61 protein-coding genes and 1 pseudogene (2 of these 62 running past the window's edge) are annotated in these 53164 nt (G+C 67.7%); 29 read left to right on the top strand and 33 right to left on the bottom strand.

Features of this window, described 5'->3' with window-relative positions; translation table 11 throughout:
• On the top strand, window positions 1–1814 hold the 3' portion of the coding sequence (gene tatC, locus AVZ66_RS12580) for a Sec-independent protein translocase TatC (protein ID WP_058984422.1). It extends 376 nt beyond the left edge of the window; only the last 1814 of its 2190 coding nucleotides appear in the window; the start codon falls outside the window, past its left edge; the stop codon is at window positions 1812–1814.
• Window positions 1815–1825: 11 nt separating this feature from the next.
• Here the strand turns inward: tatC and AVZ66_RS12575 are convergent.
• Window positions 1826–3054 (bottom strand): annotated as a pseudogene (locus AVZ66_RS12575) (RNA-guided endonuclease InsQ/TnpB family protein).
• A complete protein-coding gene (locus AVZ66_RS17080; protein WP_255198431.1) occupies window positions 3055–3180 on the bottom strand; it encodes a hypothetical protein in 126 nt (41 codons plus the stop codon).
• A 206-nt stretch (window positions 3181–3386) separates the two neighbouring features.
• Here AVZ66_RS17080 and AVZ66_RS12570 point away from each other — a divergent pair, with 206 nt between their 5' ends.
• On the top strand, window positions 3387–3563 hold the full coding sequence (locus AVZ66_RS12570; protein WP_058984421.1) for a type II toxin-antitoxin system ParD family antitoxin: 177 nt from the start codon (window positions 3387–3389) through the stop codon (window positions 3561–3563).
• Window positions 3553–4242 carry a queuosine precursor transporter gene (locus AVZ66_RS12565; protein ID WP_058984420.1) on the top strand — a complete coding sequence of 230 codons (690 nt, stop codon included), beginning with the start codon at window positions 3553–3555 and terminating at the stop codon, window positions 4240–4242. The genes AVZ66_RS12570 and AVZ66_RS12565 overlap by 11 nt, the downstream gene beginning before the upstream one ends.
• Here AVZ66_RS12565 and AVZ66_RS12560 read toward each other — a convergent pair.
• Both AVZ66_RS12560 and AVZ66_RS12555 read right to left on the bottom strand, forming a co-directional pair.
• A complete protein-coding gene (locus AVZ66_RS12560) occupies window positions 4239–5015 on the bottom strand; it encodes a 23S rRNA (uridine(2552)-2'-O)-methyltransferase (protein WP_058984419.1) in 777 nt (258 codons plus the stop codon). The two genes, AVZ66_RS12565 and AVZ66_RS12560, sit on opposite strands and share 4 nt — an antisense overlap.
• A 107-nt stretch (window positions 5016–5122) precedes the next feature.
• Window positions 5123–6571: a DUF4382 domain-containing protein gene (locus AVZ66_RS12555; RefSeq protein WP_058984418.1), complete on the bottom strand. Its 1449-nt coding sequence runs from the start codon at window positions 6569–6571 to the stop codon at window positions 5123–5125.
• Between the two features lie 253 nt (window positions 6572–6824).
• On the opposite strand from AVZ66_RS12555, the gene AVZ66_RS12550 reads away from it, so the two are divergent.
• Entirely contained in the window at window positions 6825–7568 is a 744-nt protein-coding gene (locus tag AVZ66_RS12550; RefSeq protein ID WP_058984417.1) for a DNA polymerase sliding clamp, read from the top strand.
• Window positions 7569–7791: 223 nt separating this feature from the next.
• Here AVZ66_RS12550 and AVZ66_RS17075 read toward each other — a convergent pair whose 3' ends face one another.
• Both AVZ66_RS17075 and AVZ66_RS12545 read right to left on the bottom strand, forming a co-directional pair.
• Window positions 7792–7914 (bottom strand): hypothetical protein, encoded by a 123-nt coding sequence (locus AVZ66_RS17075; protein ID WP_269432492.1) that lies wholly within the window; start codon window positions 7912–7914, stop codon window positions 7792–7794.
• A 56-nt stretch (window positions 7915–7970) separates the two neighbouring features.
• The gene (locus AVZ66_RS12545; protein ID WP_058984416.1) at window positions 7971–8579 is read right to left on the bottom strand and encodes a protein sorting system archaetidylserine decarboxylase; all 609 of its coding nucleotides are present in this window, start codon (window positions 8577–8579) and stop codon (window positions 7971–7973) included.
• Between the two features lie 99 nt (window positions 8580–8678).
• On the opposite strand from AVZ66_RS12545, the gene priL reads away from it, so the two are divergent.
• Window positions 8679–9770 carry a DNA primase regulatory subunit PriL gene (priL, locus tag AVZ66_RS12540; protein ID WP_058984415.1) on the top strand — a complete coding sequence of 364 codons (1092 nt, stop codon included), beginning with the start codon at window positions 8679–8681 and terminating at the stop codon, window positions 9768–9770.
• On the opposite strand, the gene AVZ66_RS12535 is transcribed toward priL, so the two are convergent.
• Window positions 9771–9971 (bottom strand): hypothetical protein, encoded by a 201-nt coding sequence (locus AVZ66_RS12535; RefSeq protein WP_058984414.1) that lies wholly within the window; start codon window positions 9969–9971, stop codon window positions 9771–9773.
• A 170-nt stretch (window positions 9972–10141) separates the two neighbouring features.
• Here AVZ66_RS12535 and AVZ66_RS12530 point away from each other — a divergent pair, with 170 nt between their 5' ends.
• Window positions 10142–10744, top strand: a complete 603-nt coding sequence (locus tag AVZ66_RS12530) for an SWIM zinc finger family protein (protein WP_058984413.1) — start codon at window positions 10142–10144, stop codon at window positions 10742–10744.
• On the opposite strand, the gene hjc is transcribed toward AVZ66_RS12530, so the two are convergent.
• On the bottom strand, window positions 10741–11235 hold the full coding sequence (gene hjc / locus AVZ66_RS12525; protein ID WP_058984412.1) for a Holliday junction resolvase Hjc: 495 nt from the start codon (window positions 11233–11235) through the stop codon (window positions 10741–10743). The two genes, AVZ66_RS12530 and hjc, sit on opposite strands and share 4 nt — an antisense overlap.
• A gap of 112 nt (window positions 11236–11347) precedes the next feature.
• On the opposite strand from hjc, the gene AVZ66_RS12520 reads away from it, so the two are divergent.
• Together AVZ66_RS12520 and AVZ66_RS12515 are read left to right on the top strand one after the other, a co-directional pair.
• A complete protein-coding gene (locus tag AVZ66_RS12520; RefSeq protein WP_058984411.1) occupies window positions 11348–12151 on the top strand; it encodes a formate/nitrite transporter family protein in 804 nt (267 codons plus the stop codon).
• A 45-nt stretch (window positions 12152–12196) separates the two neighbouring features.
• Window positions 12197–12619 (top strand): hypothetical protein, encoded by a 423-nt coding sequence (locus AVZ66_RS12515; RefSeq protein ID WP_058984410.1) that lies wholly within the window; start codon window positions 12197–12199, stop codon window positions 12617–12619.
• Between the two features lie 198 nt (window positions 12620–12817).
• On the opposite strand, the gene AVZ66_RS12510 is transcribed toward AVZ66_RS12515, so the two are convergent.
• The 3 genes from AVZ66_RS12510 to AVZ66_RS12500 all read right to left on the bottom strand — a co-directional run bounded on the left by AVZ66_RS12510 (window position 12818) and on the right by AVZ66_RS12500 (window position 17128).
• On the bottom strand, window positions 12818–14101 hold the full coding sequence (locus AVZ66_RS12510; RefSeq protein ID WP_058984409.1) for an adenosylhomocysteinase: 1284 nt from the start codon (window positions 14099–14101) through the stop codon (window positions 12818–12820).
• Window positions 14102–14398: 297 nt separating this feature from the next.
• Window positions 14399–15724, bottom strand: a complete 1326-nt coding sequence (locus AVZ66_RS12505; RefSeq protein ID WP_058984408.1) for a hypothetical protein — start codon at window positions 15722–15724, stop codon at window positions 14399–14401.
• Window positions 15725–15838: 114 nt separating this feature from the next.
• Window positions 15839–17128, bottom strand: a complete 1290-nt coding sequence (locus AVZ66_RS12500) for an amidohydrolase (RefSeq protein ID WP_058984407.1) — start codon at window positions 17126–17128, stop codon at window positions 15839–15841.
• A 516-nt stretch (window positions 17129–17644) separates the two neighbouring features.
• Between AVZ66_RS12500 and hisG the strand changes: the two genes are divergently transcribed.
• Window positions 17645–18493: an ATP phosphoribosyltransferase gene (hisG, locus tag AVZ66_RS12495; RefSeq protein WP_058984406.1), complete on the top strand. Its 849-nt coding sequence runs from the start codon at window positions 17645–17647 to the stop codon at window positions 18491–18493.
• Here the strand turns inward: hisG and AVZ66_RS12490 are convergent, their stop codons facing one another.
• From AVZ66_RS12490 to AVZ66_RS12480, 3 genes are read right to left on the bottom strand one after another with little or no spacing between them, the layout of a single operon-like run.
• Complete coding sequence (locus tag AVZ66_RS12490; protein ID WP_058984405.1) at window positions 18494–18844, bottom strand: hypothetical protein; 351 nt, start codon at window positions 18842–18844, stop codon at window positions 18494–18496.
• A gap of 58 nt (window positions 18845–18902) precedes the next feature.
• Window positions 18903–19271: a hypothetical protein gene (locus AVZ66_RS12485; protein ID WP_058984404.1), complete on the bottom strand. Its 369-nt coding sequence runs from the start codon at window positions 19269–19271 to the stop codon at window positions 18903–18905.
• A 6-nt stretch (window positions 19272–19277) separates the two neighbouring features.
• Complete coding sequence (locus AVZ66_RS12480; RefSeq protein WP_058984403.1) at window positions 19278–19838, bottom strand: TATA-box-binding protein; 561 nt, start codon at window positions 19836–19838, stop codon at window positions 19278–19280.
• Between the two features lie 115 nt (window positions 19839–19953).
• On the opposite strand from AVZ66_RS12480, the gene AVZ66_RS12475 reads away from it, so the two are divergent.
• Together AVZ66_RS12475 and AVZ66_RS12470 are read left to right on the top strand one after the other, a co-directional pair.
• Window positions 19954–20916, top strand: a complete 963-nt coding sequence (locus AVZ66_RS12475; RefSeq protein WP_058984402.1) for a TIGR01177 family methyltransferase — start codon at window positions 19954–19956, stop codon at window positions 20914–20916.
• Between the two features lie 123 nt (window positions 20917–21039).
• Complete coding sequence (locus tag AVZ66_RS12470; RefSeq protein ID WP_058984401.1) at window positions 21040–21324, top strand: hypothetical protein; 285 nt, start codon at window positions 21040–21042, stop codon at window positions 21322–21324.
• A 7-nt stretch (window positions 21325–21331) separates the two neighbouring features.
• Here the strand turns inward: AVZ66_RS12470 and AVZ66_RS12465 are convergent, their stop codons facing one another.
• From AVZ66_RS12465 to AVZ66_RS12455, 3 genes are read right to left on the bottom strand one after another with little or no spacing between them, the layout of a single operon-like run.
• On the bottom strand, window positions 21332–21679 hold the full coding sequence (locus AVZ66_RS12465; protein WP_058984400.1) for a hypothetical protein: 348 nt from the start codon (window positions 21677–21679) through the stop codon (window positions 21332–21334).
• A gap of 41 nt (window positions 21680–21720) precedes the next feature.
• Entirely contained in the window at window positions 21721–22731 is a 1011-nt protein-coding gene (locus AVZ66_RS12460; RefSeq protein WP_058984399.1) for an AAA family ATPase, read from the bottom strand.
• Window positions 22732–22779: 48 nt separating this feature from the next.
• Complete coding sequence (locus AVZ66_RS12455; RefSeq protein ID WP_058984398.1) at window positions 22780–23478, bottom strand: DUF4382 domain-containing protein; 699 nt, start codon at window positions 23476–23478, stop codon at window positions 22780–22782.
• A gap of 99 nt (window positions 23479–23577) precedes the next feature.
• Between AVZ66_RS12455 and rnz the strand changes: the two genes are divergently transcribed.
• On the top strand, window positions 23578–24510 hold the full coding sequence (rnz, locus tag AVZ66_RS12450; protein WP_058984397.1) for a ribonuclease Z: 933 nt from the start codon (window positions 23578–23580) through the stop codon (window positions 24508–24510).
• 1 nt (window position 24511) lies between these two features.
• Here rnz and AVZ66_RS12445 read toward each other — a convergent pair whose 3' ends face one another.
• Window positions 24512–25294, bottom strand: coding sequence for a hypothetical protein (locus AVZ66_RS12445; RefSeq protein WP_058984396.1), 783 nt, complete (start codon window positions 25292–25294; stop codon window positions 24512–24514).
• A gap of 107 nt (window positions 25295–25401) precedes the next feature.
• Between AVZ66_RS12445 and AVZ66_RS12440 the strand changes: the two genes are divergently transcribed.
• Window positions 25402–27369, top strand: coding sequence for a DUF460 domain-containing protein (locus AVZ66_RS12440; protein WP_058984395.1), 1968 nt, complete (start codon window positions 25402–25404; stop codon window positions 27367–27369).
• Window positions 27370–27372: 3 nt separating this feature from the next.
• On the opposite strand, the gene AVZ66_RS12435 is transcribed toward AVZ66_RS12440, so the two are convergent.
• The 4 genes from AVZ66_RS12435 to fer2 all read right to left on the bottom strand — a co-directional run bounded on the left by AVZ66_RS12435 (window position 27373) and on the right by fer2 (window position 31761).
• A complete protein-coding gene (locus tag AVZ66_RS12435) occupies window positions 27373–29784 on the bottom strand; it encodes a DEAD/DEAH box helicase (RefSeq protein ID WP_058984394.1) in 2412 nt (803 codons plus the stop codon).
• A 97-nt stretch (window positions 29785–29881) separates the two neighbouring features.
• Complete coding sequence (gene hisI / locus AVZ66_RS12430; protein WP_058984393.1) at window positions 29882–30247, bottom strand: phosphoribosyl-AMP cyclohydrolase; 366 nt, start codon at window positions 30245–30247, stop codon at window positions 29882–29884.
• 42 nt (window positions 30248–30289) lie between these two features.
• Window positions 30290–31228 carry an A24 family peptidase C-terminal domain-containing protein gene (locus AVZ66_RS12425; RefSeq protein WP_058984392.1) on the bottom strand — a complete coding sequence of 313 codons (939 nt, stop codon included), beginning with the start codon at window positions 31226–31228 and terminating at the stop codon, window positions 30290–30292.
• A 143-nt stretch (window positions 31229–31371) separates the two neighbouring features.
• Window positions 31372–31761, bottom strand: a complete 390-nt coding sequence (gene fer2 / locus AVZ66_RS12420; RefSeq protein ID WP_058984391.1) for a ferredoxin Fer2 — start codon at window positions 31759–31761, stop codon at window positions 31372–31374.
• A 145-nt stretch (window positions 31762–31906) separates the two neighbouring features.
• Between fer2 and hisA the strand changes: the two genes are divergently transcribed.
• Together hisA and hisB are read left to right on the top strand one after the other, a co-directional pair.
• Window positions 31907–32629 carry a 1-(5-phosphoribosyl)-5-[(5-phosphoribosylamino)methylideneamino]imidazole-4-carboxamide isomerase gene (gene hisA / locus AVZ66_RS12415; RefSeq protein WP_058984390.1) on the top strand — a complete coding sequence of 241 codons (723 nt, stop codon included), beginning with the start codon at window positions 31907–31909 and terminating at the stop codon, window positions 32627–32629.
• 251 nt (window positions 32630–32880) lie between these two features.
• Window positions 32881–33483, top strand: coding sequence for an imidazoleglycerol-phosphate dehydratase HisB (gene hisB / locus AVZ66_RS12410; protein WP_058984714.1), 603 nt, complete (start codon window positions 32881–32883; stop codon window positions 33481–33483).
• Here hisB and AVZ66_RS12405 read toward each other — a convergent pair.
• The gene (locus tag AVZ66_RS12405; RefSeq protein ID WP_058984389.1) at window positions 33480–34082 is read right to left on the bottom strand and encodes a hypothetical protein; all 603 of its coding nucleotides are present in this window, start codon (window positions 34080–34082) and stop codon (window positions 33480–33482) included. The genes hisB and AVZ66_RS12405 overlap by 4 nt on opposite strands.
• Before the next feature lie 87 nt (window positions 34083–34169).
• Here AVZ66_RS12405 and AVZ66_RS12400 point away from each other — a divergent pair, with 87 nt between their 5' ends.
• Complete coding sequence (locus tag AVZ66_RS12400; protein WP_058984388.1) at window positions 34170–34673, top strand: ACT domain-containing protein; 504 nt, start codon at window positions 34170–34172, stop codon at window positions 34671–34673.
• Here AVZ66_RS12400 and AVZ66_RS12395 read toward each other — a convergent pair.
• On the bottom strand, window positions 34670–34960 hold the full coding sequence (locus AVZ66_RS12395) for a hypothetical protein (protein WP_197407766.1): 291 nt from the start codon (window positions 34958–34960) through the stop codon (window positions 34670–34672). The genes AVZ66_RS12400 and AVZ66_RS12395 overlap by 4 nt on opposite strands.
• A gap of 144 nt (window positions 34961–35104) precedes the next feature.
• On the opposite strand from AVZ66_RS12395, the gene AVZ66_RS12390 reads away from it, so the two are divergent.
• Window positions 35105–35725: a YigZ family protein gene (locus tag AVZ66_RS12390; protein ID WP_058984387.1), complete on the top strand. Its 621-nt coding sequence runs from the start codon at window positions 35105–35107 to the stop codon at window positions 35723–35725.
• 48 nt (window positions 35726–35773) lie between these two features.
• On the top strand, window positions 35774–37864 hold the full coding sequence (locus tag AVZ66_RS12385; RefSeq protein WP_058984386.1) for a S9 family peptidase: 2091 nt from the start codon (window positions 35774–35776) through the stop codon (window positions 37862–37864).
• Between the two features lie 115 nt (window positions 37865–37979).
• On the opposite strand, the gene AVZ66_RS12380 is transcribed toward AVZ66_RS12385, so the two are convergent.
• Together AVZ66_RS12380 and upp are read right to left on the bottom strand one after the other, a co-directional pair.
• Entirely contained in the window at window positions 37980–38219 is a 240-nt protein-coding gene (locus tag AVZ66_RS12380) for a hypothetical protein (RefSeq protein ID WP_394326153.1), read from the bottom strand.
• Between the two features lie 36 nt (window positions 38220–38255).
• A complete protein-coding gene (gene upp / locus AVZ66_RS12375; protein WP_058984384.1) occupies window positions 38256–38936 on the bottom strand; it encodes a uracil phosphoribosyltransferase in 681 nt (226 codons plus the stop codon).
• Window positions 38937–39049: 113 nt separating this feature from the next.
• Here upp and AVZ66_RS12370 point away from each other — a divergent pair, with 113 nt between their 5' ends.
• The 3 genes from AVZ66_RS12370 to AVZ66_RS12360 all read left to right on the top strand — a co-directional run bounded on the left by AVZ66_RS12370 (window position 39050) and on the right by AVZ66_RS12360 (window position 41754).
• Entirely contained in the window at window positions 39050–39742 is a 693-nt protein-coding gene (locus AVZ66_RS12370) for a DUF5828 family protein (RefSeq protein ID WP_058984383.1), read from the top strand.
• 62 nt (window positions 39743–39804) lie between these two features.
• Window positions 39805–40980, top strand: a complete 1176-nt coding sequence (locus tag AVZ66_RS12365) for an inorganic phosphate transporter (protein ID WP_058984382.1) — start codon at window positions 39805–39807, stop codon at window positions 40978–40980.
• A gap of 162 nt (window positions 40981–41142) precedes the next feature.
• Window positions 41143–41754: a hypothetical protein gene (locus AVZ66_RS12360; RefSeq protein ID WP_157575663.1), complete on the top strand. Its 612-nt coding sequence runs from the start codon at window positions 41143–41145 to the stop codon at window positions 41752–41754.
• Window positions 41755–41901: 147 nt separating this feature from the next.
• On the opposite strand, the gene AVZ66_RS12355 is transcribed toward AVZ66_RS12360, so the two are convergent.
• On the bottom strand, window positions 41902–42231 hold the full coding sequence (locus AVZ66_RS12355) for a helix-turn-helix domain-containing protein (protein ID WP_058984380.1): 330 nt from the start codon (window positions 42229–42231) through the stop codon (window positions 41902–41904).
• Between the two features lie 433 nt (window positions 42232–42664).
• Here AVZ66_RS12355 and AVZ66_RS16690 point away from each other — a divergent pair, with 433 nt between their 5' ends.
• A complete protein-coding gene (locus tag AVZ66_RS16690; RefSeq protein WP_197407765.1) occupies window positions 42665–42802 on the top strand; it encodes a hypothetical protein in 138 nt (45 codons plus the stop codon).
• Window positions 42803–43050: 248 nt separating this feature from the next.
• On the opposite strand, the gene AVZ66_RS12345 is transcribed toward AVZ66_RS16690, so the two are convergent.
• Entirely contained in the window at window positions 43051–44385 is a 1335-nt protein-coding gene (locus AVZ66_RS12345) for a hemolysin family protein (protein WP_394326159.1), read from the bottom strand.
• A gap of 130 nt (window positions 44386–44515) precedes the next feature.
• Between AVZ66_RS12345 and AVZ66_RS12340 the strand changes: the two genes are divergently transcribed.
• Genes AVZ66_RS12340 through AVZ66_RS12330 form a run of 3 tightly spaced genes read left to right on the top strand, consistent with a single transcriptional unit; the run spans window position 44516 to window position 45956 of the window.
• Entirely contained in the window at window positions 44516–44806 is a 291-nt protein-coding gene (locus tag AVZ66_RS12340; RefSeq protein ID WP_058984377.1) for a glutathione S-transferase N-terminal domain-containing protein, read from the top strand.
• Window positions 44806–45324, top strand: coding sequence for a redoxin domain-containing protein (locus AVZ66_RS12335; protein ID WP_058984376.1), 519 nt, complete (start codon window positions 44806–44808; stop codon window positions 45322–45324). Before AVZ66_RS12340 ends, AVZ66_RS12335 begins: the two co-directional genes overlap by 1 nt.
• 32 nt (window positions 45325–45356) lie before the next feature.
• Window positions 45357–45956: an L-threonylcarbamoyladenylate synthase gene (locus AVZ66_RS12330; protein WP_058984375.1), complete on the top strand. Its 600-nt coding sequence runs from the start codon at window positions 45357–45359 to the stop codon at window positions 45954–45956.
• Between the two features lies 1 nt (window position 45957).
• Here the strand turns inward: AVZ66_RS12330 and AVZ66_RS12325 are convergent, their stop codons facing one another.
• From AVZ66_RS12325 to AVZ66_RS12310, 4 genes are read right to left on the bottom strand one after another with little or no spacing between them, the layout of a single operon-like run.
• Window positions 45958–46632 (bottom strand): hypothetical protein, encoded by a 675-nt coding sequence (locus AVZ66_RS12325; protein ID WP_058984374.1) that lies wholly within the window; start codon window positions 46630–46632, stop codon window positions 45958–45960.
• A gap of 37 nt (window positions 46633–46669) precedes the next feature.
• Window positions 46670–47296, bottom strand: coding sequence for a hypothetical protein (locus tag AVZ66_RS12320; RefSeq protein ID WP_058984373.1), 627 nt, complete (start codon window positions 47294–47296; stop codon window positions 46670–46672).
• Complete coding sequence (locus AVZ66_RS12315) at window positions 47293–47931, bottom strand: hypothetical protein (RefSeq protein ID WP_058984372.1); 639 nt, start codon at window positions 47929–47931, stop codon at window positions 47293–47295. The genes AVZ66_RS12320 and AVZ66_RS12315 overlap by 4 nt, the downstream gene beginning before the upstream one ends.
• A gap of 60 nt (window positions 47932–47991) precedes the next feature.
• Window positions 47992–48573, bottom strand: a complete 582-nt coding sequence (locus tag AVZ66_RS12310) for a hypothetical protein (RefSeq protein ID WP_058984371.1) — start codon at window positions 48571–48573, stop codon at window positions 47992–47994.
• Between the two features lie 105 nt (window positions 48574–48678).
• On the opposite strand from AVZ66_RS12310, the gene AVZ66_RS12305 reads away from it, so the two are divergent.
• From AVZ66_RS12305 to AVZ66_RS12290, 4 genes are all read left to right on the top strand, one after another.
• Window positions 48679–49260: a biotin transporter BioY gene (locus tag AVZ66_RS12305; protein ID WP_058984370.1), complete on the top strand. Its 582-nt coding sequence runs from the start codon at window positions 48679–48681 to the stop codon at window positions 49258–49260.
• Complete coding sequence (locus tag AVZ66_RS12300) at window positions 49260–49958, top strand: energy-coupling factor ABC transporter ATP-binding protein (RefSeq protein WP_058984369.1); 699 nt, start codon at window positions 49260–49262, stop codon at window positions 49956–49958. Before AVZ66_RS12305 ends, AVZ66_RS12300 begins: the two co-directional genes overlap by 1 nt.
• Entirely contained in the window at window positions 49955–50662 is a 708-nt protein-coding gene (locus AVZ66_RS12295; protein WP_058984368.1) for an energy-coupling factor transporter transmembrane protein EcfT, read from the top strand. Before AVZ66_RS12300 ends, AVZ66_RS12295 begins: the two co-directional genes overlap by 4 nt.
• A 66-nt stretch (window positions 50663–50728) precedes the next feature.
• The gene (locus AVZ66_RS12290; RefSeq protein WP_058984367.1) at window positions 50729–52864 is read left to right on the top strand and encodes a heterodisulfide reductase-related iron-sulfur binding cluster; all 2136 of its coding nucleotides are present in this window, start codon (window positions 50729–50731) and stop codon (window positions 52862–52864) included.
• 78 nt (window positions 52865–52942) lie between these two features.
• On the opposite strand, the gene AVZ66_RS12285 is transcribed toward AVZ66_RS12290, so the two are convergent.
• Window positions 52943–53164, bottom strand: partial view of a GNAT family N-acetyltransferase gene (locus AVZ66_RS12285; RefSeq protein WP_058984366.1) — the 3' portion only. It continues 417 nt past the right edge of the window; 222 of the gene's 639 nt are visible here — the last part of the coding sequence; the start codon falls outside the window, past its right edge — the gene reads right to left on this strand; the stop codon is at window positions 52943–52945.

The following is a 53164-nucleotide window of genomic DNA, read 5'->3' as shown; positions in this document are numbered from 1 at the left end:
TCGTCGTGGTCGTCTGTATCGGGCTGGCGTCCGCCGGCGTCGCGTACGCCTACTTCCTGTTCTTCCCGCTGATGTTCGACTTCCTCGCGGGCAACGCCGTCGGCGCGGGGCTCGCGCCGAAGTACTCCATCGTGAAGTGGACGGAGTTCATCCTCTTCTTGGCGCTCTCCTTCGCTATCGCCGCGCAACTCCCGCTCGCGGTTTCGGCGTTTTCGTACTCCGGCATCATCCCCTACGAGACGTTCCGCGACAAGTGGAAGTACGCCGTCGTCGGCATCTTCGCGTTCGGCGCGTTCTTCTCGCCGCCGGACCCGTTCACCCAGATTCTGTGGGCGTCCCCGCTCATCCTCCTCTACGGGCTCTCGCTGTACTGCGCGAAAATCGTCGTGACGATGAAGCGCGGCCGCGAGCACGTCGACGTCCGCGGCGTGTTCCGCGAGCACTGGAACCGCGTGCTCGGCCTCGGCGTGCTCGGATTCGCGGGCGGCTACGCGTTCGGCCAGTACGGCGGCATCGCGGCGTTCAACGACGGCCTCGCGTTCATCGGGTCGGGGGTTCGCGTGCCGACCGTGAGCGAGGCGCTCGGCGTCGACCCCGCGACCGGCTACCTGCTGTTGGGCGCCGTGTTCGCCGTTGTCGCGCTCACTGCGGCGGTGCTGTACTACACGTACGTCGCCATCGACCGCGCCGCCCAGCAGGTCGCGGCGTCCGGCCTCGGCCGGCCGGAGGACCCCGCCGACATCGACCTCGACGACCTCAATGCCGATGGCGTTCGGGCCGCGCCCCCCGAGGCGTTCGCGTCCCTGACCGAGGACGAGGCGCTCTCGACGGCCAACCGCGCGCTCGAAGCCGACGACGACGAGAAGGCGCAGGCGGTCCTCGACCGGTTCGACGAAGTCCACGCCGAACTCGACGAGGAAGCCGCCGAAGACGCGGAAGCCGCCGAGGAGGACTCCGACACCGTCCAGAGTACGGCCGCGGGGATGATGGACGCGTTCACCGAAGAGGAAACCACCGAGGACGACATCGGCGGCTACTACCACGACATCCGGTTCGTCTTCGACTCCCTGCGCTCGCGGGCGTTCCGCATCGTCGGGACGTTCATGGCGCTGATGGTCGGTCTGTTCGGGTGGCTCTACTACGGCGGGTTCCGGGAGCTTCGGGACAACTTCATCGCGCGCATCCCGCAGGACCTCCAGCCGATTGCGACCGGCGGCGAGTGGCCGATCACGCTCCACCCCGTCGAGGCGCTCGTCTTCCAAGTGAAAATCTCCGTGGTGTTGGCCGCCATCGGCACGCTCCCCGTCGTCATCTACTACGTGTGGCCGGCGCTCTCGGAACGCGGCTGGGTGACCGGTGACCGTCGCGTCATCGCCGTCTGGGGTGGCGGGCTTGCCGGCGGCCTCGCTGTTGGCAGCTACCTCGGGTACTCGTTCGTCGCGCCCGAGGTCATCTCGTTCCTCGTCTACGACGCCCTCGAAGCCGGCATGATAATCAGCTACACCGTCAGCACGTTCGCGTGGATGGTGTTCCTGCTGACCGTCGGCATCGGCATCCTCATCGACATCCCCGTGACGATGCTGCTGTTCCACGCCGGCGGCATCGTCTCCTATCAGACGATGCGGCGGCGCTGGCGCGTCCCCGTCATCAGTTCGTTCGCGTTCGCCGCGCTCGTGACCCCGGACAGCCTCTACACGATGCTGCTCGTCGCGTTACCCATCGCCCTGATGTACCTCCTCGGGCTCGGCATCCTCGCCGTCGTCACGCTCGGCGGCCGGCGCGGCGGCGGGAGCGCGTCGACACGAACGGCGTGAACTACCCCACCCTACTCGCTCACCGCTGACGCGGTTCGCTCCTTGAGGGTGGGGCTTCCTGTTTCCATGACGCGCTTTGCAGACACAGGTGCATCCGCAGGGAGCGCAGTCTCCACAGGCGTTGATTCGGAGTGTCCCACTCCTACATCTTCGAGACCGCGAGAAAGGATGTTCCATGACGCATTCGCGTCTCTATCCGTCTCGAACCCACACGACGGACACGAATGCTCGCGCACCCACAGCGGTTTGTCAGTCTCCGTTCCGCACGACGCGCACTCTTTGGTTGTACCTCGGGGGTTGACGGCGACGAAGTGTGTTCCTTCGCGTTCGCACTTGTATTCGAGCATTCGCAGGAACGTCCCCCACGCCGCACCTGCACGGTTCCGCGAGTTGCCGGGGAGTTCGACCAGCCCCTTCGCGTCCAAGTCCTCGACAGCCACAAGATCGTATTCTCGGCCGTAGTAGTTCGACAACTTGTGGAGGAAGTCTCGCCGCTTCCGCTTCAGGTCGGCGTGACGTTGGGCAACCGTCTTGCGCTGTTCTTCCCAGTTGTTCGAGCCGTGTTCTTTCCGCGACAGTTTCCGTTGGGCACGTTCCAACCGTTCGCGCTCGTCGGAGAAGTCTGGTGACTCGACAGCGGTTCCGTCCGTATCATGTGCATACTTCAGGATACCAACGTCAATCCCGACGACTCGCTCGGGTGTCTCTGGCTTCTCGGGGTGTCCTCGTCCACGTCGATGCCGAAGGTTGCGAACCATTCACCTGTGGGTTCTTGCTTGATCGTGACTTGTTTGATGGTTGCGTTCTCAGGGATGTCTCGGTGGAGGTGAATCGGAATTTCACCGATTTTGCTCAACCACAACACGGGCCGACCACTCGTATTCTTGAGTTTGAAGCCGGACTGGTTGTAGGTGAGGGACCGATACTCCCGAGGCGGTTTCCACTTGAGCATTCCCACGGCGCGTCCGTTCTCCTTCTGTGATTTGAGCGTGGAGAGGTTGTCGTAGACACGCTTGACGACCATCTGCAACACCTTCGAGTGAACGTCGGTCAGGTCGTCCCACCACGATTTGAGGTCGGGGAGTGTCCCCTGTACCTTGTAGCGTGCTGGAATGTCGTCTGCCTCGTTGAGTTTGTAGAGGACGTGGTTATACAGTTGTCTACAAGTATCGACGTGGTGCAGAAGCGTCTCCGTGAGGGCTTCCGGTGGGTCGAGTCGATACTTGTAGTTGTAGTGCATCTATGACTCTCGTTCCTCGATAAGTTCGTCCAATTTTTCTTGGACGAACGAGGAAAGGTTCAGGTGATTGTCCTGAATCCACTCCTCTTGGTCGTCACGGATGGAGATGTTCTTTCGCGTTGTCACACCACACTTTACACAACTTGTGTAAATAAGGGTTGTGGTTGATGTGGGCCTGTGGCCCGGTCGTCGCGGAGTGTTTGTGAGACGATGACGGCGCTGTATCCCCTCCCTACTGCGCTACTCGGTCGCTTCGCTCCCTGCGTTGCTCCTTGAGGAAGGGGACTTAGCGCCTGAAAACAGTTAAGATATTCCCGGGGTATTCTCGGGGTATGCCCAAGATAAGCGTCGAGATTCCCGAGGAGCTCTTGGAGGACCTCGACGGTCACGTCGGCGACGACGGCAAGTTCGTGAACCGCAGCGACGCCGTGCGCGCGTCCATCCGGAAGACGCTGGACGTGCTGGACGACATCGACGGTCGCCACGGGAGGCTCGACGATGCGGAGTGAGGACCGCCTCGTCGCCGGCCAGGTCGCGCTCGTCGGCCTGTTCGTCACCGCGCTCGTCACCGCCCAGTTGACGGCGTCGAAACTGCTGTTGTTCCAGATTCCGTTCGAACTCCCGTTCACGGGCACAGCACTCGTGATGCCGGGCGCGGCGCTGGCGTACGCGCTGACGTTCTTCGCGTCGGACTGCTACTCCGAACTGTACGGCAAGCGCGCCGCGCAAGTCCTCGTCAACGTCGGGTTCGCGATGACGCTCGTGATGCTCGCGCTCGTCTACACCACCATCGCGGCGCCCATCGCGCCGTTCTCCGGCGTCGGCCAGTCCGAGTTCGCGTCCGTCCTCTGGTCCTCAGCGAACATCGTGGCGGGCAGCCTGCTGGCGTACGTCGTCAGTCAGAACTGGGACGTGCTCGCGTTCCACGCCATCCGCGAGCGCACCGACGGCGCGTACCTCTGGCTGCGCAACATCGGCTCGACGGCCACCAGCCAAATCATCGACACCGTCATCTTCGTCACCGTCGCGTTCTGGGTGGCCCCCCAGCTGTTCGGCGTCGGTCCCGTCTACGGCACGAACCAGATTCTCGGCCTCATCGTCGGCCAGTACCTTCTCAAGCTCGCCATCGCGCTCGCGGACACGCCGTTCGTCTACGGTGTCCGCCGGCTGCTCGGTCGCCCGAGCTAGTCGCGGCGCTTCGCGAACCCGAAGTTCGGCTTCACGTCGGTCACTTCGACCTCGACGGTCTCGCCGGCGTCGGTGTCCGCGACGAACAGCGTGTAGCCATCGACTTTCGCGACGCCGTCGCCCTCGTCGCCCTCGTCGACGATTTCGACCTCCAGCGTGTCGCCCTTCTCGATGGGCGCGTTCACGCGGTTCTTCGCGACCACGTACAGCTCTGACGAGGAGTCGCGGGAGGCGTCCGGCGTGTACGTCCGCGTGAACGCGAACTCCTCCTCGACGTCCGCGAGGTAGTCCTGGAAGTCCTGCCCGTCGAAGACCTTCGCGACGAAGTGCCCGCCGTCGTTCAACAGTTCGCGGGCCGTGTCCAGCGCCATCCGCGCGAGGTGGACCGAGCGCGCGTGATCGAGATTGTACTCGCCGGTCATGTTCGGCGCCATGTCCGAAATGACGACATCGACGCCGCCCGGCGCGGCGCGCTCGATGTCCTCGCGCGTGCTCTCCTCGGTCATGTCGCCCTTGATGGTCTGGACGCCCGCGTCGGGGTCCTCCAGTTCGTCAATGCGCTGGAAGTCCACGCCGACGACCTTCCCGCGCGCGCCGGTCTCCTCGGCGGCGACCTGCAGCCAGCCGCCCGGCGCTGCGCCGAGGTCGACGACCGTCGCGCCGCCAAAGAGTACGTCGAACTCGTCGTCGATCTGCTGGAGCTTGTACGCCGCTCGCGTCCGGTAGCCCTCCTGCTTGGACTTGTTGTAGTACTTGTCTTTACCGTTCCCCATAGTCAGTTACGGGACGTAGAGCGCCCGGACTGAAAACCGCGTCGTTGTGGGTGTTACGGCGTATCACCCCGAAAACGCGAGAAGAGTCGCCCGCAGTCAGCGCGTCGTCAGTTCGCCGCGGCAGCCGTCGTCGAGTCCAACGTAATCGTCTCGCCGTCCGCGGTCACGGTCACCTCGGTGTCGAGGCTCACGTCCGCCGGCACCGCGAACGACAGTTCGCCGTCCGCGTTCGTCTCCCCGACGACTTCGCCGTCGACGGCGACCGTGGCGTCCTCGACGGCTTCGCCGTCGCCGTCGGTCACGACGACGGTGGCGTTCTCGCCGGGCGCGAGACTGCCTTCGAGGACCGCGCCGAGTTCGAGTTCGCTGTCGGCGTCACTGTCGCTGTCGTCGGAATCACCGAACTCGACTTCCAGTTCGGCTTCGGCCTCGCCGTACGCGCTGTCCTCTGCGGTCTCGACGTCGACTTCCAGCTCCTCGACGTTCTCGGGCACGGAAACCGTCGCCGTGCCGTTCGCGTCGGTCGTCACCGTCACGTCCTCGCTCACGGTGACCGTCGCACTCTCCACCGGCTCGCCGTCCTGCGTGACGCGCACGGTAGCGTTCTCGCCGGCGGTCACGTTCCCGACGAAGTTCGCTTCGAGTTCGGCCTCGCCGTCCGTCTCGACGTCCACGCGCTCGATGGGGACGTCGGTCCCGGACTCGCTGGCGACCGGCTTCAGGATGTACTTCCCGCTGTTACCGGCTTCGAACACCGTGATGTCGAAGACGAACTCCACGCTCCCGCTCTCGGTGACGGTGACGTCCTTGTTGAGGTGGAGCTTCTGACTCGGCAGTTTCACGTTCACCTGCTCGCCCGTCTCGAGCGTTCCCTCGACCTCGCCGACGTGGACGAACACCGTCTCGTACTCGCCCGCGGGGACGCTGACGTTCCCGAGCAGGGTCGCGTTCGCGCCCTGCAGTTCGGTCAGGTCGACGACGCGCGAGTCGACGTCGCGCTCGACCCACTCCGTCTCGTTCTCGTCGTCGTCGTCGTCGGCCTCGTACTCGGCTTCGAGCGAGGCCTCGGTCTCACCGTACGCGCTGTCGCCGTCCGTGCTGGCGGTCAGCGCGAATTCGTCAGCGTCGGCGGGCACGGCGACGGTCACCGTGCCGTTCGCGTCCGTCGTCACGCTCACGTCGGCGTCGTCGACTTCGACGGTCGCGTTCTCGACCACTTCGCCGTCGTGAGTGACGGTCACGGTGGCGTTCTCACCAGCCGTGAGGTTCCCCACGAGGCCGACTTCGAGGCCGCCCTCGCTGTCGGTCTCGATGGTCCAGTTACCGGACGCGTTCGCGTCCGCGTCGGCGCTCTGCGCGAATCCGACGCTCGTCACGGTCACGTTCAGGTGCTCGAACTGGCCGATTGCGTTCTGTTCGTCGCTCACGTAGAACGACACGGTGCCGTCGCCTCCGTTGTCTGTTGTCTGTGCGCCGTTCGGACCCGCGATGCCGCCGGCACAGCCGGCGACCATCACGAGCGCGGCCACGAGTAGACTGGCTGCGGTGCGTCTCATGTGCGTTCGACCCGACGGCCCACACACACGTAAAAGGGCCAAGCCCTGAACCCGGTCGACCGCCGGATTAAGCCGGATTAAGCGGGCTTAACGGTGGTCTCGTCAACCTGACCCACGCGCGGGCCTCGTCGGGTAGTCGGCGCGCGGTCACGGCGTGACCGCCGGCTCGTGCCCACCTTGTCGCTGTCCTGCGATTCACGCGCGCACGCGGAACGTGGGGCTTTTTAGTCCCTGATTGCGTAGCAATTCGCATATGTTCAAGGCGATTGTGAGCGCCGACACGCTCCGGGAAACGCTGGACTCCGTGAGCGTGCTGGTGGACGAATGCAAAATCCACCTCGACGAAGACGGCCTCTCCATCCGCGCTGTCGACCCCGCGAACGTCGGCATGGTCGACCTCGACCTCGGGTCGGCCGCGTTCGAATCCTACGAAGCCGACGGCGGCATCATCGGCGTCAACCTCTCCCGACTGGAGGACATCGCCGGGATGGCCGACGCCGACCAGCTCGTCCAACTCGAACTCGACGAGGAGACCCGCAAGCTCCACATCCAAATCGACGGCCTCGAGTACACGCTCGCGCTCATCGACCCCGACTCCATCCGGCAGGAACCCGACATCCCGGACCTGGACCTCTCCGCGAACGTCGTCATCGAGGGCGCCGACATCGACCGCTCCGTCCGCGCCGCCGACATGGTCTCGGACCACATCGCGCTCGGCGTCGACGCCGCCGACGAACTGTTCTACGTCGACGCGGAGGGCGACACCGACGACGTCCACCTCGAACTCACCCGCGACGACCTCATCGACCTCGAAGCGGGCGACGCCCACAGCCTGTTCAGTCTCGACTACCTCAAGGACATGAACAAGGCCATTCCGAAGGACGCGGAGGTCGAACTCGAACTCGGCGACGAGTACCCGGTCAAGATTCACTTCGACATCGCCGAAGCGCAGGGTCACGTCACCTACATGCTCGCGCCGCGCATCCAGAGCGACTAACTCGCACTTTTTCCTGCGCTCGGCGCGCTGCGCGCGCCTCACTTGCAAAAACTTGCGGAAAAAGCACTCCTCCTTCGCTTCACTTCGTTCCGCTCAGTCGTCGGCCTCCGCTCCCTCACTACGTTCGGTCGCGGAGTGAACCGCTTCGCTCGGGTCCGTTGGACCGCTCGCTCGCGGATGCTTGCTCTCGGTTAGCAACGCTCGCTACGTTCTCGGCAGTTGGTCAGGGCGTCAGCGTCAGGTAGGTCGCGACGAGCGCGACGCCGAGCGCCGCGAGGAACACCAGGTAGCCGATGAGTGTCGTGAGGCCGGTACCGCCGCCCATCGACGACTTGCTCATGGACATACACCAGAGTTGTCGCGTGTCCATCAAAATAGTGGTGGCGGCTGTTCTCCCTTTCCCTACTCGCGGTCCGGGGACCGGCGCGCCACCACCGTTTCGCCTGCGCTGACGCGCTCTCCGTTCTCCACGCGGAGGTCGTCGCGGTCGTACTCCAGGGGGAGAATCACGTCCGCGCGGCTGCCGAAGGAGATGTGGCTGATGCGGTCGCCGCGCGCGAGGTCGTCGCCGGGCTCGACGTAGGGGTGGATGCGGCGGGCGAACGCGCCCGCGATGAGGACGACCTCGTAGTCGTCGCACGTGACGCGGACGCGCTCGTTGTGCTCGGACTCCTTGTCGAAGGCGGGGCGGTGGCCGCCCTCGCGGTGGTCGACGGCCTCGACCGTGCCGGCGAGCGGCGCGCGATTCACGTGCACGTCGTGGACGTTCATGAACACGCCCACGCGGACGCGGCCGTCGTCGGTCTCACGAATCACCGACACCTTGCCGTCCGCGGGCGTGAGCACGCCCTGCCCCTCGGGCGTTCGCTCGGGGTCGCGGTGGAACCAGACGACGAATGCCGAGAGCGCGAGCGCCGCGACGCCCCACAGCGACGACACGAACAACAGCGCCGCGCCGACGACCGCCGCCGGCAATGCGTACGTCCACTTCCACGGGCCACGCGCGAGCATACCCACACTTGGCCGTCCGCCACCGATAGCCCTTCGGTCGCTGCTGGGGCGGGTCCGAGCCGGGGTGTTTATCGGCGTCCGCTCGCAAGAAAGGAGTCGATGAACGCGCGCCACGCTCGCTACCCGTTCCTCGGCGAATCCCGGCAGGCGGTCCAGGAGGCCGGGGTGGACCTCGCGGCGGTCGTCGCCGAGGACGACGCGGTCGTCGAGCGCGCCCGCGAACGCGTCGTCGGGTCGCTCACGAACGGCGAGGTCGGCGAGCGCGCGCGCTCGGACCGCGTGGAGCTGCTCTCCTACCCCGTGGCGCGCGTGCTCGTCTCGGTCGTCGACGAACACGTGCTCGTGCGGAAGTACGCCGACGCCGAAGCCAACGCTGCCTACGAGCGTTTCACCGCCGACGAGACCGACGACGCCGAACTGAAGAGCGTCGGCGACGACGCCAGCCTCTCCCGGAAGGACCTCCTCCGCGAGTTCGACCTGACGAGCCACGTCCACGCCACGCAGGACGGCTACGACGTGGACGTGCCGACGTACCTCCTGCTGTCGTCGTCGCTGCGCCCGGACAAGTGGCGCCTCGTCAACCGCGCGCTCTCCGACGGCCGCGTCCCCGTCGACGAACCCGAACTCGACACGCTCCTCCGCGAAGCCGTCCGCGAGCGGGTCGCCGAGGGCCTGCCGTTGAACGTCCCCGACGAGGTCGCCGACGCCCTCGAAGGCCCGGAGGCCGCGGTCCGGGACGTGCTCTCGGAGATGGACCTCACGCGCGAAATCGACACGGTCGTCCCGGAACTGTTCCCGCCGTGCATGCAGCACCTCTTAGACCAAGTGCAGCGCGGCGAACACCTCCCCCACCACAGCCGGTTCGCCATCACGACGTTCCTCGCGAACATCGGGCTGACGACCGACGAAATCGTCGACATCTACAAGGTGAACCCGGGGTTCGGCGAGGAGATGACTCGCTACCAGACCGACCACATCCGCGGGGAGTCCAGCCCCACGGAGTACACGGCGCCGTCGTGTGCGACGATGAAGGCCTACGGTGACTGCGTGAATCCCGACGACCTCTGCGACGCCATCAACCACCCGCTGTCGTACTACGAGGCGAAACTCGACGACGAAGAAGACGAAGACTTGGAGGACTGGCGCGAGCGCGAGAACGAGGACGCGGAAGCGGACGACGCCGAAGCCTGACTACTCCTGCTTGCCGGACAGCCAGTAGCCCACGCCGGCCATCACGAGAATGAAGACGACGACAGCCACGATGACGCCGTAGGCGCCGGTCTCACCGAACCCTTCGGACATCGTGCCGGCGGCCACGAGGATGGCGATGAAGACCAGCGTAGACAGGATGGCGATACCCGCTTCGAGGCGGGCGTCGGGCCCTTCAGACATACTGCGGGATTTCGCCGGCCCGGGCAAAAGCGCTTCGAAGCCGTCACGCCGGCCGCGAGTCGCGGGTCGCGTCGCCGTCGGCGATTCGTCGTCCGAACTAGTAGGGTTCGGAGCCGTATAGCCACCCCGATTTTGCGGGGTTTAGGCGTCTCCAAGCCCTACACTGTGGTATGGCTCCCTCCACGAAGTCCCGACAGCCGCCCGACGACCGGAGCCGCCGCGCCCGCCGCGAGGAGATGGCCGTGACCGCGCTCGGCGACGGAACCTACGAAGTCCGGTCGCCGTCCGGCAACGTCTACGACGCCGACCTCGACGCCGGCGAGTGCACGTGTCCCGACCACCAGTTCCGGGGCGTCCGCTGCAAGCACCTGCGTCGCGTCGCCATCGACGTAACGCTCGGCGAAGTCCCCGCGCCCGGCGAGCGCGACGCGACGTGTGCGGCCTGCGGCGACGACCTGTTCGTCGACCGCGAGACCGCCGACCCCGTCTACTGCGACGCCTGCACGCTCGACCCCGGCGAGACCGCCGTCGACCGCGAGACGGGCAAGCTCGTGGTCGTCGTCGAGTCCACGGACGACCGCGCGAGCGACGTCCGCATCGCCGAGCGCGGCTGGTCGGTCGCCGACCACCACTCGAACCGCGACTACGACGCCGACGACCGCGTCGTCGACGTGCTCTACCCGCTAGAGCGCGGCGTCTCCCCGGAGGACATCTCGCCGCAGGACCTCCGCCGGTACTCGTTCCCGCGCGGCCGCCTCGAACGCCGCGACTAGTCGAGCATCGACGCCGCTTCCTCGGGCGTGAGCACGCCCTGCTCGACGGCGTGCAGCACGTCCTCGATGTCGTTGTCCTCGGCGTCGTCCTCGCCGTGACCCTGCAGGTCGTCGAACGTCTCCCCGTCCTCGATTGCGGTCTCCTTCTTCACGCGGTAGTTCCCGCCGTCGGTCTGGTAGACGTCCGCCGGGTGGAAGAAGTACCAGTCCTCACGGTCGAAGCGCACGCCGATTTTCGGTTTCGCGCCGAAGTTCTGACTGAAGTAGACCAGCGCTTCGACCTCCTCGCCCGTGAGGTAGATGGGGTCGCCCGCGCTGGACTTCGCCTCGACGGCGTAGAAGACGCTGCCGTCGCCCGCGAGCACGTCCGGGAGTTCTCGGTCGGTCGCCGCGCCGCTGGCGGGCGCGCGCATCACCGCGAAGCCGCGCTCGTCGAACGCGTTCACGAGCTCGCGCTCCCGCCGATTGCCTTTCGCGTTCGAGTTAGACATGCTCCGACCCCGTGCCCGCTGTCATACCCACGGCTACGCAGTCGGGGGATAGGAGGCTTGCGCCACGCGGCCGGGGGAGTTTTTGACGCTGGTCGCCGTTGCTATGATTCCAATGGGTGACGCCACCGGGTCGACGTCGGCGGACGAGCAGACGTCCTCGACGGGAATTCTCGGTCAACAGCTCGAGGAGGGCTTGAACGAGCTCGAACGACCGACGGACGGCCTCGCGCTCTCCGCGCTCTCCGCGGGGCTCGACATCGGATTCGGGCCGCTGTTGATGGCGGTGGTGGTCGCGCTCGCCGCGGGCGAGTGGGGCGACCCGGTGCTCGAGATAGCGCTCGCGAACGCCTACGCTGTCGGGTTCGTGTTCGTCGTTATCGGGCGGTCGGAACTGTTCACCGAACACACGACGCTGGCCGTTCTCCCGGTGCTGGACGGCCGCGCGACCTGGCAGTCGCTAGCCCGTCTCTGGGGCGTCGTGTTCGCGGCGAACGTCGTCGGTGGCGCGGTGTTCGCGGGTATCGCTGTCGTCGTCGCCCCGGCGTACGGCATCGCCGACGCCGCGGCGTTCGAAGCGGTCGCCACGCCGCTGGTCGCACACGGTAACGCGGCGCTGTTCGCGGGCGCCGTGCTCGCCGGCTGGCTGATGGGGCTGATGTCGTGGCTGGTCGCGGCCGCCCAGGAGACGCTCAGTCGCGCGTTTTTCGTGTGGCTGGTCGCTGCCACCATCGGCATCGCCCACCTCCCGCACTGCATCGCCGGCAGCGTCGAAGTCCTCCTCGGTGTGGCCTCGGGCGTCGTCGGCCCCATCGCCTACGGCCGCTTCCTCGTGTTCGCCACGGCCGGGAACGTCCTCGGCGGCGTCGTGTTCGTCTCCCTGCTCAAGTACGGGCACGTCGTCCGTGGTGGGGACTGACCGCCACACGGCTTTTCTCGGTGGTCGCCGTACCTCCGCCCAAGTATGCCCGGGGCAGACATCGTCGACCGCGTCGACGGCATCGTCCACGAGGAGACGCAGGTCCACGAGTACGGCGTCGACTTGACCGTCGCGGCTGTCTCCGAGGTCGCCGACTGCGGCCACCTCGACTTCGGCGGCGACGAGTTCGCCGACGCGGACCGCCGCCCGCTGGCGTCCGCGCTCCGCGACCCCGACGACGAGTACGAGTGGTGGACGCTGAAAGCCGGCACGTACCTGATCGAGTTCAACGAGTCGCTGCGCGAGGGCGCGCCGCTGCGCGTCCAGACCCGCCGCGAACTCCGCGAGAACGGCGCCTACCACCCCTCCATCGTCACCACGGAACTCGGCCCGATGCCGCTGACCGTCCCCGAGGGCGGCGTCGAACTCAAGGAGAACGCCCGCGTCTCGACGCTGATGGAACGATAACCGACCAGCCGACGGGCTAGCATCCGCGAGCGAGCGGTCCAACGGACCCGAGCGAAGCGGTTCACCGAGCGCGAACGCAGTGAGCGCTCGGGCCGACGAGCGACTAAGCGCCGGAGGCGCGCTGGAGCGAGGAGTGCTTTTTCCGCAAGTTTTTGCAAGTGAGGCGCGCGGAGCGCGCCGAACGCTGGAAAAAGTGCGTTATGTGCCGTGCTGCCAGGAGGTCATGTACTCCTCTTGTTCTTCGCTGAGATTGTCGAGTTCGACGCCCTCGGCGTTGAGCTTGATTTCGGCGAGCTTGCGGTCGAGGTGGTCGGGGACCTCGTGGACGCCGGCGTCGTAGTCGTCGGCGTTCTGGACGAGCTCGCGGATGGAGACGGCCTGCACGCCGAAGGACTGGTCCATGACTTCGACGGGGTGGCCGAGGCTGACGGGGGTCGCGAGGTTGACGAGGCGGCCCTCGGCGAGGACGTTGATGCGCTTGCCCGACGGGAGTTCGTACTCGCGGACGCCGTCGCGGACTTCCTGCTCGCTGTCGGCCATCTCGCGGAGGGCTTCGAGGTCGATTTCGATGTCGAAGTGGCCGGCGTTCGCGAGCACGACGCCGTCCTGCATCTGCTCGAAGTGGTCTTCGACGATGACGTCGCGGTTGCCCGTGGTCGTGATGAAGACGTCGCCGACTTCCGCGGCCTCGGTCATCGACATGACGTCGTAGCCCTCCATGTGGGCTTCGAGCGCGCGCCGCGGGTCGATTTCGGTGACGATGACGTTCGCGTTCTGCCCGCTGGCCTTCTTGGCGACGCCGCGGCCGCACTGGCCGTAGCCCGCGACGACGACGTCCTTGCCGGCCCACGAGAGGTTCGTGGTCATCGCAATCGAGGCCAGCGAGGACTCGCCCGTACCGTGGACGTTGTCGAAGAGGCGCTTCATCGGCGTGTCGTTGACGGCGATGACGGGGTAGTCGAGGGCGTCGTCGTCGTCCATCGCGCGGAGGCGGTGGACGCCCGTGGTGGTCTCCTCGGTGCCGCCGACGATGGTGTCGATGAGCTCGGGGTGGTGCTCGTGCACGCGGAAGACGAGGTCGCCGCCGTCGTCGACCGTGACCGTGGGGTCGTGGTCGAGGACGGCGTCGATGGCCTCGTAGTACTCCTCGTCGCCGACGCCGTGCTTGGCGTAACTCGTAATCGACGGGTGGGCGTCGAGCGCCGCGGAGACGTCGTCGTGGGTCGAAAGCGGGTTGCAGCCCGTGATGGCGACTTCCGCGCCGGCGTCGGCCATCGTCTCGACGAGCGCCGCGGTCTTCGCTTCGACGTGCAGCGCCATCCCGACGGTCTCGCCCGCGAGCGGCTCGTTCTCCTGAAAGTCCGCGCGCAGCGAGGAGAGAATCGGCATGTGTTCGAACGCCCAGTCGATTTTCTTCCGGCCGGCGTCGCGAGCGGACTCGACTTCGTCGAGTCGCTCGCTGATCGGCGACGCAGTTGTCATACGGGTGTGGACGGCGACTGGATTCAAAACCCTACCGAAGCCGCGGAGAAAACGGGCGGGACGGCGGGCGCGTGTCCGATGGTGGCGAGCGATTCGCCGTCCGAGCGCCCGTGCGGGAGTCCCCCGCTGGGAGCCGCGTGCGCCGCGTCTCGACTCACAGTCCGCGGTCGCCCAGCGCAGGGTGCTGACGCCGTCGACAGTGGGTGCCGCAGGCCGTCTGGCCTGCGTTAGCATCCTCGGACGGACGACGAAAAAACTCGTTGGCCGGAAACTGACTTATTCGTTCTCCGAGCCGGCCTAGGCTCCGTTTCCGGGATTCCCGTTACCGCCAGCGTTGCTGTTGCCGGGGCCGCCGGAATTGCCACCGGAACTCGGGCCGTTACCGCCGCCGTTGCCGTTGTTCCCGTTTCCACCGGCAGTGTCGGCGCCGTTGCCGTTACCGTTGTTGCCGTCGGCAGCGTTGCCGTTGCCGTTGTTGCCGTTGTTGCCGTTGCCGTTGTTGCCGTTCGCGGCGCCGGCGCCGTTCCCGTTGCCGTTGTTGCCCTTCTCACTCTCTTCGTCGTCACCGTCGTCTTTCGGACCGGGGTCGACGTGGTCCGGGCGGTTGTCCGCGCCCGGGTTGTTCGCCACGACGAACGCCGAGACCGCCTGCCCGCTCATGTTGCCGTTCGCCTTCAACTGCTCGACGAACGCGGAGACGCGCTGACCGAACGAGTCGGTGGCGTTGGCGCCGTCGCTCACGGTGAGCGTCGTCGTCGTCTCGGCGGTCACGTTGTTCGCTTCCGCGACGACCTCGATAGTGACGTTCTGCTCGGGCGCCGGCAGGCCGACGGTGCCGCTCTCGTCGGTCGTGTAGTCGCCCGCGCCGGCGTACGAAACGTTGTCCAGCGCGTCGACGGACACGGACGCGTTGGCGACGCCGTCGCCGCTAGCGTTCGTCACGGAGACGGACGCGGAGCCGTCACTCGCCTGCGAGACGCCGACCGACAGCTCCGTGGTGTCGTTGGTCGGCGCGACGAGGTCGACCGTCGTCGCTGCCGTGGCGTTGTCGGCTTCCGCGACGACGTCGACGGTGACGTTCTGTTCGGGCGCGGGCAGACTGACGGTGCCGTTCTCGCCGGTCGTGTAGTTGCCCGTGCCGGCGTACGTCACGTTGCCCGCTTCGCTCACGGACACGGACGCGTTGGCGACGCCAGCGCCGGTCGCGTTCGTCACGCTGACCGTCGCGTTGCCGTCGTCGGCCTGCGAGACGTTCACGGAGATGTCGCTGGTGTCGTCGGTCGGTGCGACGAGGTCCAGCGTCGTCTCCGCGGTGGTGTTGTCGGCCGTCGCCGTCACCGAGACGGAGACGTTCTGCTCGGGCGCCGGCAACGTCACCGTCCCGTTCTCGTCGGTCGTGTAGTTGCCCTCGCCGACGTACGAGGAGTTGTTCAGTGCTTCGACGGTGACGGACGCGTTCGCCACCGTGGTGTTGTTCTCGGCGACCGTCACCGTGACGGTGCCGTCGTCCGCTTGGTCGCCGCTCACGCTCAAGCCGTCGGCAGCCACCGCTCCACCCGGAACCACAGCGATGACCGCAACGACGAGCGCGGCGACCAGTAGTGTGTGCCTCTGGTGCCGCATGCACTCTCCGCGTTCGGCCACGAGCCGAATAAACGTAGTGGCACACGTCAGAATTCCAGTTACTCTGTTCCTACGTCACGTGACGCGGCCAGTACGCCCGCCTCACGGAACTCGCTACTCGGCGCGTTCGACGACAGCGGCCGCCCGCGTCTCTGCTTGCTCGCGAATCGCGGCCTCGTCGAGCGTCTGGAGTTCGCGGTCGCGCATCAGCACCTCGCCGTCGCAGACCGTGTGTCGGACATCCTGCCCGGTCGCGGCGTACGCGAGGTGGGAGACGTAGTCGTGGACGGGCGTCAGGTGCGGCGCCGAGAAGTCCACGACTGCGAGGTCGGCGTTCGCGCCCGCTTCGATGCGCCCCGAGTCGAACCCGAGCGCTCGCGCGCCGCCCGCGGTCGCCATCTCGACGGCGGCCTCGGCGGGGACTGCGGCGGCGTCGTCGGCCGCGAGCTTCCCGAGCATCGCCGCGTCCCGGAGCTCGTCGAAGAGGTCGAGGTCGTTGTTCGACGCCACGCCGTCCGTCCCCAGTGCGACGTTCACGCCGGCGTCGCGCATCGCTTGGACTGGCGCCATCCCGGACGCGAGTTTCATGTTCGACGCCGGGCAGTGGACGACGCTTGCGCCGCGCTCCGCGAGCAGGTCGTGCTCGGCTGCGTCCGTGTGAACGCCGTGCGCGAGGAAGTCCTCGTCCGTGACCATCCCGAGGTCGTCGGCGTACTCGATTGGGCGTTCGCCCTCCGCGTCGACGATTGGCTCCACCTCGTCGACGGTCTCGTTCGCGTGGTAGTGCAACGGAATCCCGTGTTCTCGGGCCTTCTCGACGAACTCCCGGAGGTACTCCTCACCGACGGTCGTGAGGCTGTGCGGCATGTACGCCGTCTTGATGCGGCCGCCCGCGGCACCGTCGAGTTCGCGGGCGACCTCGATGCTCTCGTCGTTGTCCCGGTGCGCCTCGCCCTCGTCTTTCCCGACGGTGACGACGCCGTGCCCGAGTCGCGCCCGCAAGCCTGCCTCTTCGACGGCCTCGGCAATTTCGGGGACGTGGAAGTACATGTCCGCGAACGCCGTCGTCCCCGTCCGAATCATCTCCACGAGCGCGAGGTCCGCGCCCGCCCGCACGTCGCCCTCGGTGAGTTCTCCTTCGGCCGGCCAGATGTCCTCCTGGAGCCACGCGTCGAGGGGCTTGTCGTCGGCGTACCCCCGCAGCAGCGTCATCGCCGCGTGACAGTGCGCGTTCACCAACCCCGGTATCACCAGGCTGTCCTCGGCGTCCAACCGCTCGTCGCCCGGCTCCGTCTCCCCGACATCCAGTATCTCGCCGCTCGACTGGTCCACGAGCACGTCCGCTTCGGAGACGGAGAAGTCCGGGTGGAGCACCCGCCCGCCCGCAATCTGCAGTGTGGTCATGCGCTGGGGTTCGCCCGACTGGCTTGTGTGTCTGTGGATTTCGCGTTCGTGATTTGTTAGACTCACCGTGTGCGTTCTCAGTGACAGCGACGGCACTTCCTCGGAAGCCCCGGGACGCTCGCGGTCGCTCGCGGGCATATCTGCTCGCTACGCTCGCAGATAGCGGCCCGCGAGACGACCACGTAAACGCGAGCGTCCCGCCCCTTCCAGTCCCGGAAGACTCACTGCGTTCGTCTTCCGACCCTCGCGAACGCATACGTTCGCTCAGTCCTCCCGTAGCCGGTTGGTCGGCCGGTAGTTGGGCGGGTGGACTGAAAGGGGCGAGACTCCGGACGAAGGCGGCCGAAGCAAGCACCGCAGGCCGGAGGCCGAGGAGCACAGCGTGGCCCCCGAGTCCGGAGTCTCGGGGCTTTCGAGGTGTTGTAATGCCCGCTGTCGTCGTTCGGCACGAGAGCGAGTCAGCGCGAACTACAAGAAGGAAAACCTAGTTCCCCGTGCCACACCTACCCAGAGCACATGCGTATTGCCGTGCCCAACAAGGGCCGCTTGCACGACCCGACGCTGGACCTCCTCGACAGAGCCGGTATCGGCGTGGAGAGCGGCGCCGACCGCCAGTTGTACGCCGACACCGTCGACCCCGAGATTACCGTGCTGTACGCGCGGGCGGCGGACATCCCGGAGTACGTCGCGGACGGCGCGGCGGACCTCGGCATCACGGGCCTCGACCAAGTGCGGGAGTCCGGCGTCGAGAACGTCGACGACTTGCTCGATCTCGACTACGGGAAGTGCCGGCTGGTGCTGGCGGCGCCCGAGGACGGCAGTATCGACGCCGCCGCCGACCTCGCAGGGAAGACCGTCGCGACGGAGTTCCCGACGATTACGCGGGCGTACTTCGACGGGAAGGACGTCGACCCGGACATCGTGGAGGTGTCTGGCGCGACCGAACTCACGCCGCACGTGGAGATGGCCGACGCCATCGTCGACATCACGTCGACGGGGACCACACTCCGGGTCAACCGCCTGAAGGTCGTCGACGAGGTGTTGCAGAGTTCCGTGCGGCTGTTCGCCCGCGATGACGTCGTCGACGACCCGAAAGTCCAGCAGGTCCAGACGGCCTTGCAGTCCGTGCGCTCGGCGGAGGGCAAACGCTACCTGATGCTGAACGCGCCCGAGGAGAACCTCGACGCCATCGAGGACGTGATTCCGGGCTTGGGCGGGCCGACCGTGCTAGATGTCGACGAACCCGGCATTGTGGCTGTCCACGCCGTCGTCGAGGAACGCGACGTCTTCGAGGCGGTCAACGACCTCAAACGCGAAGGCGCGACCGGTATTCTCGTCACGGAAATCGAGCGCCTCGTCGAGTAGTCACCGGAGGAAATTGACGCGCTGGACGGCTCTCGCGGCGGACGCGGTGAGCGGGTAGGCGACGAATCCGAGCACGCTCAGGCCCGCGAGCGCGAGCGCCGCGAGTCGCAGGTCTTGGGGTGCGTCCACGGTGATCGAGAGGACGGCCGCGCCGGTCGGTGACAGCCACGCGCCCGCTGCCGCATCGGGGTCGCCGAGCGCGTGGTACGCGCCGAGGAGGACCGCGGCGATGCCGAACACGGCGGCGACGTCGGCACCGGGCTTGTGGACGTAGGAGGCGGCGTACGCGAGCGCGGCGGCGGTGAGTGCGAGGGTGCTCGCGCGGAGCACGCGCCGCTCGTAGCCGTTCATGTCCTGTAGTACTCGGGACCGGACAAAAAGCGGGGTGCGCGTTTTCTGTGCGTGAAACTCAGGTCGGCGCGGTGCCCGACAGCGCCAGCAGGTACGCGGTGGACAGCACGAGCGCCAGCGTCACGACGTAGTGCATCACGACGACGAGCGCTGCGGTCCGGTACTTCACGCGGTAGACCGCGTGGACGGCCGCGAGGTCGGCGGCGAGGCTGACGGCGATGATGACCGCCGGGTTGTACCGCACGAGCGCGACCGTGACGACGGCGGGCGCGACGCCGACGAGGAGCGCGCGCTTCCACGGGACGTCGCCGAGCATGTACGTCGCGGCGACGTGCGCGGTGAACGCGAACAGCAGCCAGCCGCCGACGAGCGTGCCGACGTACTGGCCGAGCGTGCCGGGCGCGGGCTGGACCTGGAGGACGACCACGTCGCCTTATTCGAGGAGGCCGAGTTCTTCGAGCCGGGAGACGATCTTGTCGACGGCGTGCTCGGCGTCCTCGGGCTTCTTCCCGCCGGTGATGACGAGCTTGCCGGAGCCGAACAGCAGCGCGACGACTTCGGGTTCGTCGAGGCGGTAGACGAGGCCGGGGAACTGCTCGGGCTCGTACTCGATGTTCTCGAGACCGAGGCCGATGGCGATGGCGTTGAGGTTGAGCTGTCGGCCCAGGTCCGCCGAGGTGACGATGTTCTGGACGACGATTTCGGGCTCCTCCTCGACTTCGATGGAGAGCTCGCGGAGCTTGTCGAAGACGATGCGGAGGCTCTCGTGAACGTCGTCGGTCGATTTCGCGCCGGTGCAGACGATTTTGCCGGACCGGAAGATGAGCGCGGCGCTCTTGGGGTCCTGCGTGCGGTAGACGAGGCCGGGGAACTGCTCGGGGTCGTAGTCGGCCCCCTCCAAGTCCATCGCGACGCTCTGGAGGTCGAGCTCCTGGCCGATGCCGGTGGAGGCGACCACGTTTTCAATATTGATGGTTTCCTTGGGGTCGGTCATCGTACGGTTTAAATCACGTATTTAAGGTTTATAAAGGTTGGTAGTCCGGGGAGTAACGCCTCAAGTACCCCGCGATGCCGGCAGGCTAATTGCCCGGCGGCGTCCACCTCCCGACGTGTTCGTCCTCGAACTCGGCGGCGCCGACGACGACTTCGCCGCCGCCGAAGCCCGCGCCGCCGCGACCGACGTCCGGGTCGCGGCCCCCGGTATCGGTCTCGCCAGCGACGTCGACCGCGAGCGCTTCCGCGGCCTCGCGTACACGCACCGCGCTGGCGACCACGTCGCCACGACCGACGCCAGCATCGACGCCGCCGTCGACGCGCTCCGCGACGCCGCCCTCGACCGCGAGGGCTCCGTCGCAGTCCGCGCACGCAACGTCCGCAACACGACCGACGTGGACACCCAGCAGGCCGAGCGCGACCTCGGCGGCGTGCTCGTCGACGCCGGCTTCGACGTGGACTTAGACGACCCCGACCACGAGCTCCGGGCGTCGTTCAGTAACGACGCCTGCTTCCTCGCGTGGCTCGCCGCCGAGTCCGTCCGGGACTTCGGCGAGCGCAAACCCACCGACCGCCCGTTCTTCCAGCCGGGGAGCATGGACCCGCTGCTGGCGCGCGCGCTCTGCAATCTCGCGGGCGTCCAACCCGGCGATGTCGTCCTCGACCCGATGTGTGGCACCGGCGGCGTGCTCATCGAAGCCGGCCTGCTGGGCGCGCACCCGCTCGGCACCGACGCCCAGTCGAAGATGGTCGCCGGCGCCCGCGAGAACCTCGCCGCGTGCACCGACGACTTCGACATCGCGCGCGCCGACGCCACCCGGCTCCCGCTCCGGGAGGGCGCGGCGGACGCGGTAATCTTCGACGCGCCGTACGGCCGCCAGTCGAAAGTCGAGACGCACGACCTCGCGGACCTCGTCGCGGGCGCGCTCAGCGAGGCCCGCCGCGTCACCGACCGCTGCGTGCTCGTCGCGGACCGCGACTGGCGCGAGGAGGCCACGGACGCCGGCTGGACGGTCGTCGAGCGCTTCGAGCGCCGCGTCCACCGTTCGCTCACGCGACACGTTCTCGTTCTCGACTGACACGAATGTACTAATAGACAGTTGACACTAACGGGGGCGCCCGTACGGCGCTATCGCGGTGTCTCACCGACGGCTAGGGGTTGTGCTAATTAGCCCCACGACACTGAACACCGGATAAGGTTTATGGCCACGTGTTCCTTCCATTACCCCATCCGCAGCGAAGCAATTGCGCGTCTCAGTGTCGTCGCTCTCGCGGCGCTGCTGCTCGCGGGCGCTGCCGTTCCGGCAGCTGCGACCGCTGACGACCCGACGGCGACACCCGGAGACACCGACCTCGAAGAGACACACTCCGACAGCGACCAGTCCGGCACCGCGCCGCTCGCGCTCTCCATCAGTCCGAAGCGCGCGCTCGTCTCGCTGGCGTTCCTCGGCGCCGTCGCCGCCCGCAGACGCCGAACTCCCGTCTGACGGCTCGCTACCGGTAGCTGTCCGCGACGACCGCGACCGCGAACGACGCCGCGAGCACGACCAGCACGCTCGTCGTGTGCTCGTAGACGGGCACCAATTCCAGCACGCGAATCGTTCCGACCGCGAGCACGTACCCCAAGAAGCAGACGAACCAGACGCTCCCGTACGCCACCGGGAGGTCGTCGGCGGCCGCCGCCCACCCGACGACGAACCCCGGGCCGAGCACGACGAGTAGCTGCCACCACGGCGTTGCCGGGCCGGCGACCGCGCTCACGGCCAGCGACAGCGGCAGCGCCACCAAGAGGACGGCACCGACGACGATTCCGACGCGCTCGAACTGGTCGGCGAGAGACACACCGACTGTCCGTGGCCGGCGTTGAAAAGTCTCCCCCTCCGTCAGGCGTCTCGGCCCAACTCCGCGAGCAGCCGCCCGACCTGAATCCGGCCGCTGTTCCCCGCGTGCAGGTCGAACTCCACGTCGCCCGCGAGCCGGTGGAGTCGCGAGAGTTCCTCGCCGTCGTAGCGAGAGCGCCCGACGCGAAGCACCTCTTCGAGGACTTCCTCGCCGCTGAGGCCGTCGTCGACGAGCAGGTCGTCGAGCGTCGAGCGCGCGTCCGTGAACTCGCCGGCCTCCGCGTCGTCCAGCATCGACGTGATCTGGTCGTCGGCGCCGACGTCCTGCAGCGTCTCGTAGGCCGCGTTCATCGTCACCGCGCCCTCTTGTTCGGCGGTCGTCTGCGCGCCCAAGACGGCCTTCCGCAGGTCGCCGTCGGCGTACCCCGCGACGAACTCGATGCCGTCCTCGTCGTACTCGACGCCTTCCGCTTCCACGATGTCCCGGAGGACGGCCGTAATCTCGTCGGGCGTCGGCGCGCGCACCGAGACGGGGAAGCAGCGCGACCGAATCGGCGGAATCAGCTTCGACGGCTGTCGGGTCGCGATGACGAACTGCGTCGCCTCGTGGTGGCGCTCCATCACGCGGCGCAGCGCCTGCTGGAAGTCCTCCCGGATGGCCTCGGCGTTGTCCAGCAGAATCGTGTTGTACGACCCGGAGACCGGCGGATAGCTCGCGGACTCCTTGAGCACGTGGTTGATGAGGTCCGCCTTCGAGGAGTTCCGGCGGCGCTTCGAGGAGATGAACTGCGAGAACCGCGGGTCCTCGCTGACCTCTTTTTTCGTCATCCCGAAGAAGTCCTGCACGTTCAGCTCCACGAGGTCGTTGTCGGCGTCCTCGTGGGCGTGCTCGGCGAGCGCGCGCACCGCCGCCGTCTTCCCCGCGCCCTCCGGGCCGTAGACGACCAGATTCACGGGCTCGTCGGTGGCGTCCCGCAGGCGGTCCCGCAGTTCCTCCTGCGGGAGGTCGGCCAGCGACGGCGCGTGCGCGTCTACCCACAGCGGCTCGTCCATTACCTGGCAGTAGCCGCCACGGGGCTAAGAAAGAGTCGGTCCGTCGGGCTACGCCGCTGTGGTCGCGTTCCCGCCGCCGTCCATGCCGCTGCCGTCACCGCTCATGCCGCCGCCGCTGCCGTTCATGCTACCGCCGCCCGCTTCCCCACCGCCCATTCCGCCGTTGCCACCACAGGTTCCGTTGTGCTGGCCGCAGCGGTGACGCTGGTGGACGTGGTTGATGGGCTGGTGCGGGCCGGACTCGCCGGCGTTCGGCCGGAGGACGTACCGCCCGCTCCCGGTCTCGTGGACGCGAATGTCGTAGACAAACGACACCGTCTCGTTGGCCTCGACGGTGAACTCGCTGTTCAGGTGGAGGCGTTCGGAGGGGAGTCGCACGTCCGCGGCCTCCCCGGAGGTCAGCGTCGCGTCGATGCCGTCGATCCGCACGAACACCGTCTCGTAGGTGTCCGATGGGACGCTCAGGTTCCCGACGAGGCTGGCGTTCTCGCCCTCGAGGCGCGTGAGGTCGACGGTCCGGTTGTCCACGTCCCGGGTCACCCACGACTCGTTCTCCGTGGCGTTCGCGGGGTGGACGGCGATTTCCGTGATGGTGACGTTGAGGTGTTGGAAGTCCTCGATAGCGCCGGGCTGGTCGCTGACGTACATCTCGACGGTGCCCTCGCCGCCGTCGCCGCCGAAGAAGCCCGTGCAGCCCGCCGTGACGAGCAGCGCCGCCACCGCGAGCGTCGCGACTGTGCGTGACATGTGCGGAGCCACGTCGCCAGTCCGGGAAAGCGCTCTGGCCGCTGGCCCGCCTGCGCCCGCATCGGTGGGGTTTTGCGCGCGGCGCGCCCACGTTCGGGCATGACTCTGCAGGCTACGTTCCTCGGGACGAGTGGCGCCGTCCCCACGACCGAACGCAACCCCAGCTCGGTGTTCGTGCGCCGGGAGGGTGACGCGTTCCTCTTCGACGCCGGCGAGGCGACCCAGCGCCAGATGATGCGGTACGGCACCGGCTTCGACGTCTCCGACGTGTTCGTCACGCACGCCCACGGCGACCACGTCTTCGGGCTGCCGGGACTCGTCCAGACGTGGGACTTCAACGACCGCGAGGACCCCCTGACGATTCACGTCCCCCGAGGCCTCCGCGACCAGATAGAGGCGCTCGTGTTCGCCGTCGGCGGGGACGTCGGCTTCCCCGTCCGTATCAGCGAGGTGAGCGCGGGCGAGACCGTCCTCGACCGCCCCGAGTACGAGGTCCGCGCGTTCGACACCGCCCACCGCACGACCTCCGTCGGGTACGCGCTCGTCGAGGACGACCGCAAGGGCCGCTTCGACCGCGAGAAGGCCGAGGAACTCGGCGTCCCCGTCGGCCCGAAGTTCTCGAAGCTCCACGAGGGCAACGCGGTCGAACTGGAGGACGGCACCGTCGTCCGCCCCGAGCAGGTCGTCGGCGACCCCCGCCCCGGTCGCAAACTCGTCTACACGGGCGACACGCGCCCCCACGACCCCGTCGTCGCCGCCGCGGACGGCGCCGACCTCCTGATTCACGACGCGACGTTCGCGGACGATGCCGCCGACCGCGCCGCCGACACCGGGCACTCCACCGCGGGCGAGGCCGCTGGCGTCGCCGCTCGTTCCGACGCTCGCGCGCTCGCGCTCACTCACGTCTCCTCTCGCTACGCCGGGGACGCCCGCGAACTCCGCGAGGACGCCGAAGCCGCCGACTTCGACGGCGAGGTGTTCGTCGCCCACGACGGGATGACCTACGACGTGCCGTTCCCCGACGCCGACTGACTCAATTCTCGCGGGCGGTCCAGTACGAGCGCACGGTTAACAGGAATGCCGCGAGGAACGCGAACATCCCGAGGCCGTACAATAGGAAAGTGAGCCCGCCTCCCGGGGAGAGCGAAATCGAGTCGACGTGGCCCTCGTGGCGGAGCACGTAGTACGTGCCGTCTTTCACGACGACGCGCCCGGTGAGGTCGTCGAGGAGGCCGGTCTCGGCCGGCCGGTGGCCCTGTGGGTCCGCGACGGTCGCGTCGAAGGCGTCGCGCTGCCGGTCCGAGAGGCTGGTGTAGAGGACGGCGTCGCGGTGGACGAGGTGCCGTGCGACCGTCTCCCTGTCGACGGCGGTCGCGCTAACGGTCGTCGTGTTGTCGGTCGCGTTCACCCCGATGCGGTAGTACGGGGGTGCTGCGTCGCGGTCGGTCACCACGTAGCGGTGGTTCGCAGCAATCCGGTGGAGCGTGAATGCGGTGTCGGTGTCGTTCGTGCTCGCGTTCCCGCTCTCGATGGCGCGTTCGAGGACTACCGCCGCCGGCGAGGACGCTCGGTACTCGTCGCTTTGGGCGGCGTACTCGCCGGTGAGACTCGTCGTTTCCACGACGCCGTCGTCACCGAGCGCTCGGATAATGGTGGCCTGGCCGCTGGCGTCTGCGGGGTCGACTGCCGTCGTGCTGTACACGTTCGCCGAGCGGGAATCCCCGTCGTCGGCGAGGTGGGGGACGTACAGCGGGTTCACGAGAAGGACGGCCGCGAGGAGCGCGAGGACGGCGGCGCGGCGGGCGCGGGCGGACATATCGGTACGTCAGCACGTTCCGAGTAAACCCTTTGTGGAGACGCTAGGCGGCGCGCACCCCCGTCCCGCCGTGCACTTATTAGTCGTCGCGACCTACTTTTGGTAACGTGAGTACCCGCACGAGCGCCCTCGACGCCCGCGTGTTCGGCGTCGACGTGCAGAGCGGTGACGTGCGCGGGGACGCCCCATCCTACGCGCTCGTCGTCTTCGACGGAGAGACAGTCGAGCGCGACGTAGTGAGCCGGCGGAAACTCCTCCGCCGCGTGGACAGCGAGGAGCCCGCGATTCTCGCGACCGACAACATGTACGAGCTGGCCGCGGACAAGGACCAACTCGTCCACTTCCTGCGCGGGCTCCCCGAGGAGACGAAGCTCGTGCAGGTCACCGGCGACGAGCGCCCCGAGCCGCTCTCCCGAGTGGCGAAACGCCACGGCGTCCCGTACGGGAAGCCAGCGATGGAGGAAGCCGAAGCCGCCGCCCGACTGGCCGCGCGCAACGTCGGCTACGAGGTGTCGGCGTTCACCGACGAGACCACCGTGAAGGTCGCGCGCGGCCGCTCGACCGGCGGCGGTGGCGGGTGGAGCGAGGACCGCTTCACGCGCCGCATCCACGGTTCCGTGAAGCGCGTCGCCCGCGAGGTGGAGTCCGACCTCGACGACGCCGGCCTCGACTACGAGCGCGAGGTCACCGAGAAGTACGGCGGGTTCGCGAACGCCGTGTTCACCGTGCAGGCCCGCCCCGAGGACATCCCCGTGAGCAACCGCCGCTCCGGGGACACGCGCGTCGAGGTCGAGCCCGTGCGCCGGGACGGCATCGAGTTCAAGCCGCTGGCGCGGCGCCGCGACCGCGTGTTCGTCGGCATCGACCCCGGGACGACCACCGCGGTCGCGCTGGTCGCGCTCGACGGCCGCGTGCTCGACGTCACGAGCACGCGCACCGCCGACACCGCCGACGTCATCGAGTGGATTATCGAGCGCGGCCGCCCCGTCGTCGTCGCCGCGGACGTGGAGCCGATGCCCGCCACCGTCGAGAAGATTCGCGCGAGCTTCGACGCCGCCGGCTGGGCGCCCGACGCGGACCTCCCGGTCGACGAGAAACAGCACCGCACTCGCGAGGAGGGCTACGACGACGACCACCAGCGGGACGCGATGGCGGCCGCGCTGTTCGCGCACGACGCCCACGCCGACCAGATTCGGCGCGCCACCGAGGAGACGCCGCCCGACCTCGACCGCGGCGAGGTCGTCTCCCGCGTCGTCGGGGACGACGAACCGCTCACGGCGGTCCTCGACGACCTCACGGAGACCGACGACCCCGAGGAGGAGGAAGTCGAGCACGAACCCCGCGAACTCACCGACGAGGAGCGCCGCATCCGGGACTTGGAAGCACAAGTCACCCGCCTCCAAGACCACGTCGCGGACCTCGAAGCCGAACTCGACGAGAAGGACGCCACCATCGAGGAGTACGAGGAAGAACTCTCGGAGGCCCGCCGCGAGGAGCGCCAGGAGGCCCGCGAGCGCCGCGAACTCACGCAGCTCCAGTGGGAGAACGACCGCCTCGAAACCGAACTGGAAGAGGAGCGCGAGCGCGCCGACGAACTCGAGGGGAAACTCGAACGCCTCAAAGACCTCTGGAAGCTCGACCACTCGAACCTCGGCGACGTGGAGGGGAGCGGCGATCTCGTGGCGGTCAAGCCCGTCGACCAGTTCACCGTCGACGCCATCGAGACCGCCGACGACGAGTACGGCATCGCCACTGGCGACGTCGTCTACCTCCGGGACGCGTCCGGCGCGGGCCGCTCGACCGCCGAACTGCTCGCGGAGTTCGACCCGCGCGTCGTGCTCCGGTCGGGCGGCCTCTCGGACGCCGCCGACGAGGTCCTGTTCGAGCACGAGATTCCGGTCGGCCCCGCCGACGACGTGACCATCCGCGAGGTCGACGAACTCGCGGTCGCGGACGAACGCGAGGTTGAGGCCGTCATCGCGGACTGGCGCGAGCGGAAGGCCGAACGCGAGCGCGAACGCAAGGAGAGCATGGTCGATTCCATCATCAGCGAGCACCGCGCCGACCGCGACTGACCCTCACGCGTCGGGCTGGTAGTCGCTGCCGACGACCTCGCGGATTCGCTCTGCCGTCACTTGGCCGACGCCGTCCGCTTCGGTGAGGTCGTCCTCGCGCGCGGTCATCACGGCTTCGACGGTGCCGAATGCTTCGAGGAGCGAGCGCGCGGTCACCGGGCCGACGTCCGCAATCGAGGAGACGACGTACTCCTGCTGTTCGCCGAGCGTCTTCGCGGCCTTCTCGCCGTGCGCGCTCACCTCGCGGTCGTTGTCCGTCTGCTCGCGCTCGGCGATGGTCTGAATCATCTCCGCGGTGTCGTCCTCGCCGCGCGTGTGGACGACGCTGACGCCCCAGTCGACGGCCAGCGACGCCAGCGTCGCGCGAATCGCGTTCGGGTGGACGTTGCGCTCCGCGTAGAGGTCGCCGTCGCCCTCCAACAGGAGGACGGGCCGCGTGTAGTGGCGCGTGAGGTCTTTGGCCTGCTCGAAGATGGAGCGGTCGCCGCCCAACAGCGTGTCGAGGAAGTCGGCGTGGGACTTCCGCTCGATTGCCACGCGGTCCGAGAGCACGTAGTCGCCCACGGACAGCGTCTCCAAGCGCGTGTCGACGATGTCGCGCTTCGAGAGGTCGCGGGCGATGTTCGAGTCCAGTTCGCGCTGGTCGACGACGACTTCGACGCCGTCCTCGTCGTCGTGTTCGGCGTTCGCGGCCACCCCCTCGTCGGCCTCGCTGCTCTCCACGCTGTCGGGGTCCGGCGCGTCGAAGTCCGTCAGGCCCGCCTGCGCGTCGCCCTCGCTGGCGCCGCCGTCGGCTTCCGCCGCAAGGGATTCGCCGCTGGCGTCCTCGTCGCCGTAGTCGTCGAGCGCGCGCTGGCTCTCCCCGAGGTCGCCTTCGAGGTCGTCGGCGACGCCCTTCAACTCGCGGAGTTCGTCCTCCATTTCCTGTTCGCGGCGCTGGGAAATCCAGAAGTACGCCTCGTCGCGGGTGTCCTCGGCCATCAACACGACGACTTTCCCCTCGGTCTGTCGGCCCGTCCGACCCTTCCGCTGGACGGAGCGAATCGCCGTCGGCACCGGCTCGAAGAACAGCACGAGGTCGACCTCCGGCACGTCCAGTCCCTCCTCGGCGACGCTCGTCGACACCAGCACCTCGAACTCGCCGCTCCGGAACTCCGCGAGCGTCTCGCGTTGCTCTTTCTGCGTCATCCCGTCGCTGCCGTCCGCGTCGCCCTGCCCGACGAAGCGCCGCGTGTCGAAGTGCTGTCCGAGGAAGTCGGTGAGCGCCTCCGCGGTGTCACGCGACTCCGTGAACACGATGACGCGCTCGCCCTCCTCGATGCCCAGCGTCTCCGCGAGCAGCATTCTCGCGCGCCGGAACTTCGGGTGGAGACCGTCGAAGTCGTCGGCGCGCCGCATCGCCTCCTTGACTTTCGGCTCGGAGACGAGTCGCTGGCTCGCCTTCGACGCCCCCGACGAGCGCGCGGCGTTACGCTGGCGCTCGAAGTACCGCCGCACTGATTCGACGCTCTGGGTCTCGACGAGTTCGACCGCGCGCCGGAGCTTCATCACCTCCGCGTGGACGCTCATCCCCTGGTAGCCCTCGCTCTGGTCGTTGTCGATGAGCTCCTGGAGTTTCGCGCGAATCTTGTTCAAGTCCTTCTGAGAGACGTCCGGGCTGGAGACCCGCGTGACCCCCAACTCCCGGAGTTTCTCGAGTCGCTCCTCGATGACCTCGTTGATAGCGTCCCGAACCTCCAGAATCTCCTCGGGGAGTTCGATGCGCTCCCACTGGACGTCGGTGTCGTACGTGTGTTCGCCGACGTCGGCATCGTCCTCGGTCATCACCTCGACGTTCCGCACGCCGAGGTTCTCGCAGACCGTCCGAATCTCCTCCTCGTTTCCCCCGGGCGACGCGGACATCGCCGTCACCAGCGGGGTCGCCGCGTCGGCGTGGTAGCGCTCCGCGATGTACGTGTACGCGTAGTCGCCGGTGGCGCGGTGGCACTCGTCGAACGTGCAGTGGACGACGTCGCGCAGCGACACGCGGCCGCCCACGAGGTCGTTCTCCACGACCTGCGGTGTGGCCACGACCACGCGCGCGTCGTTCCACATCTCCGCCCGGTCGTCCGGCCGCGTCTCCCCCGTGAACACGACGATTTCGTCGTCGGGGACGGTCAACGCTTCCCGGTAGAACTCGGCGTGTTGCTCGACCAGCGGCTTCGTCGGCGCCAGCAGGAGGGACTTCCCGCCCGCGTCGTCGGCCAGCCGGTACGCCGTCACGAGCAGGCTCACCGTCGTCTTCCCCAGTCCCGTGGGGAGGCAGACGAGCGTGTGGTCTTCCCGCGCGGCGGCCGCGAGCTGTAGCTGGTACTGGCGCGCCTCGATGACGCCGCCGGCCAGCATCGGGTGGTCGACGTACGCGGACTCCGACATTCGCGCAATCGTACGTCGCTCACGTGGTTAAGCGTTCGCGTAGCGAGGTGAAAGTAGTCGCGTCGCGGGGGTCGGCGTGTGCCGGAGAGAACCCGAGTCAGTACACGTCGTCGGGGTCGAAGATCTTCTCGCCGACGACGTCGCCGTCGAGCGTGCGGTGGAAACACGAGTGGTGGCCGGTGTGGCAGGCGCCCCCGTTCTGGTGGACGCGGTAGAGGAGCGCGTCGCCGTCGCAGTCCACGCGCACCTCCTCGATCTCCTGCGTGTGGCCGCTGGTGGCGCCTTTCTCCCAGAGTTCCTCGCGGGACCGCGAGTAGTAGTGCGCGCGCCCGGTCTCGACGGTCTTCTCGACGGCCTCGCGGTCGGCGTACGCGAGCATCACGACCTCCTCGGTCTCGACGTCCTGGGCGACGACGGCGACGAGGCCGTCGTCGCCGAAGTCGAGGTCGACTTCGAACTCCATACGGGAGCGAGGAGTGCCGGCCGGTTAGCGGTTACGTCCGCGTCACGCCGGCACGAGGCCGAGCGCGTCCATCACCCAGAACAGCACGTCGCCGCCCGTGAGCGCGACCAGCAGGCCGACGAACAGCGGGATGATAAACGGGACGCCCGGTGTCACCCACACCTCCTCGCGGTCGACGATTACGTCGAGACCGTCGCGGAGGTCCGCGGGCGTGGTGCCGTACGCCGTGCTGTCGATGTCGTCGAGGAACGCGGCGGCGCCCCACGGGTCGCCGCTGCCGTCGGTGACGACGGCGCCGCCGGTCGGGTCGTTGGGGTCGTCGGGGAGCGTCGCGGGGTCGCGCAGTCCGGGGTTCTCGCGGAGGGCCGCGAGGTCGAGGCCGCGCCACCGCAGGTACATCCGCAGCGCGTCCAAGTCGAGGCCGTCCCGGGTGAAGCCGTCGTGGGTTTCCAGCAGGCTGCCGTGGATGTCGGTGAGGTCGGCGACGGGAGCGCGGCGCCCGACGAACATCACGACCGAGAACTCCCGCGAGACGGCGTTGCGAACGCCGAGTACGAGCGGGTACGCCAGCCCGAGGATGACGGTGTTCGTGAGAATCGTCAGCGAGAACACGCCGAGCGCGGTCTCCACGACCGGCAGCGAGTACCCCAGCAGTTCGTACGTCGGGTACGTCGGGAAGACGACCGCTAACGTCATAAACGCGCGGGCGTCGGCGCCGCCGAACCCGCCGACGTACCAGAACGCGTACGCGAGGGGGACGACGAAGAGGAGACTGAACGCCACGCGCACCGCGAACGGCTGGAAGGCGTACGGCGTGCCGAACGCCGTGTAGCCGTCCCAGACCACGAGGACGGCGCCGAGCAGGACGAGCGGCCGCCAGAGACCGTTCGGGACGCGACGCGTCCGCCAGTCCCGGAGCGCCGCCCAGCCCAGCGCCGGCACGACGAGCAACCGCAGGAGGTCGGGTATCGAGGCGTCCACTACCGGGTGTCGGGAACGCCGCCGGTTTAGGTGTTGTCCTTATTCGCAGACGGCGCCGCGGCTGCTCGCTGTCGGAAGCAGAGCCGCCGCTCTCGTCGGTCGACGACTCGAAAAAGTGCTGGGTCGAAGACCCGCGTTCCCGCTTAGATGACGCGGTTCTGCAGGTAGTCGAGGTGCTTGGCGTTGTAGACGATTTTGACCTCGTCGGCCGCCGGGGAGCCGATGCAAGTCAGGCGGACGTTCTTCTCTTCGACTTCCTCGTCGGAGAGAATCTGCTGCATGTCCATGTCGATTTCGCCTTCCTTCACGATGGACGCGCAGTTCGCACACGCACCGGCGCGGCACGAGAACGGCCAGTCGTAGCCCTGCGCCTCGGCGGCTTCGAGGATGTACTCGCCTTCCGCAACGTCGAGCGTCCCGTAGTCCTCGTCGTCGAGGCCGGCGTCTGCCGCCTTCTCGAAGAGGTCGTCGTCGTCCATGTCCCAGCCCTGGTCGTCCAGCGTCTCGTAATTGAGGTATTCAACCGTCGGCATCGTTCGAAGCGTTCGCAGTCCGCCGGCATAGTAGTTTTCGTTCTCGACGAACCCGTGGAATTGCCGCGTCGCCCCACGAACGTTCGATTTCCGGGGATTCGCCAGTGACGGGACGCTTTTAGGTGAGCCGTCCGCACACCACCGTATGGCGTTCGAGTCCTTCGAGGTCGTACCGGCGGTGGACATGCAGGACGGCGAGGTCGTGCAACTCGTGAAGGGCGAGCGCGGTACCGAGCGGCGGTACGGCGACCCCGTGGAGGCCGCCCAGCGGTGGGTGTCGGCGGGCGCCGAAACTCTCCACCTCGTCGACCTCGACGGCGCGTTCGAGGGCGAGCGCGGGAACGCCGACGCCGTCGAGCGCATCCTCGACGCGACGAACGTGGACGTGCAGGTCGGCGGCGGCATCCGTAGCGTCGCCGACGCCACCGAACTCTTAGCGCGCGGCGTCGACCGCGTCATCCTCGGCACGGCGGCCGTCGAGAACCCCGAAATCGTCGGCGAAATCAGCGCCGAACACCCCGGCAGCGTGATGGTGAGCCTCGACGCGAAGGACGGCGAAGTCGTCGTCGAGGGATGGACGGAGGGCACGGGCCTCGACCCCGCGGAGGCCGCCCAGCGCTACGCCGACCTCGGCGCCGGTTCGATTCTGTTCACGAACGTCGACGTGGAAGGCCAGCAGGCCGGCGTCGAGACCGACCCCGTACAGCGCCTCGCTGACAGCGTGGACATCCCGGTCGTCGCGAGCGGCGGCGTCGCCGAAATCGACGACATCCTCGCGCTCCGCGACGCGGACGCGGCCGCCGTCGTCGTCGGCACCGCCCTCTACGAGGGTAACTTCACGCTCGAAGAAGCGAAGGACGCCCTGTAGTCGCTGCTTCTGCGTCCCGGATTACAGCCGACTGACCAGCCGGAAGAGGTGGGAATGAAAGGGGCCGACCGGTCGCGGCGCGTGCCGACGTAAGCACTGCAGCGACCGAAGGGAGCGAAGCGCGCAGCGAGGCAGGTGCCGCGAGCGGGAGGGGGCTTTCGAGGAAGCGTCGTCGTGACCGAAAAGAGGAGCGAGTTACAGTCTACCTAGCAGGCGGAACGGCCTTGTACGCGGACGCCGACACCCCGTACATGACCGACCGGACGGCCGCCGTGAGTCGCGCGACGGCGGAGACGGACATCGACGTGACGCTGGACGTGGACGGGGACGGCGACAGCACCGTCGACACGGGTATCGGCTTCTTCGACCACATGCTGGCGTCGTTCGCCAAACACGGGCTGTTCGACGTGACTGTGCGGTGTGACGGCGACCTCGAAATCGACGACCACCACACGGTCGAGGACGTCGCAATCACGCTCGGGGAGGCGTTCGCGGAGGCGCTCGGTGAGAAGCGCGGCATCGAGCGGTTCGCGGACCGCCGCGTCCCGCTCGACGAGGCTGTCGCGTCGGTCGTTGTCGACGTCTCCGGGCGGCCGCTCTACGAGTTCGACGGGGTTTCCGAGGACGACGCGTTCAGCGAGCCGTACGTCGGGGAGTTCACGAGTACGATGGCGCGGCACTTCTTCCGGTCGCTGGCGATGCACGCCGGCCTCACGCTGCACTGCGAGGTGGAGGGGGAGAACGCTCACCACGAGATAGAGGCGCTGTTCAAGGGCGTCGCGCGGGCGCTGGACGACGCGACGCGCGTCGACGAGCGGCGCTCGGGCACGCCGTCGACGAAGGGGGAACTCTAAATCGTTCGTAGGCCCGCTGCGGACTCCTCGACGTCGCCGTTCTCGACAGCGGCTTCGACGGCGTTCTCGAACTCTCGGCCGCCGAGGTCGTAGGCGTTCGTCGCCAGCGCCCGCAAGTCCTCGCGCGGCATCGCGCCGTCGCGGTTCTGGAGCAGGCGAATCACTTGCGCGTAGCCCGACGGCCGGCGCTTCGACTGCGTGGCGCTGCTGTCGTCGGAGTCCTCGGTGTCGTCGTCCTCGCTCCCGTCGTCCGCTACTTTGTCGCTGTCCTCGTCGTCCGCATCCTCGGATTCGCTCGCGGGCTGAGATTCGATGACGATGCCGTCCTCGGTGCTTTCGTCGGACGCTTCGCTCTCGGCGGCTGAACTGTCGCGTTCGGGCGTGGCTTCGGCGTTGTCGTTCACCTCGCTCCGTTCGGGAGCGCTGTCGGGGCCCTCGGCGGCGGCGTCGAGCAGCGGGTCGACGACCGACTGGAGGGTCGCCCGGCAGTCCGCGCAGAGCGCGAGGCGTCGGGACTCGCCGGCGACGGACGCGGGCACGACCTCGTAGACGCCGTCGGCGGCACCACCACAGAAGTCACACGTGTCGAGTTGACGCATGCACGACCGGACGGGGCGGGGCGGCAAAAGTCCTGCCGAGCGGCGCGCACCCACACCGTTTTGCCCGCCGGCCGCCTGCGTCGTCGTATGTTCGAGGACATCATGCAGAAGTTCGCGGGCAGCCCCGGCCAGCAGGCCGTCATCCGGCTGCTGCTCGAACGCGGGTTCTCCGTGAACGACGACGGCCGCGTGGTCTCGGGTGACATCGAGATTCCGTACACGCAGGTCGCCGACGCCGCGGGCGTCGACCGCCGCGTCGTCGACTCCACGACGGAGGCCATCCTCGCGGACGACGAACTGCGCCGCATCTTCCAGAACATCAGCCAGATTCCGAGCCTGATGGACCTCGCGCCCGTCCTCGACCTCACGGTTGTCACCGTCGAGGTGCAGGACGCCGACGAACCCGGCATCGTCGCGGCGGTGACGGGGCTGCTCGCCGAGCATGGCATCAGTATCCGTCAGACCATCAGCGAGGACCCGGAGTTCACGGACGAACCACGGCTCTACCTCGTCACGGACGAGGACCTACCCGGTGACGTGTTGACGGCGCTGATGAACGAGTCGTTCGTGCGCTCGGTGGAGCTCTCCTAAGGCTCGCCGACGACGCTCGCGATGACGAAGAGGTAGCCGACGGTCGTGAGCGCGTAGTTCACCGTCAGGAGGACGATTGCGTGCTGGAAGTCCAGCCCGAACGCCGACACGGTGGTGGCGATTGCTGCTGCGACGATGATGCAGAAGCCAAGCGACAACAACAGCATCTCCCGGCGTTCGGTCTGGAGGTAGGCGTTGGCAGCTATCGCTACCATCGCCAGTCCCGAGAGGGAGAGCGCGATGCTGAAGAACACGTAGACGAGTTCCAGCGACGTCAGCGCAGCCATCGAATTTGTCTTTCGCGAGCGGACGCATAACCCTTTGGGAGCCGGCGCTAGGCGGCGATTACGGCGGCACGCGCGCGTCTGCCGCTCGGCGAACGCGCGCGGTCGACCGCAAGCGGGAACCCGCTCGCACCCCGAGTCGGGGACGTGACTGACGCGTACCTGACTGTCGCCGGCCGCGGTGAGGCGGACTTCGAGGTACAGGGCTCGGAGTTCATTGGGTACGTCGCGCCCGCGCCGACCGTCGAGGACGCGGAGGCGTTCGTCGAATCCGTCGAGCGCGAGCACGCCGACGCCACGCACAACGTACCCGCCTACCGGGTGCGCGTGGAGTCCGGTGGCCCGGGGGACGGGTACATGCTGCGGGAGTACCAGTCCGACGACGGCGAGCCGACGGGGTCGGCGGGCAAGCCCGCGCTGAACGTCCTCCAGCAGCGCGACGTGGAGAACGCGGTGGTGGTGGTGACGCGGTACTACGGCGGCACGAACCTCGGCGTCGGCGGCCTCGCGCGAGCGTACTCGCGGGCCGCGAAGGACGCCATCGACGCGGCGGGCGTCGTCGAGGAGCGGCCGCAGGAGCGCTTCACTGTCACCGTCGAGTACGACGACTCCGGCACCGTACGGGGGATTCTGGAGAGCGCGGACTGCGAGTTCGACGGCGACTACGGCGAGCGTGTCGCCTTCGACGTCACCGTCGCCGTCGAGGACGCCGCCGACCTCCGCGAGCGCATCCAGAGCGCGACCAGCGGGCGCGCGGCCGTCGAGTGACCTTCGGGGAGGCAAACGACTATGCGCGCGCCGGGACTGCGTTCTGCCATGAAAACGGTCGAAGCCAGCGACTACGTCGAGTTCTCGCGGCTCTCCCATCCGGCGGTGTCGCCGGACGGCGAGCGCGTCGCGTACGTCCAGCAGACCCCGGAATCCGAAACCGACTACGAGGCGGCCGTCCACGTCGCGCCGACTGACGGCGGCGACCCGAAGCGCTTCACGGTCGCGGAGGGCGTGGACTCGGAACCCGCGTGGAGTCCCTCGGGGGACCGCATCGCGTTCGTGTCTACGCGCGGCGCGCGTGGGCGGCAGAACCGCCCACGGAATGACGGGGCCGGTAAAACCGGCCCCGCAAGCGACGACCGACCCCAGTTGTGGGTGGTCCCCACCGACGGCGGTGAAGCCGAACAGGTGACCGACGTCGTGGGCGGCGTCTCCGGTATCGCGTGGGGTCCCGAGGGCGAGCAAATCGCGTTCGTGCAGTCTGTGCGCCCCGAGGAGGCCGAGGCGGGCTACGACCTCGCCGTGGACGACGAGTACGAGCGCGAGGACCCCGACCCGCGGGTCATCGACCGCCAGGTCTACCGCTCGCACGAGTCCTACGCCGACGGCGCGCGCTCGCACGTCTACACCGTGGACACCGACTCGGGCGACGTCGAGCGCGTGACCGAGGGAGCGGTCGACTGTCTGCGGCCGGCGTGGGGCGAGACCGACCTCTACTACCCGATTCGGTACGGCAGCGACGACGACCTCCGCTGGGAAATCGAGGCCTACGACCCCGAGAGCACGACGACCGAGACCGTCACCGTCGTCGAGGGGTGGGGGCCGACGCTGGCCGTCGACGCCTCGCGCCCGCACGACCGCATCGCGTACACCACGACCCCGGAGGACGACCCGACGCTCGCGCAGACCGAAATCGAGGTGTTCACGCGCGAAGCCGGCGACGTCTCGAAGCCGACCGAGACGCTCGACCGCGACCTCGAACTGTGGAACGCGAGCCACGCGCCCGAGTGGGGGCCCGACGGCGACTTCCTCTACGGCTGCACGCCCGACGAGGGCGGCTACGTGCTGCGGCGCCTCGACCCGAAGGATGGGTCGGTCGACGTCGTGCTCGGTGGCGACCGCCACGTCCACGGGTTCTCCGTGTCGCGGGACGCGGTCGGCGTCGTGCAGTCCGAATGGGACCATCCCGGCGACGTGGTGGCGGCGACGCCGGGCGGCGCCGAGGAGGTGAAACTGACGCGCGTGAACGCCGACTACCTCGACGAGCGCGCGGTCCGCGAACCCGAGGAACTCCGCTTCCAGTCCGGGGACGCCGAGATTCAGGGCTGGGTGTTGACGCCGCCCGATTTCTCTCTGGAGGAGGAGTACCCGCTCGCCGTCGAAGTCCACGGCGGCCCCCACCGGATGTGGTCGACGACGGGGTCGATGTGGCACGAGTTCCAGACGCTGGCCGCGCGCGGCTACGTCGTCTTCTGGTGCAACCCGCGCGGCTCCACGGGCTACGGAGAGTCGTTCATGACCGAAATCGAGCGCGACTGGGGGGACGCGACGATGCAGGACGTGATGGCTGGCGCCCGCGAGGTGGCGGCCCGCGAGTACGTCGACGAGGACGACGCGTTCGTTACGGGCGGGAGCTTCGGCGGATTCATGACGAGTTGGCTGGTCGGCCACACGGACTTCTTCGCGGGCGCGGTCGCCCAGCGCGGCGTCTACGACCTCACCGGCTTCTACGGCTCCTCGGACGCCTACAAGCTCGTGGAGGGGGACTTCCGCGCAGCGCCGTGGAGCGAGCCCGAGTTCCTCCGGGAGCAGTCGCCCGCGGCGTCCGTCGAGTACGTCGACACGCCGACGCTTTTGATGCACGCCGAGCAGGACTACCGCACGCCCGCCAACACGGCCGAACTGTTCTATCGCTCCCTGCAGAAACACGACGTGGACACGCGCCTCGTGCGCTACCCCCGCGAGGGCCACGAACTCTCACGGTCCGGCGAACCCGGCCACGTCGTCGACCGCATCGAGCGCATCGTCCGGTGGTTCGACGGCTACTCCGACCACCACGGCGCCGAGCGCGCGCTCGACCGCTCCCGAAACGACGGCCTCACGGCCGGCAGCGAAGACGACGGCGAGAACGAGTAGTTCGAACGACTCCCGAGGGATACCGAGAGATACCCGGGTCGGCTTCGGGAGCGCCCGGGCAGCGGAGAAACCGTGCGACTGCGGCGGTGTCGGGAGGTGAAACGGAGGGGTGCGTTCAGTCGACGATGATGTCGGTATCGCTGTCCTCGTCGTCGATGACGGTCCGCTCGGGTTCCTCTTCCTCGGGGCGCATCTCCTCGTCGTAGCGCTCGATCCAGTTCGCGAAACACTCGGGGCAGAGGCGCTGGCTGTCTATCTCCGAGCGGTCGACGGTCACGCGAACGGTCCGCGAGAGCGGGTCCGCGACCGCCTCCCCGCACCAGTCACACGGCTCCGTGTCCTCGCTCATGGCCACGACCAGAACGGGCGGCGCCTTATACGTGCGGGTCCGTCAGGTCGTGCGGAACGCGCGGTCGCCGGCGTCGCCCAGCCCCGGAACGATGAAGCCGTCGTCGTCGAGGTGGTCGTCGATGGCGACTGTCAGCAGGTCCGCCTCGGGGAACTGCTCGCCGACGCGCAGCAGGCCGTCGGGCGCGCTCACCGCCGACAGCACGAACAGGTCCTCGATGTCGTCGGGCGCCTCCTCGGAGACGTGGTCGAGCACCGTGCACATCGTCGACCCGGTGGCGAGCATCGGGTCCGCGACGATGACGGTGTCCTCGGGGCGAATCTCGGGGAGTTTCACGTAGTCGATGGTGATGGGGAACTCGCCGTCGTCGTCCATTCCGGCCTCCTCGTCGCGGCCCGCGCTGATGACGCCCTGCTTCGCGCGCGGGAACGCCTTCAGCAGACCCTCGACGAACGGCGTCGCCGCCCGCAGGACGTTGATGATGACGACGTCGTCGAGGCCTTTCACGCGCTCGCCGGTCGTCTCCGTGAGCGGCGTCTCGATGGCGACGAACTCCGTCTCCATCGCGCCGTCGATGATTTCGTACCCGCAGATGCGGCCGAGCTTCACGAGGCCCTTGCGGAACTCCACTTGCTCGGTTTCGACGTCGCGGAGCCGCGAGAGAGTGTCTTTCGCCAGTGCGTGCGTGAGCACGTTCGCGTCGCCGCGGTCCTCGATGGGCATACGTAACGCCGCGCCCCGAGTCCGCTTAAAACCCGCTATCGCTCGCGTCGAGTGCGGGACGAGCACACGACGCGACAAGATGTTTATTCGCGCGCGCCGTAAGCGTGGTAACGATGGAGGAGAGCGTCGCCGGGTTCAAGGAACGCGGCACGTGGGGCGACGTCGTCGAACACGGGGAGCGGGTAACGCAGGCGCTCCGCGAGGCCGACGCTCACGAGGCGTACTCGGACGCCTTCGAGGAGTGGAACGACTGGCGCCCGAAGTCACACGAACGCATCGAGGAGGAGGTCAGCGAGAAGACCGCCGAGCAGGCCAGTGTCGGTGAGGGCGAAGGCGAGAAGGAGGGCCAGTCGCCGGACGACGACCTCCAGACCGCGGGCGAACGACTCACCGAGTCCTACGAGGAACTCGAAGAGGGCGAGGCCGACACCGCCGTCGAGAAGTGGCAGGACACGCTCGGCCACGTCAAGCGCGCCGCTGACACCGCGGGCCGGCAAGCCCTCCGCAAGGTCGAGAACGTCGTCTATCAGCGCGTGATGACCCAAGTCGCGCCCTACTACTTCGACAACGACCTCGTGAGCGCGAACATCCAGCGCATCCGCAGCCAAGAGGAGTTCGTCTTCGAGGTGAACGTCAACGACGACGGCGTCAAGGACGGCGTCCGCGACCACCTCGAATCCTTCGACGACATCAACCGCTGGCACGTCGACACCGAGCGCGAGACCGAGACCGCCGAAGCCGTCGAGGGCGTCGAACCCCCCGAGCAGAACGTCGATGCGGAGGACACGACGTCGACGACGAACTGACCGGCCGCGCCGGCCTCGCAGGTCGGTAGTGTCTTAGGTCGTCCCCACGGACAGTCGTCGTAATGGCTGGAGCCGGACTCGTGGTACTCGTGGTCGCTGCGGTAGCGAGCCTGTTCATGGCGTGGGCTATCGGCGCCGGCTCCTCCGGGTCGACGCCGTTCGCGCCCGCGGTCGGCGCGAACGCGATCACCGTGATGCGCGCCGGGTTCATCGTCGGCATTCTCGGGTTCGCCGGTGCCGTCTTTCAGGGAGCGAACGTCTCCGAGGCGGTCGGCGGCGAACTGCTCGTCGGCGCGACACTGTCGCCGCTGGCCGCCACAACTGCGCTCATTATCGCGGCGACGCTGGTCGCCATCGGCGTGTTCGCCGGCTACCCGATAGCGACCGCGTTCACCGTCACCGGCGCCGTCGTCGGCACCGGACTGGCGATGGGCGCCGGGCCGGCGTGGGCGAAGTACCAGCAGATTGCGACGCTGTGGGTGCTCGTGCCGTTCGTCGGCGGCGGCATCGCGTACGCCACCGCGCGCGGCCTGCGCGGCATCGACCGCGACACGCAGACCGTACCCGTGTTGAGCGCCGTCGTCGGCGCCATCCTCGCGAACGTCCAGTTCGTGTTCCTCGGGCCGCCGGGAACGAGTCAGTCGCTCGCCCGCGCGGTCGCAGTCAGCGTCGGCCAGTTCGAACTCGCGGTCCACGCGGGCGTCACGCTCCTCTGCGCGCTCGCCGTCGCGCTCGTCCTCTACCGAGACCTCAAGGGCGACCCCGAGCGCGGCCAGCGCCACTTCCTGCTCGCGCTCGGCGGCCTCGTCGCGTTCTCTGCGGGCGGCAGCCAAGTCGGGCTGGCGGTCGGCCCGCTGCTCCCGCTCGTCGGCGGCGACGTCCCGCTGACGTACGTGCTGGTCGGCGGCGGCATCGGCCTGCTCGTCGGGTCGTGGACGGGCGCGCCGCGCATGATCAAGGCCATCAGTCAGGACTACTCCTCGCTGGGGCCGCGGCGCTCCATCGCCGCGCTCATCCCGAGTTTCGCCATCGCCCAGACCGCCGTCTTCTTCGGCATCCCCGTCTCGTTCAACGAAATCATCGTCAGCGCCATCGTCGGCTCGGGCTACGCCGCCTCGACGGGCGGCGGCGTCAGCAAGCGCAAGATGCTGTTCACGGTGCTGGCGTGGGTGGCGTCGCTGGCGCTCGCGCTCGGCGTCGGCTACGGCGGGTTCCTCGCTGTCGACGCAGTCTTCTAGCAGTAGTCGGATTCGGCTTCTTGATTCAGCGTCGTCGGCGAAACAGCCGCTCGTGCAGGTGAACTCTCGATAGCCCCCGACAAGACACTTACCCCGGTCGGACTTCAATTCCGTATGGCTCGCGCTCCAGTCATCGTTGGCGCGCTGCTGGTATTTGCCGCGATGAGCGGCTGTCTGAGTGGCCAACCACCAGCAAATCAGACGCCAAAACCAACGCAGACGAGTGTTACGGCGTCTGAGACGGCGGACGCCCCGACTGATGTGTCCGCGAGCAATACGCTCAACTATTCGTCGCTGTCCGCAGTCGAGCAAACGGCCTTCGATGCGGCCCTCACCAGCGAAGTCGCATTCGCTCCGGCCTCCGTCCGGAACTCTCCGTACGTCAACGGCACGTACGCCCCGACAAACGCCACTGACGTGTTCAAGAACCACGAGTACGTTCGGAAGAACGGTTCGCTCTATCGCCTCTCCTGGGATACTGGCCCTACACTGGCGACCTACGCGATTCAGACAACCGAACAACAGCCCGCAGCGAACGATACCACCGTCGCGCTCGATACCCTCCCAACTGACGTTCAGGAGCCAGTCCGGACGGCTATCGAGAACGGCTCGTACGGGACACCATTCGGCCAGTGGGCTTCACTGCCGGACAGTCTGGGTGGCGTTGATTACATCCGAGCCAACAACGCCTACTACCGCATCAGCATCGTTGTCGGTGACTTTTGGGCGGAGAAGATGAGCGCCCAGAACGTCCAGAAGCGCACGACATCGTAGTCCGCAGACCGCCTTACCGAGTCATTTCCTCCGTTGTCGAGCAGATTCCTGAACGACGAAACTGCGCTCGCAACTACTACTGGCGAATTCGATTTGGTGTTCCTACTCGGTGATTCTCTCGTCGAACTGTACGCGATAAAAGAGGCTTCAGTCGTTGTGTTCTTCGATGAGTTCCCATTCGAGCTGTGCGAGCTTCTTGGCAGTCTCACTGTCGCGGTTGAGCTGGTACAGCGGGCTGCCGCCGACCTTCCGGGTCTGTTCGACGACACCGATCTCTTGCAGGTCATCGATGTGGTCGTAGATGGTGGACCGGCTCGATCCAGCCATCTCGGCCAGTCGCGTGATGTTAATGTCCCGGGACTCTGCGGTTAGCACTGCAAGGATCTTCGTCTTTGGGTGATCACCGAACAGGTCGGTTAGCGCGGTCTGTTCGGCGTATGATGCTTCGTTTTCCGTTTGTTCGGTCGTTGCGGCCATATTGTGTAGACCTCGTGGATAGCGTCGAGCTGCCGTTACTGGTATAGCCGACGCTATTGGTGGTTTCGACCCCAACTGAGCCGTTTTAGTGGCTCCGGGGGTATCTCTTCTACAACTACACTGTGGAGCTTCGGGATTATAATTGTTTGGTTGTTACTACACTAATGTAATGTTATAGCAACCACCAGTAACCGACCAGAATTACATTCCTTGACTAGACGAACTACAACTCTGTTGTCCTGGGGGAACGCTTAAGTTGTCGTGGTGCGTAGAAGTAAGTAACTGAAAACGATTCTCTATGACTCAATGGAACTCTTCACACGTCGAGATTCTGGCGAAGATGGTCCGACCTCCTGTCTACGGAGACCATCATAAGCAACGTGATACGATTAAGGACTGGGCTGACCTCGAAGGAGACATTTTCGAGGACGCAATGGATGACCTCATCGCCGACCCAGAGGCACCAGTGATGGAGAAGGCGCGAGGTACGGTGACCCTCACTAGCGTCCACGACACTAAGGAGTTCATTCGGGAGCACGACGAGGACGGCGAATACACCTGGTACCTGTAGCGGGCTTCTCCCTCCTCCCGCTCCTGTATGCGGTGGTGCTGTCGAGACTTCGGAGTATGAGACAAGTACGGACGAGTATACTGAGGAACGCCGCTGAGACGTAGATATTTGGCGGAAATCGTGCGCCTGGACACAACCGCCGGTCCACTAAGTCCGCACACCTCCTCTCCGAACCATCTCTTCCGTTGTCGAGCAGATTCCTGAACGACGAAACTGCGCTCGCAACAACAGTCGGAAACGGCCCGGCGCTACGTTTCGTCGTCTTCGAGGGACTCCAGTTCGCGGTCCTCGTCGCCGTCGTCGTCGGGAAGCCGGCGCACTCGCGCTTTCATGATGCGGGTGTTCTCGACGCGCTCGGCGGTGAGTTCGACGTTCTCGAAGCGGAACATCTCGTCCTCCTCGACCAGCCGGCCGGCGCGGTTGAAGATGAACCCCGCGATGGTCTCGAACTCCTCGCCCTCCGGCAGGTCGATGTCGAGGGCGTCGTTGACCTCCTCGACGTTCACCTCGCCGCGCACCCGGACGGTGTCGTCGTCGACGAAGTTGATGGGGAGCTCCTCCTCGCCTTCGAGTATCTCGCCGACAATCTCCTCGGTGATGTCCTCGGCGGTCAGCAGCCCCTCGGTGGTGCCGAACTCGTCGATGACGATGACCAACTGGACGCGCTTGTCCTGCATCTCGCGCAGCAGGTCGTCGACGTTCTTCGACTCGGGGACGTGCAGCGTCGGCTCGATGAGGTCTTCGAGTTCGACGTCCTCGCTCTCCCCGTAGAGGTACTCGCGGACGAGGTCTTCGAGGCTGACGACGCCGATGACGTTGTCGAGTTCGCCCTCGTAGACGGGGACGCGCTCGTGGCCGGCCTGCGTGCACGTCTGAATCGCCTCCTCGATGGAGTCGCCCTTCGAGACGGCGTTCATGTCCAGTCGCGGCGTCATCACTTCCTTCGCGATGGTGTTGTTGAACCGGAAGATGCGCTGGAGCATCTCCCGCTCGTCCTCCTCGATGACACCCTCGCGCTCCCCGGTCTTGATCATGTCCTGAATCTCGGAGCGCGTGACGTAGCTCGTCTCGATGGCCGCGCGGCCGCCCGTCACTTGGTTGACGACCCGCGTGAGGTAGTCGAAGAGGATGACCAGCGGATAGAGGAAGCGCTCGGACCACTTCAGGGGACTGGCGATGGTGAGCGCCCACGACTCCGTGTTCTCGACGGCGTAGGACTTCGGCGCGCTCTCCCCGAACAGCAGGACGAGCGCGGTGACACCGAACGTCGCCGCGAGCACCGCCTGCCCTTGGGAGAGGTAGTAGCCGAGCAGCCCGGTCGCGATGGAGGACATCGCGATGTTCACGAGGTTGTTGCCGACGAGAATCGTCACCAGTAGCCGGTGCGGGTCCTCTTTGAGGTCCGCGACCGTCTTCGCGCCCGGCATGTCGTCCTCGACGAGCGCGTCGATGCGGTGGCGCGCCAGTGAGAACATCGCGATCTCCGACGAGGAGAAGAACGCCGAGAGCACCATCAGGACGACCATCGCGACGACACCGGTGCCGACGACGACGTCCTGCGTGAGCTCGACCCCGAGTAACATTGCCAGCGGGAGCGACGAAGTACCCATTCCAGCCTCCATTTTTAGCGCGCGCGTTAAGAGTTTACTCACTCTCACTGCGGAGACCGCCGCAGGCGAAGCGTTTACCCCCGTTTCGGGCCAACGACCGTGTATGAGCGCGCGAACTGCACCGACGCGACCCGAGCACAGCGACGCCCACGTCACGCTGTACCGACTGCAGGCGTGCCCGTTCTGCGAGCGCGTCGTCCGCAAACTGGACGAACTGGACATCGACTACCACTCCCGGTTCGTCGAACCGATGCACGGCGACCGCGACGCCGTCAAGCGCATCGTCGGCGCGCGCACGGTGCCCGCCATCATCGACGACGAGACCGGCGTGGCGATGGCCGAGAGCGCGAACATCGTGGAGTACCTCGAAGCCACCTACGAGGGTGAGAACTGATGGAACTCGACTTCGACGTCGTCGACCTCCCCGAGGCCAACCACGTCGAGGAGGGCGAGCGCGCCCCAGAATTCACGCGCCCGCTCGTCAACGACGAGTACTGGGAGGACATCGCGCTGTCGGACCTCCTCGACGACGGTCCCGTCCTGTTGGTGTTCACGCCGATGGACGGCGCGTTCCCGTCGACGTACATCTGGAACGAACTCCGCGAGCGCGGCGTCGAGGAGTACGGCGCGCAGGTCGCGGGCGTCTCCATCTCGTCGCCGTACGAGCACAAGACCACCATCGAGGAGCGCGGCATCGAACAGTTCGCGGGCCTGTTCAGCGACCCGCAGAACGGCGTCGCAGAGCAGTACGGCGTCAGCCACGACCTCGACGGGATGGCGGGCGTCAGCGAGCCCCTGCCCGCGGTGTTCCTCGTCGCCGCGGACGGCACCGTCGAGTACGCGTGGGTCGCCGAGGAGTGGCCGAATTTCCCCGACTACGACGCGGTCGAGGCCGCGCTCGCCGAACTGTAACGCTTTTTCGCGCGGCTGTCTACCCTCCGCGTATGACTGTCAGCGACGCCGACCTCGACGCGGCCGCCGACGCCGTCCGCGGCGGCGGCCTCGTCGTCTATCCGACCGAGACGGTGTACGGCCTCGGCGCGGACGCGCTCGACGCCGACGCGGTTGAGGCGGTCTTCGAGGCGAAGGCACGGAGCCGAGACAAGCCGCTGTCGTTCGCGTTCCTCGACGCCGACGCCGCCAGCGAGCACGTCAACTGGAACGACACCGAGCGCGCGTTCGCCGAGGCGTTCCTCCCCGGGCCGGTGACGCTCGTCTGCGAGAAGCGCGACAGCGTCCCGGACGAGCTCACGGGCGGCCGCGACCGCGTGGGCGTCCGCGTGCCCGACCACGACGTCGCGCTCGCGCTCCTCGACCGCGTGGCCCCGATTACGGCGACGAGCGCGAACGTCTCCGGGGAGCCGAGCGTCACCCACCCGGCCGACCTCGACCCCGAATTCCGAGACTCTGTCGACGCCGTGCTGGACGCCGGCGAGACGCCGGGCGGAACCGGGAGTACGGTCGTCGACGTCGCGCGCGGCGAGATTCTCCGCGAGGGCGCGGTCGGCGACGACGTGCGCGAGTGGCTGGCCGAACACGCCTGAGTTAGTCGTCGCCGAGCGACAGCAGCGAGCCGAGCGTCCGGGTCTTCGTCCCGCACTCGTCGCTGTACTCGCAGGCACCGCACTTCGCGTCGTCGTGGAGCCGGGGCGGCGGGCCGTCGAGCCCGCGCACCGCACGGAGCGCACGCTGGTAGGCGGCTTTCCGCCGGGTCGTCAGCGAGAGTTCGCGAACGACGCCGTGGCGGGCGTACTCGACGTACGCGCGCTCGACGGACTGTTCTTCGCGCCACGCTAGCGCCTTCGCGGCGGCGACCGCACGCACCGACTGGGGCGCCCACACCCCCGCTTCGGGTGGGCTTCCGGGCGTCACCACCGACACCGAGAGTGGGTCCGTGTGGACCTTCCGCGCGCGGCCGTGTGTGTCCTTCCCGCGGAGGAACACGGCGGTCTCGGCGGGGTCGGCGACGCGCGGGTGGCGGTCGAGGCTGGCGCGGAGGTTCGACCGGAACTCGGGGGGTTCGACTGCGAGGTCGTAGGTCGCGAGCGCGGCGTCAGAAGCCACCGCGAGGGCGTCGTACTGGCCGGCGAGGTCGCGGGCGTGGTCGTGTTCAGGGGGCGGACTGCGGTCGTCGCGCCGAGCGTAGTAGAGTTGGCGCGGGCAGTACGTGGCGCGCGCGAGGTCACTGAACGCGACCGAGTTCGGGGGAGCGTCGGGCACGACACGCGGTGGTCCCGTTCCCGTACTTGAACGTTCGCTACTTCGCGAGCCACCAGTCCTCGACGGTCTCAGCGACGCCGAGGAGGTGGGCCTGCCCGAACACGCCGACGACGAGCGCGCCCAGCGAGTTGTACATGAAGTCCTTGACGGTGTCGTCGAGGCCGTGCTGGGCGAGCGGCATCGTCAGGCCGGTCTGCTGGGATGCGACGTCGAGGCCGAACTCGAACAGCTCCCAGACGACGCCGAACGCCAACACGACGACGAAGAGGTAGACGAACGCGATTTCGGAGGGGATAGTGATGTCCTCGTGGTGGAGGTCGACAGCGCGCGCGACCGTGTAGCCGGCGCCCGCGACCAGCGACGCCGACAGCGCGTGCGTGACGTGGTCCCACCACGGGATGTGGACGTACAGCCCCGAGGAGCCGAGCACGTGGAGGAAGACGGCGGCGGTGAGCCACAGCGCCAGCCACGGGTCAAGCGGGAGGTCGTAGCGGCGCTCCAGCAGCGCGGGGAGGAACGTGATGAGCAGCGTTATCGAGCCGTTTACGACGGCCTTGGAGTTCCCGCGGGCGAACCCGTAGACGACGAGGCCGGCCAACACCACCTGCATGACGCGCGTGATGGTTCGCTGGGTGCGCGCGGACGGCCGCGGGAGCAGGCTCATATCGGCACCACCCGGGAGAGCGCGCGGCGGAGCCAGCGGTCGCGGCGCCGGAAGTACGCGTCGAACAGCACGCCCGCGGCGAACCCGGCCAGCGTCACCCAGACGAACTCCGTCATCAGCGCCTCGTTCGTGGTGAGGTAGTCGGTGCCGAGGTACTGGTCGAAGTTCCACCGAACGACCGCCCACGCGGCGCCCGACGCGAGCGTCGTCAACACGACGAGCACGACGGCGAACCAGTGCGTGACTTCCAGTGCGGTGAACAGGTGAAGTTCGACGACGACGACGAGCGCGACGGACGCGAGCGCGAAGTACGTCGCGAACGTGCCGACGGTGCCGCCGAACAGCCCGCGCACGAGAATCGGGAGCAGCGCGAGCACGAGCAGTTCCCACGGCAGCATGACGCGCCATTCGCGGAACGCGGCCGGGGGCACGAGCACGATGGCGCCGACGGCGGCGACGAACAGCATCCACTGCTGGTCGAAGCCGAGGGCGCTGTCGACGAACACGAGCGCCAGCACCGCGACGAGCAGCCACGCGATGACGGCGTTCGTCCAACTGTCCCGGAAGAGGCGTTCGAGCACGTCCTCGGCGTACTCGGCGCCGGTCGGCTCTCGGGGCGTGTCTCCGTCACTCATTCGTTCGAGCTGTCGGGCGAATACGGGATAAAACCGCCGGCACAGGGACGGACGAGGCGTTCACATGTCGATGTCCGTCTCTTGGCCCTCGGTCGCGCCTTCGAGGCCGTCTTCGTGGACGGAGCTGGTGAGGCGCTCGGAGAGTTCGCGGTCCTGGAGCGCGTTCTCGAACTCCGCGCGGTAGCGGTCGTTGAGGCGCCGGCGCTCCTCGCGCGTCTCGACGACGCGCTGGTAGTGCCCGACAGTCGCCTCGTCGACGCCGAGTTCGTCCGCGAGGTCCGCGACCGGCTCGTCGGCCTCGCGAACACGGTCGAGCGGAGCGTCGGTGTCGGCCTCGCGGAGCAGGTGGAGGTCGAGACGAGCCTCGATCACGGTCTCCTCGTCGACGCCGAGTTCGTCGGCGATGTCGGCGTCGCTGTCCTCCGCGTAGAAGCGCTCGACGAGCGCCGTGAGGTCCTCGACCGACAGCGACGTCTCGAAGTCGAGGGTCTCGTGCATCTCCGCGACCGTCTCGCGGAGCCGGGCTTCGACGTCCTCCTCGGAGGCGAGCGTCCCGTGGGTGTCCTCCTGAGACTCGGTGACCGTCTCCTCGCCGGCCACGTCGACGAAGATGTCCCGGAGTTCCTCGGTCTTCTCGTCCATGTAATAGTGACACCCTAGCGGGGTGGGCGGCTATATGTCTGTTGGCTTACCACGCCCGCTCCGTAAACCACAGAATTAAAACTGGTTGACGAGAGTTGTCGGGCCGTGAGCGTCGAAACAGACTCCGTCGACCTCGTCGGCGGTGATGTCGCCGAGAACGTCGCCCGGGCCGCCGTCTTCGCGGCGCTCGCGGGCGCGTTCGCGTACGTATCGTTCCCGAACCCCGTCTCCCCAGTCCCCGTCACGCTGCAGGTGCTGGGCGTGTTCCTCGCGGGCATCTACCTCGGCCCCGTCTGGGGTGGCGTCTCGCTGGCGCTGTACGTCGTCGCGGGCGCCGTCGGCGCGCCCGTCTACGCCGGCGGGGGTACCGGCCTCGGGTCGCTCCTCGGCCCCTACGGCGGCTACCTCTGGGCGTACCCGCCCGCCGCGTCCCTGACGGGCCTCCTCGCGCACGGCACGAGTGGCCTCGGGAAACCCAGCGAGGTTTCGGTCCCGCGGCTCGTCGCCGCGATGGTCGCGGCCACCGCCGTCATCTACGCGGGTGGCACGCTCGGCTACGCGCTCGTCCAGAACGTCGGCCTCTCGGAGGCGTTCGTCGTCGCCGCCGTCGCGTTCATTCCGGCGGAGGCGTTCAAAATCGCGGCGGCGGTCGGCATCACCCGCACCGAAGACCTCGGCGCCGCCTGATGCTCGCCGTCGACGACCTCACGCACCGCTACGGCGACGCCACCGCGCTCGACGGCGTCAGTCTCCGTGTCGCAGACGGCGAGTGTGTCGTGCTCGCCGGCGCCAACGGCTCCGGGAAGACCACGCTCGTCCGCCACCTCAACGGCCTCCTCGAACCCGACGAGGGGGAGGTCCGCGTGAACGGCACGCCCGTCCACGACGACCTCGTGGCCGCGCGCACGAGCGTCGGCATGGTGTTCCAGGACCCCCGCGACGGCTTCGTCGGCGCGACCGTCGGCGCGGACGTCGCGTTCGGCCCGGAGAACCTCGGTCTCCCCCGCGAGGAAATCGACGAACGCGTCGCGGAAGCGCTCGACGCGGTGGAACTCGCGGGCCGGAGCGACGAGCGCATCGACGAACTCTCCGGCGGCGAGCAGGCCCGCGTCGCCGTCGCCGGCGCGCTCGCGATGTGCCCCGACCACCTCGTCCTCGACGAACCGTTCACGGGACTGGACTGGCCCGCCCGCCAGTCCGTCCTCAACCGCCTGCGCGGCCTCCACGAGTCCGGCACGAGTCTCGTCGTCGTCACCCACGACCTCCGTGACGTCTGGTCGTTCGCGGACCGCGTCGTCGCGCTCGCGGACGGCGACATCGCGGCCGACGGCCCGCCGGAAGCGGTCCGCGACCGACTTCCGGACCTCGGAGTGCGCCTGCCGTGACGCTGACGTACCGCCCGGGGGAGAGCATACTGCACGCCCTCGACCCGCGTGCGAAACTCGCGCTGCAGGCCGCGTTCGCCGCCACCGCGTTCGCACACACCACCCCAGTCGGTCTCGCGCTGTTGACGCCGGTCGCCGTCGCCGCACCCCTCCTCGCGGACGCCACGCCCCGCGCAGCACTCGGGGAGTTCCGGGTGGTGCTCCCGTTCCTGCTCGCCGGGCCGCTGGTCGCCGCACTCACGCTCGGCGACCCGTGGATTCGCCCCGAGGCGGCCGTCTCAGCGGCGCTGGCCTCGTACCGCGTCGTCCTCGTGTTGCTCGTCGCCGCCGCCTACGTCTACAGCACGCCTGCCCGCGACTCGCGGGCGGCCGTCCGCTGGCTGCTCCCCGGGAAAATCGGCGCTGTCACCGGCGTCGGCGTCGCGCTCGTCTTCCGCTTCCTCCCCGTGCTCCAATCCGACATCGCGGGCCGCCGGGACGCCGTGAACGCGCGCCTCGGGAGCGAGCGCTCGCTCCGCGAACGTATCCGACTGGTCGCCGTCGGCGGCCTCGCCCGCGCGCTCGACCGCGCGACCAAGTTGTCGGTCGCGCTCCGCGCCCGGTGTTTCGCGTGGAACCCCACGTCCCCGCCGCTGGCGTACTCTACGCGGGACTGGATGGCGACTGCGGCCGCTGTCGTGCTGGCGGCCACTGTGTTCGCCTGAAGAAACTCCTAGCGGGTGGTCTTCCGGGTACCAAAGTTTAAGCGGGTCGTGGCCCGCGTTTCTGGTATGTCTTCGTTCGTGCTGGCGCAAGCCGGGGCCGAGACGCGGCCCACGTTCTGGCGCATCGGGCACGTCGGTGAGGTGTTGTTCTACTACCTCGCCGCGGTCGCCGTCGCCATCTTCCTGTTCGGCGTCTACCAGCGGTTCGCGACGTACGCCCGCGGCGCCGACGACCCGACCGACCGCCTCACCGACCTCCCGAGTCGCGCCATCAACGCCGCGAAACTCGTGGTCTCCAACGAGAAGCAGTTCGACCGCGACCTCTACGCGGGGCTGATGCACACGTTCATCCTCTGGGGGTTCCTGACGCTGCTCGTCGCGACGACTATCCTCGGCATCGACATGGATTTCTGGACGCTCGTGCTCGGCCAGCCCTCCTTCTTCGTCGGTGACTTCTATCTCGCGTACTCGTTCGTCGCGGACGCGATGGGGCTGCTGTTCGTCGTCGGCGTCGGCATGGCCATCTACCGCCGCTACTGGGTGCGCTACGGCCGCCTCTGGGGCAAACACACGAGTACCGAGGACGACCTCTTCGTCTGGACGCTGTTCCTGCTCGGCGTCGGCGGCTACCTCACCGAGGGCGTCCGCATCCTCGGCACGAGCGCGTCCCGCGACGTCTCCTTCGAGACCGTCTCGTTCGTCGGCTGGTTCGTCAAGGACGTCCTCCAGATGGCGGGCGTCACCGCCGACGCCGCGGCCGCCGCCTACCCCGTTGTGTGGTGGAGTCACGCGCTGCTCGCGCTCGCGTTCGTCGCGAGCGTCCCGTACGCGAAGCCGTTCCACATGCTCTCCAGTTACGCGAACCTCGTCACGCGCGACGAGGACGCCGGCCGTCGCCTGCCCCGCGTCCCCGAGGACGCCAGCCCCGACGAAATCGGCCCCTCCGAAATCGAGGACTTCACCTGGAAACAGCTGCTCGACCACGACGCCTGCACGAAGTGCGGGCGCTGCTCGTCGGCCTGCCCCGCGAAGGCCGCCGGCCGCCCGCTCGACCCACGCGACGTCATCCTCGACCTGAAAGCCTACCGCGAGGGCCTCGAAGCGGGCGACCGCGAGGAGGTCGACATCGTCGCGGACGGCGGCACCTCCGTCGTCGACGCGCAGACGATGGAGTCCTGCATGTCCTGTATGGCGTGCATGGACGCCTGCCCCGTGGACATCGAGCACGTCACGCAGTTCACGGAGATGAACCGCCGCCTCACCGAGTCCGGGCAGATGAACAAGAACGTCGAGGACGCCGTGATGAACGTCTTCCAGAAGGGCAACACGTTCGGCGACCCGGACCGCAAGCGCCCCGACTGGACCGACGAACTGGACTTCGAGGTGCCCGACGCCCGCGAGCAGGACGTCGAGTACCTCTGGTACGTCGGCGACTACCCCAGCTACGACGAGCGCAACCAACACGTCGCGCGCTCCCTCGCCCGGGTCTTCGAGGAAGCCGGCGTCTCCTACGGCATCCTCTACGAGGACGAGCAGAACGACGGCAACGACATCCGTCGCGTCGGCGAAGAGGGGCTCTACGAGATGGTCGCCGAGGAGAACATCGAGGCCTTCCAGCAGTGCGACTACGACAAAATCGTCTGCACGGACCCCCACTCGTACAACACCTTCTCGAACGAGTACGAGCAGTTCGGCTTCGAGGACGGCGACTCCGTCTACCACTACACGCAGGTCGTCGAGAACCTCGTGAACGACGGCGCGCTCGGGCTCACCGGGACGGAACTGGACGACACCGTCACGTACCACGACCCCTGTCACCTCGGGCGGTACAACGGCGAGTTCGAGGCGCCCCGCGAGGTCGTGCGCGCGACCGGCGTCACGCTCGACGAGATGCCGCGCAACCGCGACGACTCGTTCTGCTGTGGCGGCGGCGGTGGCGGCCTCTGGATGGACTTCGAGGAAGACCAGAAGCCCAGCGAGGAGCGCATCCGCGAGGCCCTAGAGGACACGGACGCCGGCCCGGACGTCGACCGCTTCGTCGTCGCGTGCCCGATGTGCATGACGATGTACGAGGACGGCCGGAAGACGGGCGGCTACGAGGACGACATCGAAATCACGGACGTCACCGAGCTGCTCGTCGAAGCAATCGACGCGAAAGCGGAGGGAAGCAGTGCGGGCGCGACCTCAGCGGCCGCCGACTAGTAGCGTCACCGAGCGCAGCGAGGTGGCGTCACCGTGAGCGGCAGAACCGCGAGCAGCACGGACAACTGACGAGCGCCGTCAGTTGTCCAGCCACTCGTCGGCGAGCAAACCGTAGGAGTACGCGTCGACGTACTCCCCCTCGACGATGGCGTCGTCGCGGCGACGGCCCTCGCGCTCGAACCCGAGTTTTTCGAGGGCCTTCCACGACGGCTCGTTCGGAACGAGCACGCGCGCGTCGACCTTGTGGAACCCGCACTCGCCGAACGCGTAGTCGAGGAACAGCTCCGTCCCCTCGCTCAC

Origin of the sequence: Halobacterium sp. CBA1132 (assembly GCF_001485535.1) — an archaeon.
Lineage (GTDB): Archaea > Halobacteriota > Halobacteria > Halobacteriales > Halobacteriaceae > Halobacterium.
Note: the sequence above shows the minus strand (reverse complement) of the source record. Positions and strands in the feature narration are given on the sequence as shown.

What these genes read in the sequence shown, in the direction of transcription:
- AVZ66_RS12570 (WP_058984421.1), top strand. Translation starts at nt 3,387, where the DNA reads ATGCCCAAGATAAGCGTCGAGATTCCCGAGGAGCTCTTGGAGGACCTC.
- AVZ66_RS12565 (WP_058984420.1), top strand. Translation starts at nt 3,553, where the DNA reads ATGCGGAGTGAGGACCGCCTCGTCGCCGGCCAGGTCGCGCTCGTCGGC.
- AVZ66_RS12560 (WP_058984419.1), bottom strand. Translation starts at nt 5,015, where the DNA reads ATGGGGAACGGTAAAGACAAGTACTACAACAAGTCCAAGCAGGAGGGC.
- AVZ66_RS12555 (WP_058984418.1), bottom strand. Translation starts at nt 6,571, where the DNA reads ATGAGACGCACCGCAGCCAGTCTACTCGTGGCCGCGCTCGTGATGGTC.
- AVZ66_RS12550 (WP_058984417.1), top strand. Translation starts at nt 6,825, where the DNA reads ATGTTCAAGGCGATTGTGAGCGCCGACACGCTCCGGGAAACGCTGGAC.
- AVZ66_RS17075 (WP_269432492.1), bottom strand. Translation starts at nt 7,914, where the DNA reads ATGTCCATGAGCAAGTCGTCGATGGGCGGCGGTACCGGCCTCACGACA.
- AVZ66_RS12545 (WP_058984416.1), bottom strand. Translation starts at nt 8,579, where the DNA reads ATGCTCGCGCGTGGCCCGTGGAAGTGGACGTACGCATTGCCGGCGGCG.
- priL (WP_058984415.1), top strand. Translation starts at nt 8,679, where the DNA reads ATGAACGCGCGCCACGCTCGCTACCCGTTCCTCGGCGAATCCCGGCAG.
- AVZ66_RS12535 (WP_058984414.1), bottom strand. Translation starts at nt 9,971, where the DNA reads ATGTCTGAAGGGCCCGACGCCCGCCTCGAAGCGGGTATCGCCATCCTG.
- AVZ66_RS12530 (WP_058984413.1), top strand. Translation starts at nt 10,142, where the DNA reads ATGGCTCCCTCCACGAAGTCCCGACAGCCGCCCGACGACCGGAGCCGC.
- hjc (WP_058984412.1), bottom strand. Translation starts at nt 11,235, where the DNA reads ATGTCTAACTCGAACGCGAAAGGCAATCGGCGGGAGCGCGAGCTCGTG.
- AVZ66_RS12520 (WP_058984411.1), top strand. Translation starts at nt 11,348, where the DNA reads ATGGGTGACGCCACCGGGTCGACGTCGGCGGACGAGCAGACGTCCTCG.
- AVZ66_RS12515 (WP_058984410.1), top strand. Translation starts at nt 12,197, where the DNA reads ATGCCCGGGGCAGACATCGTCGACCGCGTCGACGGCATCGTCCACGAG.
- AVZ66_RS12510 (WP_058984409.1), bottom strand. Translation starts at nt 14,101, where the DNA reads ATGACAACTGCGTCGCCGATCAGCGAGCGACTCGACGAAGTCGAGTCC.
- AVZ66_RS12505 (WP_058984408.1), bottom strand. Translation starts at nt 15,724, where the DNA reads ATGCGGCACCAGAGGCACACACTACTGGTCGCCGCGCTCGTCGTTGCG.
- AVZ66_RS12500 (WP_058984407.1), bottom strand. Translation starts at nt 17,128, where the DNA reads ATGACCACACTGCAGATTGCGGGCGGGCGGGTGCTCCACCCGGACTTC.
- hisG (WP_058984406.1), top strand. Translation starts at nt 17,645, where the DNA reads ATGCGTATTGCCGTGCCCAACAAGGGCCGCTTGCACGACCCGACGCTG.
- AVZ66_RS12490 (WP_058984405.1), bottom strand. Translation starts at nt 18,844, where the DNA reads ATGAACGGCTACGAGCGGCGCGTGCTCCGCGCGAGCACCCTCGCACTC.
- AVZ66_RS12480 (WP_058984403.1), bottom strand. Translation starts at nt 19,838, where the DNA reads ATGACCGACCCCAAGGAAACCATCAATATTGAAAACGTGGTCGCCTCC.
- AVZ66_RS12470 (WP_058984401.1), top strand. Translation starts at nt 21,040, where the DNA reads ATGGCCACGTGTTCCTTCCATTACCCCATCCGCAGCGAAGCAATTGCG.
- AVZ66_RS12460 (WP_058984399.1), bottom strand. Translation starts at nt 22,731, where the DNA reads ATGGACGAGCCGCTGTGGGTAGACGCGCACGCGCCGTCGCTGGCCGAC.
- AVZ66_RS12455 (WP_058984398.1), bottom strand. Translation starts at nt 23,478, where the DNA reads ATGTCACGCACAGTCGCGACGCTCGCGGTGGCGGCGCTGCTCGTCACG.
- rnz (WP_058984397.1), top strand. Translation starts at nt 23,578, where the DNA reads ATGACTCTGCAGGCTACGTTCCTCGGGACGAGTGGCGCCGTCCCCACG.
- AVZ66_RS12445 (WP_058984396.1), bottom strand. Translation starts at nt 25,294, where the DNA reads ATGTCCGCCCGCGCCCGCCGCGCCGCCGTCCTCGCGCTCCTCGCGGCC.
- AVZ66_RS12435 (WP_058984394.1), bottom strand. Translation starts at nt 29,784, where the DNA reads ATGTCGGAGTCCGCGTACGTCGACCACCCGATGCTGGCCGGCGGCGTC.
- hisI (WP_058984393.1), bottom strand. Translation starts at nt 30,247, where the DNA reads ATGGAGTTCGAAGTCGACCTCGACTTCGGCGACGACGGCCTCGTCGCC.
- fer2 (WP_058984391.1), bottom strand. Translation starts at nt 31,761, where the DNA reads ATGCCGACGGTTGAATACCTCAATTACGAGACGCTGGACGACCAGGGC.
- hisA (WP_058984390.1), top strand. Translation starts at nt 31,907, where the DNA reads ATGGCGTTCGAGTCCTTCGAGGTCGTACCGGCGGTGGACATGCAGGAC.
- hisB (WP_058984714.1), top strand. Translation starts at nt 32,881, where the DNA reads ATGACCGACCGGACGGCCGCCGTGAGTCGCGCGACGGCGGAGACGGAC.
- AVZ66_RS12405 (WP_058984389.1), bottom strand. Translation starts at nt 34,082, where the DNA reads ATGCGTCAACTCGACACGTGTGACTTCTGTGGTGGTGCCGCCGACGGC.
- AVZ66_RS12400 (WP_058984388.1), top strand. Translation starts at nt 34,170, where the DNA reads ATGTTCGAGGACATCATGCAGAAGTTCGCGGGCAGCCCCGGCCAGCAG.
- AVZ66_RS12395 (WP_197407766.1), bottom strand. Translation starts at nt 34,960, where the DNA reads ATGGCTGCGCTGACGTCGCTGGAACTCGTCTACGTGTTCTTCAGCATC.
- AVZ66_RS12385 (WP_058984386.1), top strand. Translation starts at nt 35,774, where the DNA reads ATGAAAACGGTCGAAGCCAGCGACTACGTCGAGTTCTCGCGGCTCTCC.
- upp (WP_058984384.1), bottom strand. Translation starts at nt 38,936, where the DNA reads ATGCCCATCGAGGACCGCGGCGACGCGAACGTGCTCACGCACGCACTG.
- AVZ66_RS12370 (WP_058984383.1), top strand. Translation starts at nt 39,050, where the DNA reads ATGGAGGAGAGCGTCGCCGGGTTCAAGGAACGCGGCACGTGGGGCGAC.
- AVZ66_RS12365 (WP_058984382.1), top strand. Translation starts at nt 39,805, where the DNA reads ATGGCTGGAGCCGGACTCGTGGTACTCGTGGTCGCTGCGGTAGCGAGC.
- AVZ66_RS12360 (WP_157575663.1), top strand. Translation starts at nt 41,143, where the DNA reads ATGAGCGGCTGTCTGAGTGGCCAACCACCAGCAAATCAGACGCCAAAA.
- AVZ66_RS12355 (WP_058984380.1), bottom strand. Translation starts at nt 42,231, where the DNA reads ATGGCCGCAACGACCGAACAAACGGAAAACGAAGCATCATACGCCGAA.
- AVZ66_RS16690 (WP_197407765.1), top strand. Translation starts at nt 42,665, where the DNA reads ATGGATGACCTCATCGCCGACCCAGAGGCACCAGTGATGGAGAAGGCG.
- AVZ66_RS12345 (WP_394326159.1), bottom strand. Translation starts at nt 44,385, where the DNA reads ATGTTACTCGGGGTCGAGCTCACGCAGGACGTCGTCGTCGGCACCGGT.
- AVZ66_RS12340 (WP_058984377.1), top strand. Translation starts at nt 44,516, where the DNA reads ATGAGCGCGCGAACTGCACCGACGCGACCCGAGCACAGCGACGCCCAC.
- AVZ66_RS12335 (WP_058984376.1), top strand. Translation starts at nt 44,806, where the DNA reads ATGGAACTCGACTTCGACGTCGTCGACCTCCCCGAGGCCAACCACGTC.
- AVZ66_RS12330 (WP_058984375.1), top strand. Translation starts at nt 45,357, where the DNA reads ATGACTGTCAGCGACGCCGACCTCGACGCGGCCGCCGACGCCGTCCGC.
- AVZ66_RS12320 (WP_058984373.1), bottom strand. Translation starts at nt 47,296, where the DNA reads ATGAGCCTGCTCCCGCGGCCGTCCGCGCGCACCCAGCGAACCATCACG.
- AVZ66_RS12315 (WP_058984372.1), bottom strand. Translation starts at nt 47,931, where the DNA reads ATGAGTGACGGAGACACGCCCCGAGAGCCGACCGGCGCCGAGTACGCC.
- AVZ66_RS12310 (WP_058984371.1), bottom strand. Translation starts at nt 48,573, where the DNA reads ATGGACGAGAAGACCGAGGAACTCCGGGACATCTTCGTCGACGTGGCC.
- AVZ66_RS12300 (WP_058984369.1), top strand. Translation starts at nt 49,260, where the DNA reads ATGCTCGCCGTCGACGACCTCACGCACCGCTACGGCGACGCCACCGCG.
- AVZ66_RS12290 (WP_058984367.1), top strand. Translation starts at nt 50,729, where the DNA reads ATGTCTTCGTTCGTGCTGGCGCAAGCCGGGGCCGAGACGCGGCCCACG.